The following is a 52,618-nucleotide window of genomic DNA, read 5'->3' on the forward strand; positions in this document are numbered from 1 at the left end:
GACAAACCATGTTCGTGTTAGTTCGATCAGTCGTTCTGCTCCTCGCATAACTGCATAGGTTACTCGGGCATCGTCTACAAGACCTCTAGCGTGAAGACCGTGTCCCTGGCCAAGAAAGGCAGCACTGACTTCATCGAAGACACCGAAGAAAACGCCCTGAACGGCAAATACCCGCTGTCGCGTTTCCTCTACGTCTACGTCAACAAAGCCCCGAACAAGCCTCTGGCCCCGCTGGAAGCCGAGTTCGTGAAACTGGTTCTGTCCAAACAGGGCCAGGAAGTTGTGGTGAAAGACGGCTACATCCCACTGCCGGCCAAGGTGGCTGCAAAAGCACTGGCTGACCTGGGTCTCGCGGAAGGCGGCGCTGAAGTCGCAAAAAAGTAAAACCCTAGGCCCGGGGTAAACCCCCGGACCTGTGTGTAGGAGCTGTGTAGGCGCAATGTAGGAGCTGTCGAGTGAAACGAGGCTGCGATCTTTTGATCTGGCTTTGATGAACGGCAAGATCAAAAGATCGCAGCCTCGTTTTACTCGACAGCTCCTACAAAGTGCCTACAGGGTTTTCCACACACACACCCCCAAATTTTCGGTCCACTGCCAGTTCCCACTGGCGGCGGATTTGTTGCGTCACTGCATTGTCATCTTTCTGTCATACAGGATCGCTAGGGTGTGCGAATGAATGATCTGGCCAATTCCACAATGACTACAAATCCCCCCAAGCGAATTGACTTCAATACGCCTGAGTTGCAACGCAAGCGCCGTATTCGCGCGCTCAAAGATCGCCTGACCCGCTGGTACGTCCTCGTGGGCGGCCTGGCCGTTCTCGGCGCGATCACGCTGATCTTTTTCTTCCTTGCCTACGTCGTCGCGCCGCTGTTCCAGGGTGCGAGCCTGACCGCCAAGGACGCCATCACGCCGGCCTGGATGCAAGACGCCGGCAAGCCGTTGATGATCTCCCTGGAAGAGCAGAACCAGGTCGCCATGCGGGTTTCCGACAAGGGCCAGGCGCTGTTCTTCGATATCGACAGTGGCGCTGAACTCAAGCGCGTCGATCTGCCGATCCCGGCCGGCACTACCGTGACCGCCATCGCCGAAGACCAACCGGGCCATCCATTAGTTGCGGTGGGCTTGTCCAACGGTCAGGCACTGGTGTTCCGCCACACGTATAAAGTCAGCTACCCGGACGGCAAGAAGACTATCTCGCCGGCCGTCGAGTACCCGTACGGCGAAACGCCTATCGCGCTGAACGAGGCCGGCGGTGCGTTGGAACATGTCAGCCTGAATGCCACGGACACCACGCTGATGTTGGTCGGCTCTACCGGTTCACAACTCAATGTGCTTTCGCTGACCAGCGAAGAAAACATGATGACCGGCGAAATCACCAACGAGCAGAAGCGTATCGATCTGCCGCAGATGACCGAGCCGGTGAAGAACATCTTCGTCGACCCGCGTCAGCAGTGGCTGTACGTGATTAACGGGCGTGCCCAGGCCGACGTGTTCAGCCTGCGCGACAAAAGCCTCAACGGTCGCTACAAACTGCTGGAAAACGGCGATGCCGAAATTACCGCCAGTACCCAACTGGTGGGCGGTATCTCGCTGATCCTCGGCGACTCCAAGGGTGGCCTGGCCCAGTGGTTCATGGCCCGCGATCCGGATGGCGAACTGCGTTTGAAGCAGATCCGCACCTTCCAGATGGGCACCACCCCGATCGTTGAAATCACTGCCGAAGAACGCCGCAAGGGCTTCCTTGCCCTCGACGCCTCCGGCAAGCTCGGCGTGTTCCACAGCACCGCCCACCGCACGTTGCTGGTGGATCAGGTTTCTGAAGGTCAGGGCGTTTTCGGTCTGTCGCCACGGGCCAACCGCGTGATCGTCGAAGCCGGCGGCAAGCTGCATCCACTGCTGCTGGACAACCCGCACCCGGAAGTTTCCTGGAGCGCGTTGTGGAGCAAGGTCTGGTACGAGAACTACGACGAGCCTAAATACGTCTGGCAATCGACCGCCGCCAACACCGATTTCGAACCCAAGCTGAGCTTGTCGCCGCTGACCTTCGGTACGCTCAAAGCTGCGTTCTACGCCATGCTGCTGGCCGCGCCACTGGCCGTTGCCGCTGCGATCTACACCGCGTACTTCATGGCTCCGGGCATGCGCCGCAAGGTCAAGCCGGTGATCGAGCTGATGGAAGCGATGCCGACGGTGATCCTCGGTTTCTTCGCCGGCCTGTTCCTTGCTCCCTATGTGGAAGGGCACTTGCCGGGCATCTTCAGCCTGCTGATGCTCTTGCCGATCGGCATTCTGGTGGCCGGTTTCGTCTTCAGCCGCCTGCCTGAATCGATCCGCCTGAAAGTGCCGGACGGCTGGGAAAGCGCGATCCTGATTCCAGTGATCCTGTTTGTGGGCTGGCTGTCGCTGTACATGAGCCCGTACATGGAAACCTGGTTCTTCGGCGGCGACATGCGCATGTGGATTTCCCACGACCTGGGCATCACCTACGACCAGCGCAACGCACTGGTGGTCGGTCTGGCCATGGGCTTCGCGGTGATTCCGAACATCTACTCCATCGCCGAAGACGCCGTGTTCAGCGTGCCTCGCGGCTTGACCCTCGGCTCCCTGGCCCTCGGTGCCACGCCGTGGCAGACCATGACACGGGTGGTGATCCTCACCGCCAGCCCGGGCATCTTCTCGGCGTTGATGATCGGCATGGGCCGTGCGGTCGGTGAAACGATGATCGTGCTGATGGCCACCGGTAACACCCCGGTCATGGAAATGAACCTGTTCGAAGGCCTGCGCACACTGGCTGCCAACGTCGCGGTGGAAATGCCCGAATCGGAAGTCGGCGGCAGCCACTACCGCGTGCTATTCCTCTCGGCGCTGGTGCTGCTGTTGTTCACCTTCGTCATGAACACCCTCGCGGAACTGATTCGTCAGCGTCTGCGCAAGAAATACTCGTCGCTTTATGAAAGGTAGAAGTCTGTGAAACAGAACTCCCTGAATGGATGGTTCAAGAGCGGCGCCCCCGGCGTCTGGATCAGCGGTGGCGCGGTGTCCATCGCGGTCATCATGACCATTGGCCTGCTGGCAGTGATTGCCGTGCGTGGCCTGGGTCACTTTTGGCCGGCGGACCTGATACACGCCAGCTACGACGTCCCGGGCCAGGCCAATCACCTGGTCATCGGCGAAGTGGTGCAGAAAGAAGAAGTGCCGCGTGAGCGCCTGAAAAGCGCTGGCCTGCCGGTGCCCGATCAGGGCCCGGAGTTCATGACCCGCGAGCTGATCAAAGTCGGCAACCGTGACCTGAACGGCAACGACTTCACCTGGATCGTCGGCGAGTGGCTGACCAACCAGAAAACGCCACCCGAACTGATGGCCATCGAGCGTCGCGAGTGGGGCAATTTCTACGGCTACCTGGTTAACGTCAAACAGGACGGCAAGGTCATCGCGGAAGGCGAGGCCGCATGGCCAGAGCTGCAGGCGCGGGTGGATCGCGTCAACAAGCTCGCGGCACAGCTCAAGACCCTGGAAAAAGTCGACATCGGCGCGATCAACGCCGGCCTCGAACGCATCCGCCTGCACAGTCGCAAACTGGAACTGGCAGGCCAACTCGACGCCACCGCACAAGCGGACATGGAATCCGAGCGCGCCGAGCTGAACGCGCGTTATCAGGACATCGAAGCACGCCTGAGCGACCTGCACGCCCAATTCAACCGCGACAGCCTCACCGCTCGCGATGCCAACGGCAAAGAACTCGAAATCGGCATCGGCAAAGTGGTTCACGCCTACCAGCCAAACGCGATGGGCACCTTTACCAAGATTGGTTTCTACTTCAGCAAGATGTGGGAATTCCTCAGCGATGACCCGCGTGAGGCGAACACCGAAGGCGGGATCTTCCCGGCCATCTTCGGCACCGTGATGATGACCCTGATCATGGCCATGATCGTCACCCCGTTCGGTGTATTGGCGGCGGTTTACCTGCGCGAATATGCCAAGCAGAACGTGTTGACCCGGATTATCCGCATCGCCGTGAACAACCTGGCGGGCGTTCCGGCGATCGTCTACGGGGTGTTCGGCCTGGGTTTCTTCGTTTATGTACTGGGCGGCTCGGTCGACCGCTTGTTCTTCCCTGAAGCGTTGCCAGCACCGACCTTCGGTACGCCGGGCCTGCTTTGGGCTTCCCTGACCCTGGCGCTGCTGGCGGTGCCGGTGGTGATCGTGGCTACTGAGGAAGGACTGGCGCGGATTCCTCGCACCGTGCGTGAAGGCTCGTTGGCCCTCGGCGCGACCAAGGCGGAAACCTTGTGGAAGATCGTGCTGCCGATGGCCAGCCCGGCGATGATGACCGGGATGATCCTCGCCGTGGCTCGCGCCGCCGGTGAAGTGGCGCCGCTGATGCTGGTGGGCGTGGTGAAACTGGCGCCGTCGCTGCCGGTGGATGGCAACTACCCGTACTTGCACCTGGACCAGAAGATCATGCACTTGGGCTTCCACATCTATGACGTCGGCTTCCAGAGCCCGAACGTCGAAGCCGCGCGGCCGCTGGTGTACGCCACGGCGCTGCTGCTGGTGCTGGTGATCGCGACGTTGAACCTGTCGGCGGTGTGGATTCGTAACCACCTGCGTGAAAAATACAAAGCGCTGGATAGTTAAGTTAATAGGCAGGCGCGGTCCCTTGTGGGAGCGGGCTTGCTCGCGAAAGCGGTGGGTCAGGCAACATTGATGTTGAATGTGATGGCCTCTTCGCGAGCAAGCCCGCTCCCACATTGATCGGCGTTTACCGGAATATTGATGGGGCAGCCACAAGGGCGTCCCGAACCGAATTTGTTAGCACAGGGAGCCTCCCATGCAGCACGAAGCACACACCCACGGCATCAACATGTCTGCCCTGGGCCGCGACAAACAGAGCTTGAGCCTCGAGCAGGAAACTGTCGCTATCGAAGTGCCAGGCCTGAGCCTGTTCTACGGCGACAAACAAGCGCTGTATGACGTCAGCATGAACATTCCGAAACAGCGCGTGACCGCCTTCATCGGCCCGTCCGGCTGCGGCAAGTCCACGCTGCTGCGTACGTTCAACCGCATGAACGACCTGGTGGACGGTTGCCGCGTCGAAGGCGAAATCAACCTGTACGGCAACAACATCTACCGCAAGGGCGAAGACGTGGCCGAGCTGCGTCGTCGCGTCGGCATGGTGTTCCAGAAGCCGAACCCGTTCCCGAAAACCATCTACGAGAACGTGGTCTACGGCCTGCGCATCCAGGGCATCAACAAGAAGCGCATCCTCGACGAAGCCGTCGAGTGGGCACTGAAAGGCGCGGCGTTGTGGGACGAGGTCAAAGACCGTCTGCATGAATCGGCACTCGGCCTGTCCGGTGGTCAACAGCAACGTCTGGTGATCGCTCGCACCATCGCCGTGGAGCCGGAAGTGTTGCTGCTCGACGAACCGTGCTCGGCACTCGACCCGATCTCGACACTGAAAGTCGAAGAGCTGATCTACGAACTTAAATCGAAGTTCACCATCGTCATCGTGACCCACAACATGCAACAGGCCGCGCGGGTTTCCGACTACACGGCGTTCATGTACATGGGCAAACTGGTGGAATTCGGCGACACCGACACCCTGTTCACCAATCCGGCGAAGAAGCAGACCGAAGACTACATCACCGGTCGCTACGGCTAGGAGCTGTGGTTGCTGATTGAACTGACGCTGCGGTCCACCGCACCTTACCGGACGCTCCAAGGACGCCAACATGATTAGTAAAGAAGGCCTTACCCATCACATCTCCGCGCAGTTCAACGCTGAGCTCGAGGAAGTGCGCAGCCACCTCCTGGCCATGGGCGGGCTGGTTGAAAAGCAAGTCAACGACGCGGTCACCGCGCTGATCGAGGCCGATTCCGGCCTGGCCCAGCAGGTTCGTGAGATCGATGACCAGATCAATCAGATGGAACGCAACATCGACGAAGAATGCCTGCGCATTCTGGCCCGTCGTCAGCCGGCGGCGTCTGACTTGCGCCTGATCATCAGCATCTCCAAGTCGGTGATCGACCTGGAGCGCATCGGTGACGAATCCACCAAGATCGCCCGCCGCGCCATCCAGTTGTGCGAAGAAGGCGAAGCCCCGCGCGGTTACGTCGAGGTGCGCCACATCGGCGACCAGGTGCGCAACATGGTGCGCGACGCACTGGACGCCTTTGCCCGTTTCGACGCTGACCTGGCGTTGTCGGTGGCGCAGTACGACAAGATCATCGACCGCGAATACAAGACCGCCCTGCGTGAGCTGGCCACCTACATGATGGAAGACCCGCGCTCTATCTCGCGGGTCTTGAGCATTATTTGGGTCCTGCGTTCCCTGGAGCGGATCGGCGACCACGCGCGCAACATCTCGGAGCTGGTGATCTACCTGGTGCGCGGCACCGACGTACGTCACCTGGGCCTCAAACGCATGAAAGAAGAAGTTGAAGGCACAAGTGGCGAAAGCGCTAATGTTCCGGGCAAAGTTGACGATAAGTAAGATTGCCTGAGAAAAGCGCCCGGCCTTTTGGCCGGGCGTTTTTGTTTGCGGTTTGTGAAGTCGACAGCAGCACCCGCGAACGTAAAGTCCCGGCGTGACTGAAGGTTTTTGGCAATGTGCCATCAGTAAGACGGTATGCTTGCCGGGATTTTTTAAAGGGGTGATGGATGAGTAAGGTCAGTGTGTTGGTCGTGGACGATGCGTCGTTCATCCGTGACCTGGTGAAGAAGTGCCTGCGCAACTACTTCCCGGGGATCCGGATCGAAGACGCGGTCAATGGCAAGAAGGCTCAGTCGCTGCTGGCGCGGGAAGCGTTCGACCTGGTGCTGTGCGACTGGGAAATGCCGGAAATGTCTGGCCTGGAACTGCTGACCTGGTGCCGCGAGCAGGACAACCTCAAGACCATGCCGTTCGTGATGGTGACCAGCCGTGGCGACAAAGAGAACGTCGTGCAGGCGATCCAGGCCGGGGTTTCCGGTTACGTCAGCAAGCCGTTCACCAACGAGCAACTGCTGACCAAGGTCAAGCAGGCGCTGAACAAGGTCGGCAAGCTCGACACCTTGATGAACAGCGCGCCGACCAAGATGAACTCGGCGTTCGGTAACGATTCCCTGAGCGCATTGACGGGTGGCAAGGCTGCCGTGGTCGCACCTGCCCCGGCCCCGGCTGCCGCACCGTCCCGTGGCTTGCTCAACAGCCCGCCGGTCAAGGCGCCAGTCGCCACCGCCGGGCCAACCAGCGGTCGTGGCCAGGGCCAGCTGCGCCTGCCCAATGGCATTCAGCAATGCGTGATCAAAGCCTTGAGCCTCAAGGAAGCGTTGCTGGTGGTGAAACGCACCGACAACCTGCCGCAAGTGCTCGACAGCGCCGTGCTCGACCTGGAACAGGGCGACAACGCTGAAGTCGCCCGCCTTAACGGCTACCTGCACGCGATCGTCGCCCATGAGCAGAAGCCTGACAGCGAATGGCTGCAACTGACCTTCCGGTTCGTCGATCAGGATGCACAGAAGCTCGACTACATCTCCCGCCTGATCGCCCGTGGCACGGCGCAGAAGCATTTCGTTCCAGGCGCGTGATCTTCGTCGCCTGACAGTCCGTCTTCGCGGGCAAGCCTCGCTCCTACAAGCGGTGAACCTGTAGGAGCGAGGCTTGCTCGCGAAGGGGCCCTCGAACTCACCACACATCCGTTGCCCCCGCCATTTTGAAACATCTGCCGGCTACCCGGGTCCATTGCAGCTGCTAGGCTCCTTCCCAGGCCTTACTCGACAGACTCTTTGCCCATGCTCGCGCGCCTGCTGTTTTTCTGTGGTCTCTTCATGGCCTCCACCTCGGCTGTGGCCATGACGATCTACAAGTCCACCGACGCCAATGGCGTGGTCTCCTACAGTGACCGCCCCACGAAGGGTTCCCAGGTGTTCGTTTTTCGCGATCGCATGGTCGAGCACCTTGAGCGTCAGGTGTACCTCGATATCAAGAAGCAGAAGGGCATGGACAGCGTGTACGTGCGCAATGACCTGTATGCACCCGTCGAGATCGAGTTGAGTTTCACCGGGTTGAAGAACGTCAGTGGCGCGCCGAGCCGACCGATTCGCCGGGTGATGCCGGCCCGCAGCAACATTCGTCTGGCGCTGCTCACGGCGACTCAGGCGGGAAGGCCGCTCGTGTACGCGCCAACGTTTGAATATTCCCTGGGCGACCCCTCAGGCGCCGCCATGGCCTATCGATACCCGTTGCCCTGGCGGGGTGGGCCGTTTCGCTTGAGTCAGGGTGCCAATGGCCAATACAGCCACTTCGGCCCTAAAAGCCGTTACGCCATGGACATCGCCATGCCCGAGGGCACGCCGATCATCGCTGCGCGTGGCGGGGTGGTGGTGAAAACCGAGAACGCCCAGACCGGGCGCGGCACCGATCCGTCGGGCAACTTCGTGCGGGTGCTGCACGATGACGGGACCATGGGCGTGTACCTGCACCTCAAGCAAGGTTCGGTGAGCGTTCGCGAGGGGCAACGAGTGGCAGTGGGCAGTGCGTTGGCGCTGTCGGGCAATACCGGCAACAGCAGCGGGCCGCACCTGCATTTCGTGGTGCAGCGCAATACGGGGTTGGGGCTGGTGTCGATTCCGTACCAGTTCAATCAACCGGTGGGGGCGCTGCCCAACTTTGCGTTGGGCAAGCAATGATGGGTTGCCTGGTCTGACGCTTTCGCGGGCAAGCCTCGCTCCTACAGGATTTGTGTCGTTCGCGCACGACGATAACCCTGTAGGAGCGAGGCTTGCCCGCGAAGGGATCGACTCGGTTTAAGCCCGAGGGACTTAATCCAGCATCAACACCTTGGCCAAAATGATCTTCGGCCCTTTCATCTTCTTGATGATGATCCGCAAACCTTCGACTTCCAGCACTTCTTCCTCTTCCGGCACCCGTTTCAGGGTTTCGTAGACCAGCCCGGCGAGGGTTTCCGCCTCGACGTGGTCCAGGTCGATGCCCAACAGACGTTCAACCTTGAACAACGGCGTATCGCCGCGCACCAGCAGCTTGCCCGGCTGGTACGCGAGGATCCCGCGCTCAGCCTTGCGGTGTTCGTCCTGAATATCGCCGACCAGCACTTCCAGCACGTCTTCCATGGTCAGGTAGCCAATGATGTTGCCATCAGCCTCTTCGACCAGCGCGAAGTGCGAACCGCCCTTGCGGAACTGTTCCAGCAACTGCGACAGCGGCAGGTGGCGCGACACGCGTTCCAGCGGCCGGGTCAGTTCGGCGAGGTTGAACGACTCGGGAATGTGGTCCAGAGCCGCCAGTTCCAGCAGCAAATCCTTGATGTGCAGCAGGCCAACGAACTCCTGACGATCGCTGTCGTACACCGGATAACGGCTGAACTTGTGGCGACGGAACATCGCCAGGATTTCCTTCAGCGGCGCATTGAACTCCAGCGTCACCAGGTCTTCCCGGGAGTTGGCCCAGTCGACCACTTCCAGCTCGCCCATTTCCACCGCCGAGGCCAACACACGCATGCCCTGGTCGCTCGGGTCCTGGCCACGGCTGGAGTGCAGGATCAGTTTCAGTTCTTCACGGCTGTAATGGTGCTCGTGATGAGGGCCGGGTTCACCTTGGCCAGCAATGCGCAGAATGGTGTTGGCACTGGCGTTGAGCAGGTAAATGGCCGGGTACATGGCCCAGTAGAACAGGTACAGCGGCACGGCTGTCCAGAGCGACAGCAGCTCGGGTTTGCGGATGGCCCAGGATTTCGGGGCCAGCTCACCGACCACGATGTGCAGGTACGAGATGACAAAGAACGCGGCGAAGAACGACACGCCCTTGATCACTTCGGCCGACTGCACGCCAACGGCTTCCAGCAGCGGTTCGAGGATGTGCGCGAACGCCGGTTCACCGACCCAGCCCAGGCCCAGGGAAGCGAGGGTGATACCCAACTGGCACGCCGACAGGTAAGCATCGAGCTGACTGTGCACGGTGCGCAGGATGTGTCCGCGCCAGCCGTTTTTATCCGCGATGGCCTCGACCCGGGTCGAACGCAATTTGACCATGGCGAATTCCGCCGCAACGAAAAAACCGTTGAGCAAAACCAGGATCAGAGCAAAAAGAATCATGCCGAAATCGGCGAAGAGTGTCGCGAGGGTCAAGCCAGGGGATGGGTCCATGATGGAGTTTTGCGGTTTCCGTGTATTCAAAAAAGAGGGAAATGCGGTGCCTGAAAGGCAGGCACAAGTCAGCCAATGTAGCGGCTGACATGTCAATTGCCTAGTGGCGCGTGCTGGCCGGTATCAGTCGGCGGCGCTGATAACCCGGGATTTGGTGACCTGGGCCGGGGCAAAATGGCAGGTAAACGTGCTGCCGTGGCCCGGCACACTGCTGATTTCCATCCGTGCCCTGTGACGCAGCAGCACGTGTTTGACGATTGCCAGCCCCAGGCCCGTGCCGCCGGTGTTGGAGTTGCGGCTGGAGTCGACGCGGTAGAAACGTTCGGTCAGGCGCGGCAAGTGTTTGCTGTCGATGCCGATCCCGGAATCCTGCACGCTCAGGTGCGCGCCTTGCTCATCGCCCCACCAGCGAATGCGGATATTGCCTTCGGCCGGGGTGTATTTCACCGCGTTGAACACCAGGTTGGAAAACGCGCTGCGCAATTCGGCTTCGCTGCCCTTGAGCAAAATCGTCGGATCGGCTTCCAGGGTGATCTTCTGATTGCGCTGGGCCGACAACTGCTGCGCGTCACTCTTGATCGATTGCAGCAAGCCGTCGATGGCGACCGGCTGGTTGTCCGACGGGTAGTCGGTGGCTTCCAGTTTGGCCAACAGCAGCAGGTCATTGAGCAACGTCTGCATGCGCCCGCCTTGCTGCTGCATTTGCTGCAGGGCACGGGTCCAGCGCGGGTTCACTTCCTCGACGTTGTCGAGCAGGGTTTCCAGGTAACCGCAAATCACCGTCAGCGGCGTGCGCAGCTCATGGGACACGTTGGCGATGAAGTCTTTGCGCATCTGTTCCAGCTGATGGATACGCGTGACGTCGCGCACCAGCATCAAGTGTTCGTTGTTGCCGTAGCGGGTGATGTACAGCTGAATGCGCAGGCGATCGTTGATCGGAGAAGGGATTTCCAGTGGTTCGGCGTAGCTGTCCTGCTCGAAGTATTCCTTGAAGCGCGGATGGCGCACCAGGTTGGTGACCGGCTGGCCGCTGTCTTGCGGCGTCTTGAGGCCGAGGAGGGTTTCGGCGGCGCGGTTCCACCATTCCAGGTTGCCGTCGCTGTCGAGCATGATCACCGCGTCTTTCAACGCGGCGGTGGACTCCTGGACCCGGTCGATCACCGCTTGCAGGCGCCCGCGAACGCGTTGGTCGCGGCGTTGCAGGTGGTAGATGCTGTCGAACACTTCGCCCCACAGGCCATAGCCATCGGGCGGTGCTTCATCGGGTTTATGCAGGCGCAGCCATTCGTGCATGCGCAGCAGTTGCTTGAGGGTCCAGGCCAGGTAAAGGCCCAGGCCGACCGCCAGGCTCCAGCCGTAATAGCCAGTGATCAGGCCGATCACGAAACAGCCGGTCACCAGCAAAAGCATGTGGCGAATCAGGGTGCCATGCCAGTTTTGGTTCACTTGAACACGCGTCCTTGTCAGCTGGTCGGGCGGTACAGGTCCCGATCAGGCTTTGGTGGAAAAGCGATAACCGGTGCCGCGCACGGTTTGTACCAGATTTTCGTAGGCATCGCCGAGGGCTTTGCGCAGGCGTCGGATGTGCACGTCGACGGTGCGTTCTTCGACATAGACGTTGCCGCCCCAGACCTGATCCAGCAACTGGCCACGGGTGTAGGCGCGTTCCTGGTGGGTCATGAAGAATTGCAGCAGACGGTATTCGGTCGGGCCCATTTCGGCAGGTTTGCCGTCGATGGTCACGCGATGGCTGATCGGGTCCAGCAGCAGGCCGCCTACTTCGATCGGCGTTTCACCATCGGTAGGCCCGGCGCGGCGCAGTACGGCCTTGAGGCGGGCCACCAGCTCACGCGGGGAAAAAGGTTTGGTGATGTAGTCGTCAGCGCCGACTTCCAGGCCCTGGATCTTGTTGTCCTCTTCGCCCTTGGCGGTGAGCATGATGATCGGGATGTCCCCGGTCAGCTCATCGCGCTTGAGGCGACGAGCCAACTCGATGCCGGAAGTGCCGGGCAGCATCCAGTCGAGCAGGATCAGGTCCGGCTTGCGGTCGACGATGATGGCGTGGGCCTGCTGGGAGTTCTCCGCCTCCAGGCAGTCATAGCCGGCCATTTCCAACGCAACGGCGATCATTTCGCGAATGGGCGCTTCGTCGTCGACGATCAGAATGCTCCTGCCAACCATGCCTTTAATCCTCTTGTCATTTAACTGTCTTGCGCCGCATTAGATAACGGAATTATTGCAGTCGTGTGACAGTATTTTAGTCGTCCGGCGATTGTCATGATCCTGAACTAAGCTCTAAGTCCGAATCCTGACAACCACAAAAGGAAGGTTTCCATGAAGCGATACCCGCAATCCTTCAAAGCGCTGGTGCTGGCTGCTGCTCTGGCTCTGCCGGGAATGGCCTTCGCGGCCGAGCCGGTGATGATGAAAGACGGTGTGATGGCCGACCATAAGGGCATGACCCTGTACACCTTCGACAAGGACACTGGCGGCAAGTCGGTGTGCACCGGTGAGTGTGCAGAGCACTGGCCGCCGTTCAAGGCAGAAGCGGGTGCCAAGGCCGAAGGCAAATGGTCGGTCGTCAAGCGTGACGATGGCACGATGCAGTGGGCCTATGACGGCAAGCCGCTGTACTACTTCGTGAAGGACAAAAAACCTGGCGACAAGGAAGGCGACAAAATGAAGGACGTCTGGCACGTCATCACCAACTCCGGGCCGAAAATGTAAGCGATTTCCAAAACCTCAAGCCTCGCCCCGTGTAGGAGCGAGGCTTGCCCGCGAAGGCGCCAGCCGCCTCAACGCATTCCATAATCCAAAACAATCCCCACAAAAATCGCCAATCCAGCCCAATGGTTGTGCAAAAACGCCTTGAAGCAGCGCATCCGGTCCTTGCCGCGGGTGTACCAGAACTCCCACACAAAACAGCCCGCCGCCGTCAACAAGCCGAGATGGAACCAGCCGCCGAGCTCGAATTTCGACCCGGCCAGCAGCAGGCAACCCAGCGCCAACCCTTGCAGGGTCAGGATGATCACCCGGTCCGCGTCGCCAAACAGAATCGCGGTGGATTTCACCCCGATCTTCAAATCGTCGTCGCGATCTGTCATCGCGTAATACGTGTCGTAGCCCACCGTCCACAGCAGATTGGCGATCCACAGCAACCACGCCGCCGCCGGCAGCTCGCCGGTTTCGGCAGTGAACGCCATCGGCATGCCCCAGGAAAACGCCGCGCCCAGCACCACTTGCGGGTAATAGGTGTAGCGCTTCATGAACGGATAACTGAAGGCCAGCGCCAAACCACCCAACGACAGCCAGACCGTCTTCGCATTGGTGCACAGCACCAGCAGGAAGCTCACGCCCATCAGCAGCGCGAAGAACACCAACGCTTCCTTGGAGCTGATTTTGCCGCTCACCAAGGGCCGCTGCTCGGTGCGTTTGACGTAACCGTCGACCTTGCGGTCCGCCCAATCGTTGATCACGCAGCCGCCGGCGCGGGTCAGCACCACGCCGAGGACGAAAATCACGATATTGGCCAGGGACGGCGAACCTTTACCGGCAATCCACAGCGCCCACAGCGTCGGCCATAGCAACAGATAGATGCCGATCGGCTTGTCCATGCGGGTCAGCTGAATGAAATCCCAGGCCCGTGGATTCAAGCGGTTCAGGGACTTGAGCAGGCTCTGGTACATCAGCAATTCTCCGGATGGGCGCGGGTGGCGAGCCACAAGGTCGGCAAGAACACTTCAGCCACCAGCACGCTCAAGGCACCACGGTCGAAGCGCGAACGGCGGCCCCACAGCTCGGGCGCTCGGGATTCCGTCGGCAGCCATTCCTGAGGATAGTGACAAACCTCGATGGCGCGGCGCTGGAACGCTTGATCGCAGAACAGCAACTCGCCCAACGAACGGCTGCCCAACTCGTCCATGTGCAATCCATCGCCCTGCAAGGCACTGCGCGCCGCTACGCTGCGGGCAAACACCCACGCCTCGCCATGACCGCGCAGGTACACCTCACGCACCCAGCCTTCGCTGCCTTCGGCCAGGTCGAGCGCGGCACATTCGTCGGCGCGCAGGGGCTGCCAGCCTTCGAACAGCGGCGTGACGCTGAAACCGTCATTCGACAAACGGATCAGCCGTCGCGTCAGCGAGCCTTCGTCGAACAACCAGTCGAGGGTAGACGCGTCGGGGAGGGGAGCGAGCAGGCTTCGGGAGAGCCAGTGCGGGGCCGTGCGGGAGAGAGTTGAGTGCGGCACAGTGAGTCATTATTGGCAGCAAATGAGGCGGCGAGCTTACCATGTCAGCTCATTATTTTGAGTGATATGGCCGCGCGTTGCGTCGAACAGGCTTGCATCTGCCCGTCCCCATCAGTACAAAACGCCCTGAGCCGGACGGCAGCGCTTTACCCATCGACCGTTCGCGCCAGTAAAAGCCTGAATCCTGAGGATGTACCTGAATGAAAAAGTGGCAATGTGTGGTCTGCGGCCTGATCTATAACGAAGCCGACGGCTGGCCGGATGACGGCATTGCGCCTGGCACCCTGTGGCAGGACGTACCGGAAGACTGGCTGTGCCCGGACTGCGGCGTGGGCAAGATGGATTTCGAAATGATTGAAATCAACTAAGACATTGAGAGGAGTAAGGAATGAACGCACCTGTCGTGATCGTCGGTACCGGGCTGGCGGGCTACAACCTGGCCCGGGAGTTTCGCAAACTCGATGGCGAAACCCCGCTGCTGCTGATTACTGCCGATGACGGTCGCTCCTACTCCAAGCCGATGCTGTCCACCGGTTTTGGCAAAAACAAAGACGCCGACGGCCTGAGCATGGCCGAGCCCGGCACCATGGCCGAGCAATTGAAGGCCGAAGTGCGCACCCACACCCGAATCAGCGGCATCGATCCGGGTCACAAGCGTTTGTGGATCGGTGAGGAAGCGGTGATCTACCGTGACCTGATCCTCGCCTGGGGCGCAGAAACCGTGCGGGTGCCCATTGAAGGTGACGCGGCGGAGGCGGTGTTCCCGATCAACGACCTGGAAGACTACGCACGCTTTCGCGCAGCGGCGGACGGCAAGCGTCGGGTGTTGCTGCTCGGTGCCGGCCTGATCGGCTGCGAGTTTGCCAACGACCTGATCCTCGGCGGTTACGAGGTGCAACTGGTTGCACCGTGCGAACAGGTGATGCCGACCTTGCTGCACCCGGCAGCCGCCGCTGCGGTCCAGGCCGGGCTGGAAAGCCTGGGCGCGCGTTTCCACCTCGGCCCGGTGCTCAACCGTTTGCAGCGTGTCGCAGACGGGCTGGAAGCGCACCTGTCCGACGGCCAGGTCATCCCATGCGATGTGGTGGTGTCGGCCATCGGTCTGCGTCCGCGCATCGACCTGGCGGCGGCGGCCGGTCTGCAGGTCAATCGCGGCGTGGTGGTCGACCGCCACCTGAAAACCTCCCACGCCAATATCTACGCATTGGGTGATTGCGCCGAGGTCGATGGGCTGAATCTGTTGTACGTGATGCCCCTGATGAGCTGTGCGAGAGCGCTGGCACAAACCCTCGCCGGTAACCCGGTGGCGGTGAACTACGGCCCGATGCCCATCACCGTGAAAACCCCGGTTTGCCCCTTGGTGGTTTCACCGCCGCCACGGGGCACGGAGGGTGTCTGGACGGTCGAAGGGCAGGGCGCCGACATCAAGGTTTTATGCCGCGATGCCAGCGGAAAACTGCTCGGTTATGCCCTGACAGGCGCGGCCGTGATGGAAAAACTGGCCCTCAACAAAGAGCTTCCGGCACTGCTGGCGTAAATACCGGTCGTTCTGTCGGAATCACCCCGCTTTTGCCCCTACAAAGGTCGCGCCGAGACTGGCGCGGCTCTCTTGTGCATGCCATTCTCACTCCCGTCTGCCGCAGAGTAGAGCACCTGCGGCGCTTTGGGCGCTGTTCCAACGAGAACAGCACGGACATAACAACAAAAAACCGTCAAAGGGGCTTCACTAATGCGTAAACCAGAACTCGCCGCCGCCATCGCGGAAAAAGCAGATCTCACCAAAGAGCAGGCCAACCGCGTTCTCAACGCCGTTCTCGAAGAAATCACCGGCGCTCTGCACCGCAAGGACAGCGTTACGCTGGTAGGCTTCGGCACCTTCCTGCAACGCCACCGCGGAGCCCGCACCGGCAAAAACCCGCAAACCGGTGAGCCAGTGAAAATCAAGGCCAGCAACACCGTTGCCTTCAAGCCAGGCAAATCGTTGAAAGACAGCGTCAACCCGTAACACGAACCGACTGCCCGTTTGGCGGGTGAGCGGAATAAAAAATGGGCACGCCAACGAGGTTGGGTGCCCATTTTTTTGACCGCAACACTGGCCCTTGTAGGAGCCGGCTTGCCGGCGAAGGCGGCGTGTCGGTCGACATCAATGTTGATAGATGCGCTGGTTTTTGTACTCCCAGCTGACACCGTGACGCGAAAACCCCGATGGCGAGAAACGCACCCGTCGGGGTTGTTTACTGCTTGGTGAGTTAGCAGGCTGGACTTTGTTGTTTGATGAGTATCGCCGCCATTTCCGGTTCATCAAGATGATCCAGCGCTCGTTCCACCAACAAATGCACCCCATCGGCCATGCGGCTGAGCGCCAAAGCTACGGAGCGGCGTGAGCCGTCTACATCGTCAGCAAGGCCGGCGGCGATGGCGCTGATGGACAACAGGTCTTCCGAGGCGTTGGCGAGGAGGGCTTCAGTGTTGATGTCCGGGCAGACGCTGAAGAGTTGGCCGTTGCGTTTCGGTGGTTTCTTTTCGGTTGGCGGGAAGTGATGGTCGAGGGCGCGTTCGGCGGCTTCGTTTAGTTTGTTTGAGTCGGGGCTTTCATAGGGGGAGACCGGATCGGTGTCCGGTGGGTTTGGTGTAATTTTGCACATAGTCTTCAATTCCTTGGGTGATGCTGACAACACTTCGCCGACTAAACGAAGGGGTGGCAGCTGTACGCAGGTTAGTCGGACCGGGGAATTGAAGAAGCCGGCGCACCCGAAGGTGCCCTACGCACAGCCGCCATCAAATACAGGTAGGAAATACCTGTTTGAATGACGCTTGTGCAACTTCAATTACCAGCAGGCGACTAAACCCGATCACTGATGGGCAGCGACAGGAGCCAAGTTACCGAGCAGCTACAAGACGCACAAGCCGGCGGATTCTGGCGTAGCTGTAGGCAACGGCGCAAGGTGTTGTAGCTTGCAGGAAGTAACCTAAAGGCTTTTTAAACAAACGCTGTCGGGCGGTGTTTAACCATCGGAAACGTTGGCTCTCCTACCAACTTCCATAGGGAATTCCGAAATTGTCGATGTATGCTTTGGACTCTTCTGAAAGCGGCCGATGCTTTCCGTTGGACGTGCCCCCGTAAGGCCCTTTGGGATTGATCGTTCCTTGGACGCGGGTGACTTCAGTCGATTTCACGCAGGGCCCACCTAACCACACTTTGGCGATTCCTCCTGGCGCCAGGCCGACAGTCAACAGCTTTCGGTAATCGGTTTTCCATTTCCCTACCGCACCGCAAAAAGCTTCCTCACTCTGGAGCATGGTGTTTCGCGCCGACTCGGGGATCGCAATGTAGGCCTCGTAGGTCTGCGGTTCAGCCATGGACTGCCAGCGTACATAGACCAAACGAGGCAGATCAGCACCTGTTACATACCGGCCCTTTCCTCCTGGATTTTCACGCCACCCCTTTGGCTTGCCTCTGAATTCAGCCGGTACGCCTTTACTTTGCGCGCGTGGATAGCCAAGGGCGGGTATTCCGCTACCAGCACCTCGGAACACATGCTCATTTATATCCACGACATCCGCCGTTTCGATCCAAACCTCCATATAGTCAGGGGCAAAAAAGTCGAGACTCCATGCTGCATAGGGCAAAGATTTGCGATGATCCTTGGCGCATCCGCTCAAGAAGAGCGCAAGCCCCATTACACAACCTGCTTTAACTAGAAATGAGGTTTTCAACTGAAAGTCCTTCTGGTCGTGGTTTCTGATGATGTTCAGGGGTTACCAGGATCCATAGGGGATTCCAAATTGGTCGATGTAGGCTTTGGACTCTTCTGAGAGGGGTCTATGTTTTCCTTTGGACGTGCCCCCGTAGGGGCCTTCGGGATTGATCGTGCCTTGTACGCGGGTTACTTCGGTCGACAATAAGCACTGACCACCCAGCCACACCTTGGCGACTCCTCCCGGCGCAAGGCCCACTACCAGCATGTCCCTGTAATCCGTTATCCATTTGCCGTCGGCACGGCAGAAGGTTTTCTCACCTTGAAGCATGGTGTTTCGCGCAGATTCAGGGATCTCTATGTACGCTTCATAAGTCTGCGGTTCGGCCATGGATTGCCAGCGGACGTAGACTAAGCGAGGTAGATCAGCGCCTCTTACAAATCGACCTTTTCCTATTGGATGTTTAGGCCATCCTTTTGGATCACCCCTAAAATGGGTTGGTATGCCCTTACTAAACGGTCGTGGATAAGTACCAGCGGGTATTCCGCTACCGACACCTCGAAATACACGCTTATTGATATCAACGACATCCGCCGTTTCGATCCAGACCTCCATGTAGTCGAGCGAAAAAAATCTGAGACTCCAATCGTCATAAGGTAGTGATCTGTGACCGCCAAAGGCACATCCGCCCAACAGTGGTATCAGTAGCGCAAAGCCAAATTTGAGCATCCATGAGCGCTTACTCATTGGGATGAACCACGCGTACATAGTTCTCGGCGGGTCGATTGATAAACATGATGTCCAGTCCGCTGTTGTTCCAGCCTTTGGCAGCATTCCAGTTGGCAGAAAGATGAATGTAGCGGTGACAGAGCAATTCCTCCTCGAATACGTTCAATCCTGCGCGGCGGGTCTCGCCCAGCGCATAAGCCATCAGTTTTTCGGCAATCGGTTTCAGCTCCACCGGTAACGCGAACTGTTGATCCTCTTCGTCAATGACCTTGAACGGGACGTCGTGCCTGACCCCCAACTCACGCATGATGCGCAGGTAGATCAAGGCCAGATCGTTGCGCACAGTTCGCTCGCTACGAACCGCTGCATAGACATTTTTGCCTTTGGATCTATCGCCATTGGCGTTGCTAATAGTCTCTACCGACCAAGTTTTGACCTCCAGCGTCAGCCCATACAGATTGAGCTGGTCCTGAAGGCGACCCAGTTCAAGCTGAGCCCAGCGATAGGCGGTTGACTCTGTAGAAGGCACGTAGAGTTCCATGTCGCGGCTACAGCGCGGCTTGGTCAGCAGAACTCGTTCAATCATGTTCGGTAGATACCCACCACCCAGGTCAGAGTGGACGCCCGGCAGCACGATATCGGCAGCGCCGGCGCTGTTTAGCGAGAAGTTGTGGCGGCGCTCGTCCTGCGCCACCAAATGCACGACTTTTTTTGCGATATCGGGCGCCAGATACACGTTCACCCCGGGGTTGTTGGCGTCGTGGACGCTCAAGTCGCGGTCGGCAATGCTGGCTACGGCGGCCGCGGTGTCGAAGATACCGATAAAGTTGATGGCGACATCGGTGTTGGTGCGCCAGGAAAAATTCTCGATGAACAGTGAGGTGTCGGCTGGCAATAGCGTTGCCAATGGGCTCTGTTCTCCTTTCAATACTTCATTGGCAAAGTGGCGTGCGGCAGCGGCGCCACGACTGAAGCCGAAGATATCGAATTCGATAGACTCAACTTTCCGGTTGGGGTTTGCCAATTCGAATAGTCGGACTTCACTAAGGATACTTGCTGAACTCTGCTCAACTCTTGCCAATACGCCATGGGCACCTACGCCGGTCGCTTGCGAAAAACGTGAATCCTCTTCACCACTGCTGGTGCCGATACCATCCAGATATACGGGGATGTACCCGATGGTTTCATCATCAGCCAATTGCCGATTTCGGTCATCGGTGTACAGGTCATACAGCTTCGCCACATTACTCGTGCCATTCCCATAGCTGGTATCCGGCGTGTTCCCCTGACCGTCATACCCATGCATCTGACAGAAGAGCCGAATATCCTCAGCTTCCTCCTCAAGATTCACATCCCGCGCATAACAACCTGCAACCATCTCACTGTTGGATCGGTTGTTCCCGGTGCCATCAAAAAACACACCGATCCGCAATGTAATCCCTTCCTCCTCTTCCTCCAGCTCATCCGACGCTTCGTCTTCCGTTGGCTGAGGCGCAGGAGCAGGCGCGACTGACACCAACAAGCCAGCGGCTGCCCCGTGCAGTAATGTATGTGCAGCCGTACCCGGCTTTGGAGCACCGCCGACCTCAATCGCGCTACTGCTGAAAATACCGTCGGCGTTGAGCACGATGTGCTGACCGCCAACCTTTATGGAAAGGCTCTCACCGCCATCTATCACAAGGTGTGTGGCTGCCTTGATGTGCAAGTGCTCACCGGCTTCGACGACCAGCGTTTTATCGACTCTTGTATGGCTGTCGCCAGAGACATTCAGATAGTTGTTGGCGTTAACCTGGATCTTGCGATCCGACGTAACAGTGAGGTGCTCTTCACCCCCCAGCACCGTAATGCAGTCGCCCTTGATGGTGACTCGACACTCGTTGTCCACTTCCAGTCGACTGTCGTGTCCGACCTTCTGCTCCATATCCCTTTGGGCACGCAGGTAGACCAACTCCTGCCCGGCGCGATCTTCAATCGACAGTTCGTTGTAGCCGCCCGTGTTGGGGGAGCTGTGGCTGCGCAAGACGGTTTTGGTTTTGTTCTCGGGCAAGGGATAGGGTACGGGCGTGACTTTGTTGGCCACGCAACCGGTAATCAGCGGATGGTCGGGATTGCCTTCCAGGTAGGTCACCACGACTTCCATGCCGATACGCGGGACGGTCACCGAACCAAAACCTTGCCCTGCCCAGTTGGAGGCTACCCGCAGCCAGCAACTGCTTTGTTCGCTGTTACGCTCAGCCCTGTCCCAGTGGAATTCGACTTTGACGCGACCATATTCATCGCAATAGATCTCTTCACCGACAGGCCCGGTGACGCGTGCGGTCTGGCAGACCAGCGGTGCTCGTTGGGCAGGCATCGGTGGCCGATAAAACACGTCCCATGGAATCACGCTAAAGCTGTTGCGATAGCCTTGAGTGAAACCGTCTTCGGGTTTGAGGTCGCTGGCGCTTGCCTCTTCCAGTGACTGGGGTTGCTTTCCGGAGTGCGACACACTGAGTAGCAGCCACAAGTCGTTGTACGTTTTGCGCGGGTGTTCGGACAGGTCAAAGAAGTGACCGCTGCGCAGCGTCGGCTGATCGCTTTTGCCTTCGGTTAACTGGTAATCGGCACGGTGTCTTTCCAGTGCCCGCCGGGCCAACTGTTCGCCGCGTTTTTCGTTCTCGAAACACACCGGGTAGCGATAGTCTTCAAGCGCAGGGCTGAACTCGGCAGTGAAGCGGCTTTCCAGCAACCGGGTCGGGCGTTTCAGGTCGTAGTGCCGGTGCGTGGTCGTGCTGGGGCGGGTGCGAAAACGTGTGGAAAACTGATTCACGACCGGATGCTCTGCCACCATGCCGGAATCTTGCTGATAAGGAGTTTCCCCCAGTTTGGGAAAAAAGGTCTGATCGTCGGTAAACACCAGTAGATGGCCGTCAACCGAATGCTGGTGATGCCACGCGATACCCTCCTCTGCGCACAGCCGCTGGAGAAACATAAAACCGGTTTCATCATATTGAGTGCAGTACTCGCGCTCAGGGCTATTTCTGACATGGAAGGCAAACGCATCGGTCTGAATGCCGTGACCTTTGAGCACCTGAGCGATGATTTGCGGCACCGTCTGGCGCTGGAAAATCCGCTGATCGCGACTGAACTGCAAGTAGTGCAGCGCCGGTATCAAGCTCACGCTATAGCGGCTCAGGCGCTTGCCGACATCACTGGCGCACACCTCATTGATATGGCCATGCAGACCTTCGCCGTTATGGCCGAATTGGAGAAACGCCGGTTGGCCGAGCAGGCTCTCCAGATCGACATCGGGGTATTCGCTGACCAGGTCGATTTGAATTGAGTACAAGGAGCTGATGGTTTCAGTGCCTTCAAAGGCCAGTACTTTGAAATCGTTGCGAACGGTGGGAATCACAAGTGTGAAGGGGGCTGCATTGGTCGTTGCGAACATGCGCTTATCCTTTTGCTTTTTATTAGCTCGTCCTTGAGCTGGAAGTGAAAACATAACTTCAGGAGCAAACCCATTCGGGCTCGAACCTGCATCAATTGCTGAAGCACGCTAACAAGGCATGGAAACGATTAATGTAGGAAAGCTCTCTTACATCGGTCAGAAACTTCCCGTATTGCAGGATATTGCATAAGAGGCGGGCATGTATCGCGGTAATTATTCCTACTTCAAAGTGCCATTAATTCGATGGCTATTTAATTTACTGCTTTCATATCCATGCATTTTCAGAAGCGTCCTACATTTTTCTTTTTGGATTTTTGTCATTCTCTGTGTCGGCTTCGGCTACAGGGTGATGACCTCATTGAAACTCCAATTAGCGATTGACCCTAACTCTTAATAAAGGCCATGGATGACTTACTCAAACAAACTTTCCGCTCATTACCTCGAACTCGCGAAAGTCTCTGTGTCCCAAGAGAATTTCGCAGGCGTGGATGCTCGCTATTCGATCGACTATGAAGCGTTAGAAAGTGAGCTGGGCAAAGCCCAATCCATGCACGAAAGCGGTCAGATCGACTGGCTGAAAATCCGCGATAACAGCGAAAAACTGCTGCGCACCCAATCCAAGGATCTGCGGGTTGGCGCCTGGCTGACCTGGGCTCTGTACCAGCGTGAATCCTTTCCGGGGCTGCTGGCCGGTCTCGGTTTGCTGCACCACTTGTGTGAACACCACTGGACCGATATTTACCCGAGCAAGGGCCGCACCCGCTCCGCTGCCATCAGTTGGTTGGTGCCGCGTCTTGAGCAGGTCCTGAACGAAAACATCGCGATCAAGGAGCAACTTCCCCTGTTCCGCCGTCTGGTGGAGCATCTGGAAGGCCTCGATGCTGCCTGCACCGCGCACCTGGGTGACGATGCGCCGTTGCTGCTGCCGATCTCCCGCCGCTTGAAAAACCAGGTCCAGCGCGCCGCCGACAACCAGCCGGAGCCCGGTGTGGTGAGCGCGGCGGTGGCTCAGGTCAAGCAGGCCGCTACGCAGTTGTTCACTCCCGGCGCACCGATCGACAACGAGAAAGAGGCCCACAAAGCCTTGCGCGCCCAACAGGAAAACGCTCGCCCGCTGTGCGCCTGGTGGCTCAAGCAGAAAGCCACCGACCTGCGTGCACTGCGACTGAATCGCACGCTGCTATGGTTGCCCGTCGATGCCGTGCCCGAGCGCAACGCCGAACAGATCACTGCGCTGCGCGGCATGCCGGCCGACAAACTCAAGTCCTTTCAGGACCGTTACGACCAAGCGAAGTACGCCGACCTGCTGGTGGAACTGGAGACGAGCCTGGCGAAGGCGCCGTTCTGGTTCGACGGTCAGCGAATGGTCTGGGAATGCCTGCAGAATCTGAATGCCGAAATGGCCATGCGTGAAGTGGAAATCCACTTCTCGCTGTTGATTCAGCGCCTGCCCGGCATCATCGAATTGCGTTTCCAAAACGGCGCCCCATTCGCCGATCCGGCCACTCGCGCCTGGATCAGCGCCCACGTCATGCCGCATCTGCAAAGTGCCAGTGCGCCGCGCAAGGCCGAAGTCGTCGACACCCAACCGGCCTGGGAACTGGCTCTGGAAGCCGTGTTGCCGATCCTGCGCAAGGACGGCCTCAAGGCTGCCGTACAAATCCTCAAGCAGGACCTGCAAAGCGCCCAAGGCGGGCGCGTTCGATTCTTCTGGCAGTTCGCTCTCGCGCGGCTGTGTTTCATCGCCAAGAAATATGAACTGGCCAAGACCCAACTCGAAACCCTCGACCAAACATTACAGGACTCAGGCCTGAACGCCTGGGAGCCCGATCTTGCGCTGGAGGTGCTGCATTTGCTGCATAGCTGCTGCGAGTTGTTACCGCAGAACCATGCCGTCCGTGAACGCAAGGAAGAGATATATCGCAGGCTGTGCCATCTCGATCTCGAAGTGGTACTCGAATAGGCCCACGGGCCACAACCGCAAGGAAATTAGCCATGGCCAAAGAAGGCTCGGTAGCCCCCAAGGAACGCATCAACGTCACGTTCAAACCTGCCACCGGCGGCGCTCAGGAAGAGATTGAACTGCCGCTGAAATTACTGGCAATCGGTGACTACACCCACCGCAAGGACGAACGCAAAGTCGAAGATCGCAAGCCGATCAGCATCGACAAAATGACCTTCGACGAGGTGCTGGCCAAGCAAGAGCTGCAACTGACGCTGAGCGTACCGAACCGTCTTCAGGAAGAGGGCAGCACTGATGAGTTGGGCGTGCAGCTATGCGTCAACTCGATGAAGGACTTCAACCCGGCCAGCCTGGTCCAGCAAGTGCCTGAACTGAAAAAACTGATGGAACTGCGCGACGCGTTGGTCGCCCTCAAAGGCCCGCTGGGTAACGCGCCTGCGTTCCGCAAAGCCATCGAAGGCGTTCTCGCCGACGACGAATCCCGCGGACGCGTACTGGGTGAGCTGGGCCTGAACGCCGCAGCGCAGAACGCTTGAGTCTCCATCAGCCAAGGAAGCCAACACTATGAGCACCAGCGCAGCGCAGCAAAAGAGTCACGAGAACGGCGAATACAGCATTCTCGACAGCATCATCGCCGAAACCCGCCTGACCCCGGACGACGAAGCCTACGGCATCGCCAAGCGCGGTGTGTCGGCGTTCATCGAGGAGCTGCTCAAGCCGCAGAACCATGGTGAGCCGGTCAAGAAAGCCATGGTTGATCGCATGATTGCCGAGATCGATGCCAAGCTCAGTCATCAGATGGACGAAATCCTCCATCACCCGCACTTCCAGTCCCTGGAGTCCTCGTGGCGTGGCTTGCAACTGCTGGTCGAGCGCACCAACTTCCGCGAAAACATCAAGATCGAAATCCTCAACGTCTCTAAAGAAGACTTGCTGGACGACTTCGAAGATTCGCCGGAAGTGATGCAGGCGGGCCTGTACAAGCACATCTACACCGCTGAATACGGCCAGTTCGGTGGCCAGCCGGTGGGCGCGATTATTGCCAATTACTTCATGTCCCCAAGCTCGCCGGACGTGAAGCTGATGCAGTACGTGTCCAGCGTTGCCTGCATGGCCCATGCGCCGTTCATTGCCGCTGCCGGTCCAAAATTCTTCGGCCTGGAAAGCTTCACCGGCCTGCCGGACCTGAAGGATCTGAAAGATCACTTCGACGGCCCGCACTTCGCCAAATGGCAGAGCTTTCGCGAATCGGAAGACGCTCGTTACGTTGGCCTGACCGTACCGCGCTTCCTGCTGCGTAACCCGTACGATCCGGAAGAAAACCCGGTCAAATCGTTCGTGTACAAGGAAACCGTCGCCAACAGCCACGAACACTATCTGTGGGGCAACACTGCCTACGCGTTCGGCACCCGGCTGACCGACAGTTTCGCCAAATTTCGCTGGTGCCCGAACATCATCGGCCCGCAGAGCGGTGGCTCCGTTGAAGACCTGCCGTTGCACCACTTCGAAAGCATGGGCGAAATCGAAACCAAGATCCCGACCGAAGTACTGGTGTCGGACCGTCGAGAATACGAGCTGGCCGAGGAAGGCTTCATTTCCCTGACCATGCGCAAGGGCAGCGACAACGCGGCGTTCTTCTCCGCCAGCTCGGTGCAGAAGTCGAAGTTCTTCGGCATCAGCGCTGAAGGCAAGACGGCCGAGCTGAACTACAAGCTCGGCACACAACTGCCCTACATGATGATCGTCAACCGCCTGGCTCATTACTTGAAAGTGCTGCAACGCGAGCAACTCGGTTCGTGGAAAGAACGCACCGACCTCGAACTGGAACTGAACAAGTGGATCCGCCAGTACGTGGCCGACCAGGAAAACCCGAGCGCCGAAGTCCGTGGCCGGCGTCCGCTGCGCGCTGCGCAAATCGTCGTCAGCGATGTTGAAGGCGAGCCTGGCTGGTACCGCGTCAGCCTGAATGTGCGCCCGCATTTCAAATACATGGGTGCCGATTTCACCCTGTCGCTGGTGGGCAAGCTGGACAAAGAGTAAGCGGAGCGAGCGCATGACCGGATACGGCAGCCTATTCGAACGCCTGGGGGGCGACGCAGAAAAACGCGTCGGCTGGAGTCTTGAAGTTTGCGCCATGGCGTCCGTGGCTGCCCATCTGGCCAAGATGCTCAGCACCCGTGCGGGCAGTGTGCAAACGCTGTCCGACTACGGGCTCCCCGATCTCAATGACATGCGCCTGAGCCTGCACGACTCCCTGAGTCAGGCGCGCCTGGCCATCGAACGTTTCATCGAAGCCTACGAGCCACGCCTGAGCAACGTGCGTGTCATCTCCCTGCCGCGTGAACACGATCAGCTTCGCCTGTCCTTCAGTATCGAAGGCTTGCTGGAAGTCGAGGGTTTCAAGCGCCAGGTCAGTTTCGCCGCGCGCCTGGATGGCATCGGCCAAGTCAACGTCAGCCAATGACCAACAGGTACTGCGCGTGTCCTTAAACCACTACTACCAAAGCGAACTCACCGCACTTCGCCAGTTAGGTCGTCGATTCGCCGAGCGTAGCCCGGCGTTGGCGCCTTTCCTGGGGCAGGCGGGGCGAGATCCGGACGTGGAGCGGTTGCTTGAAGGCTTTGCGTTCCTGACCGGTCGCCTGCGCCAGAAGCTCGACGACGAGTTGCCGGAGCTCAGCCATTCGTTGATGCACCTGCTGTGGCCCAACTACATGCGGCCGGTGCCGGCGTTCAGCATTTTGCAATTCGATCCGATGACGCGTTCCGGTCCGGCGTTGGTGGTGGAGCGTGAAACGCCGGTTGAAAGTGTGCCGATCGACGGCGTGCATTGCCGTTTCCACACCTGTTATCCGACTGAGGTTTTGCCACTGGATCTGGCCGCGCTGACGTACTCGGTGAAGGGGGACGGTTCGCTCCTGAGCCTGCGTCTGGAGATGAGCGCCGATGGGCACTTGGGCGAGTTGGAACTGAGTCGCCTGCGTCTGCACTTCGCGGGTGAGCGCTACATCAGCCAGATGCTTTACCTCAGCCTGTTGCGCAATCTGCAAGGCATCGAGCTGATCCCGCTGGACGGTGCGGGTCAGCCCATCAATGGCGTCAACGACACGCCGATGGCGTTCAAGATCCCCGGCGACCGGGTGCAACCGGTGGGGTTTGCCGAAGAAGAGGCGTTGATTCCCTACCCTCTGAACACGTTCCGCGGCTATCGCTACCTGCAGGAATATTTCGCCTTCCAGGACAAGTTCCTGTTCGTCGACATCAACGGCCTGGACCTGCTCAAGGCCTTGCCGGAAGACACCCTCAAGCAGATGCGTGGCCTGGAACTGCGCTTCGATATTCGCAAGAGTGGCATCCAGCGACTGCGCCCGACCCTGGACAACGTGAAGCTCTACTGCACGCCGATCGTGAACCTGTTCAAGCACGATGCAATGCCGATCCGCCTCGACGGCAAGCAGGACGAATACCTGCTGCTGCCAGCCGAATACAACCTGGAAAGCTGCGGGGTCTTCTCGGTGGAAAGTGTCACTGGCTGGAAACCCGGCGGCCACGGTTACCAGGCCTATGTGCCGTTCGAATCCTTCGAGCACGACCCGAGTTTCGACGTCCCCACCAGCCGTCCCCATTACAGCATTCGCCAGCGTCCATCTTCGCTGCACGACGGCCTGGACACCCATCTGAGCTTTAGTCTGCGCCAAACCGTAGCCCACGAAACCCTGTCGATCGAGTTGATGTGCACCAACCAGAACCTGCCGCGCAAGCTCAAGCTCGGCGACATCAGCCGAGCCGGCGACAAGACGCCGGAATTTTTGAGCTTCCGCAACATTACCCCGGCCACCTCGAGTTTCGCGCCGCCGCTGAACCGTGACTTCCTGTGGAAGCTGATCAGCAACATGTCGCTTAACTACCTGTCCCTGGCCGACGTCAACGCGTTGAAGGTGATTCTCGAAACCTACGACCTGCCGCGCTACTACGACCAACACGCGGCAAAAGTCAGCCTGCGCCTGCTGGGCGGGCTCAAGTCGATCAAGCACCAGCACGTTGACCGATTGCACCGAGGATTGCCGGTACGCGGGTTGCGCACCGAGCTGACCATCGACCCGCAAGGGTATATCGGCGAAGGCGATGTGTTCGTGTTCGCGTCGGTTCTCAACGAGTTTTTCGCGCTTTACGCCAGCCTCAACTCGTACCACGAGTTGCGGGTGAAAAGTACACAAGGAGAGGTGTACCAATGGACACCACGAATGGGCCTGCAGCCCCTGCTTTGAATGGGCTGACCCGGGTAATACGCGAGTACTCGCTGTTTCAGGCCGTGCTGCTGGTGGTTGACCGGTTGCGCGAGGCGCACCCGCAACTGAGCGAAGACGACCTGTACGACCAGCTGGAATTCCAGGCCAATCCGAGCCTGGGTTTCCCCGGCAGCGATGTCGATCGCGTGGCGTTTTTCGAAGAGCACGGGCAACTGCGCGCGCGCTTGCGGTTCAACCTGATTGGCCTGGTGGGCGCCGGTTCGCCGCTGCCGGCGTTTTACGGTGAACAAGCGCTGGGCGATAGCGAAGACGGTAACCCGACCCGCAACTTCCTTGACCTGTTCCACCATCGCCTGCAACGGCTGATGCTGCCGATCTGGCAAAAATACCGTTACCGCGCCAGCTTCCAGAGTGGCGCCCTCGATCCGTTTTCTTCGCAGCTGTTTGCATTGATCGGCCTCGGCGGCGAAGAGATCCGCAAAGCCCAGGAACTGAACTGGAAACGCCTGCTGCCCTACCTCGGCCTGCTCAGCTTGCGGGCGCACTCGGCGGCATTGATCGAAGCGGTGCTGCGTTACTACTTCAAGCATGCCGAACTGACCATCGAGCAGTGCATCGAGCGCCGCGTCGAAATCCTCGACGAACAACGCAATTGTTTGGGGCACGCCAACAGCCTGCTCGGCGAAAACCTGGTGCTGGGCGAACACGTGCGCGACCGCAGCGGCAAATTCCGCATTCACATCCGCGAACTCGACTGGCGGCGCTTTCACGAATTCCTGCCGATCGGTTTCGGCTACCAGCCGCTGTGCGCGCTGGTGCGTTTCACCCTGCGTGACCCGCTTGATTGCGACATGCGCCTGGTCCTGCGCCAGGAAGAAATCCGTGAGCTGCGCATCGGCGATCAGAACGCCTGTCGGCTGGGATGGACCAGTTGGCTCGGCCGCGAAAAAGCGGACGGCGTAGTGACCCTGGGCAGCAAAATTCATTAAGGACAGATGACCAATGATCACCGTAGACCTGCAACAACTGATCCAGGCGCTGGACGCCGAAACCCGTCGTGACCTGGAAAGTTCTGCCGAACGCTGCGTCGCTCGTGGCGGCAGCAAGATCCTCGTCGAAGACCTGCTGCTGGGCCTGCTGGAGCGCCCGCAAGGCTTGCTCGCTCGCGCAGTACAAGACGCCGAAGTGGATGCCGGTGAACTGAGCGCCGCGTTGCAATCGCGGGTCGAGCACAGCGCTTCGCGCAATCCGGTGTTTGCCCCGGAACTGGTGCAGTGGCTGCAAGATGCGTTGCTGGTGGCCAACGGTCAGCGAAGCGGTGACCATCCTTCGTGGCCTGGCTCAGGTGTATGAAAAGAGCCACGGCATCTACCTGCGCGATGACGCCGTGGTGGCGGCGGCCGAGCTGTCTGCCCGTTACCTCGCGGGTCGCCAGCTGCCAGACAAAGCCGTCGATGTGCTCGATACCGCATGTGCTCGCGTGCGCATCAGCCTCGCCGCCGCCCCGGAAAGTCTTGAGCATCTGCGAGGCGAATTGGCCGAAGGTGGCCGTCAGCGTCAGGCCCTGCGCCGCGACGCTGAAGCAGGTTTGCTGATCGATCATGAAACGCTGGACGCTTTAGAAGATCGACTGGCCGCCGCCGAAGACGAAAGGGGCGCGCTGGAAACCCTCTGGATCGAACAGCGAGACCTGGCCGAGCGCCTGCTGCACCTGCGTCAGCAACTGGCCAAGGCCCGTGAAACGGCTGCCATCGATGAAACCCAGAGCGTCAAATCCCTGGAAGCCGCACTGAACGAAACCCACCGAACCCTGACCGATGCCCAAGTCAAAGAACGGCTGGTGAGTTTCGAAGTGTGCCCGCGTCTGGTGGCTGAAGTGATCAGCGCCTGGACCGGCGTGCCGCTGGCGCAACTGGCCCGCGAACACAATGCCAAGGTTGCGAGTTTTGCCACTGACCTGCGCTCGCGCATTCGCGGTCAGGAGCAAGCCGTTCACGCCCTGGATCGCTCGATGCGCGCCACCGCTGCCGGCCTGAACAAACCGGATGCGCCGGTAGGGGTGTTCCTGTTGGTCGGCCCGAGCGGCGTCGGCAAGACTGAAACGGCGCTGGCCCTCGCCGATTTGCTGTATGGCGGCGATCGTTTCATCACCACCCTCAACATGTCCGAGTTCCAGGAAAAGCACACCGTCTCGCGTCTGATCGGTGCGCCACCGGGTTATGTCGGTTATGGCGAAGGGGGCATGCTCACCGAGGCCGTGCGACAGAAACCGTACTCGGTGGTGTTGCTCGATGAAGTCGAGAAAGCCGACCCGGACGTGCTCAACCTGTTCTACCAAATCTTCGACAAAGGTGTAGCGAATGACGGGGAAGGGCGCGAGATCGACTTCCGCAATACGCTGATCCTGATGACCTCGAACCTGGGCAGCGAGCACATTAGCGAGCTCTGCGAAAACGGCGCGCGGCCCACCGCCAAAGTGCTCGAGGAAACCATCCGCCCGGTCCTCAGCAAGCACTTCAAACCGGCGCTGCTGGCGCGGATGCGCGTGGTGCCTTACTACCCGGTGGGCGGTCAGGTGCTGCGCGAGTTGATCGAAATCAAACTCGGCCGTTTGAGCGAACGGCTGAACCGTCGTCAGCTGGATTTCACTTACTCCCGGGACCTTGTCGATCACTTGGCCGAACGCTGCACCCAAAGCGACAGCGGCGCACGCCTGATCGATCACTTGCTGGACCTGCACGTGCTGCCACTGATAGCCGATCGTTTGCTCGATGCGATGGCCGCCGGCGAAAGCCTCAAACGCGTCCACGCAACCCTCGACGGCAATGCCGGCGTCATCTGCGAGTTCGCTTGAGGTGGGCGTGATGTTCACTCAAGTGCCACAGCCGCTGGTGTATGCCGAAGCGTTGCTGGCGCAGTTCTCCAGCCTGTCGAGGGCCGCGGACGGCGCAGCCCTGCTGGGGGATTTCGTGTGCGGGTTGGCTGAGCTCAGCGGTTGTGAGCTGACGCAGCTGTACCTGCTGGACGCCACTCACGCGAGACTGGGAATGAATGCCGAGTGCCTGAACGGTATCCTGCAACCCCGGGAAGCGACGAGCCTGCCGACGGATTACAACGGCGAACAACTGCTGCAATTCGCCCTGTGCAAAAAACGCGTGGTGTGCCTCAGCGAGTTGAGTGGCAGCCTGCATGAAACCGGCTTTTTGCCGCCGCAGGCCACGCCTTGGCAGTCGCTCCTGTGCGTGCCGTTGATCAACCAGCAGGAGGCCGTCGAAGGGTTACTGGTGTGTGCCAGTCACCGGCATACCGAGCTGCAGGGCTTTGCCGATTCCCTGGGTCAATTGGGTTCGTTCATGCTGGGTCAATTGCGTCTGCAGCAACGGCACCACCGACCCTCTGGCGACGTACGACCGGCACCGATGAGCATTCCGAGCGCGAATGGTTTTGGTCTGATCGGCAAGAGCTTCGCCATGCGCCAGACGTGTTCGCTGATCGGTAAAGTGCTGAACAGCCCTTACACCGTGTTGTTGCGCGGCGAGACCGGTACCGGCAAGGAAGTGGTTGCGCGAGCTATTCATGACGGCGGCCCGCGACGCTCACAGGCATTCATCGTGCAGAACTGCGCGGCGTTCCCCGAAAACCTGCTGGAGAGTGAGCTGTTCGGCTATCGCAAAGGCGCATTCACCGGCGCCGACCGCGACCGCGCCGGGCTGTTCGACGCGGCCAACGGCGGCACTTTGCTGCTGGACGAAATTGGCGACATGCCGTTGTCCCTGCAAGCCAAATTACTGCGTGTCTTGCAGGAAGGTGAAATCCGTCCGTTGGGTTCCAACGCCACCCATAAAATCGACGTGCGCATCATCGCCGCGACTCACCGGGATTTGTCGCTGCTGGTCAGCGAAGGCAAATTCCGCGAGGACTTGTACTACCGCCTCGCGCAATTCCCGATTGAGCTGCCGGCCCTGCGTCAGCGTGAAGGCGACATCCTCGACCTGGCCCGCCACTTTGCCGACAAGGCCTGCACGTTCTTGCAACGGGATGCGGTGCGCTGGTCCGATGCCGCGCTGGATCACCTGTGCGCGTATGCCTTCCCCGGCAACGTCCGGGAGCTCAAAGGTCTGGTCGAGCGTGCGGTGCTTTTATGCGAAGGCGGCGAGCTGCTGGCCGAGCATTTTTCCCTGCGCATCGATGTCATGCCCAAAGGCAATAGCCTGAGCCTGCGTGAACGGCTCGGGCAGGTCGAACGCAGCCTGTTGCTCGATTGCCTGCGCAAAAACGACGGCAACCAGACCCACACGGCCCGTGAACTCGGGCTGCCACGCCGCACGCTGCTCTATCGCCTCGGGCGCCTGAATATCAATCAAGGTGCCTTCGATGGCTAAGCAACAGAACGTCGATTCCACCTCATCCGCTTATTGCAGCGTTGCCCGAACGGGCCGGCGCCCTGTGCATCGTCTACCCCTGGAGACCCTCTGATGTCTGTTCGTCACTGGCAAGCCGTCCTGCTGACCTTCGTCGTTCTATGCGGCCTCGGTGGCTGCAGCGGCAATTACAAATTCAACGACGACACCTATCGCCCCTTGGGCGATCCGCAGGCGGTCAATCGCGGCAAGTGACCGCAAGGAGTATCACCATGGAATTGGTTTTCGAAATGCTCAACACCAAGCAGTTCGTGCCCACGGACTTGTGCCAGAAAACCTTCAAGCAGGCGGGCGGCGTGATTGGCCGGGGCGAGGATTGCGACTGGATCATTCCGGATCGCAAGCGTCACCTGTCCAACCACCATGCGTTGATCAGTTACTGCGACGGCGCGTTTTTCCTGACCGATACCAGCAGCAACGGTATTCAAGACAGCGCAAGCGGCGCGCGTCTCTGCAAAGGCGAAGCGATGCGCGTCGAACACGGCAGCGTCTATGTGCTGGGTGATTTCGAGGTTCGCGCGCGGTTGGTGCGCGACCCGGCGACCTTCGACGTTGAAGCCGGCCGGCCGCAAGCCGCGGGCAGCACCATTCCGGACGACGCGTTCCTCGAACTCGACCCGCTGAACGCCCTCGACCGGCAAGAGCACGTGTACTCGGAAATCGATGAACTGAGCGCGCTCAACGAACCGCGTCAGGCGTCGAAACAACGCGCCGACTATGCGCGTATCGACATGGAATGCCTGATGGTACCGGAGCTGATCGACGCCCCCGCCGAACCCGTCGCGGCGCCAACACCGAAAACTTTCGAGCGTCAGAGCGAAGGTTTCTGGGAGCAATTCGGCGCCGCATTGGGCGTGGATCTCAATAGCCTCGACCACGACGCCCGTGAAGCCTTGGCAATGAATGCCGCACGCCTGCTCAAACAGAGTGTCGGCGGTTTACAGCAGAGCCTGCGTACCCGCAGCGAGCTGAAAAACGAACTGCGTCTGGCGCAGACCACTGTGCAAGGCAGCCACAAGAATCCGCTGAAATTCGCGGTCGACGCCAGTGACGCGTTGGGCATTTTGCTGCAACCGGGCAAGCCGGGCCAGTTGCCCGCCGAGCATGCAATCTCTCGTGCCTTCGGTGATTTGCAGGCGCATCAGGTGGCGTTGCTCACCGCCACTCGCGCGGCTGTTCGCGGCACGCTGGAACACTTCTCGCCACAACAATTGACCCTGCGCTTCGAGCGCGACACCAAGCCGTTGCTCGCCACGTCCGGCAGCCGCTGGAGAGCTTACGGTCGCTATCACCAGGCCCTGCGTCAGGACGATGACTGGAGCGAACGCCTGCTGGCTCGCGACTTCGCTCAGGCCTACGAAGAACAGATCCGTTTGATTTCCGCCCTTCACACCGACCACCAAGGATGATGCGCATGTCTCGCTGCTCGACCGCTTTTTTCAAGACGCTGACTGTGCTTACGGCCTTGTTGGTGCTGGCTGGCTGCTCGTCGCTGTCACCGTTTTCTCACGTGACCAAGCTGAACGTGAAGCTCACCGCCAGCGATCAGCTGAACCCGGACCTCAACGGTCGCCCGTCTCCCATCGTCGTGCGCCTGTTCGAACTCAAACACCCGGTGGCCTTCGAGAACGCCGACTTTTTCAGCCTCTATGAGCGTGCCAGGGAATCCCTGGCCCCGGACCTGGTGGCCAGCGAAGAACTCGAGCTACGCCCGGGAGAAACCGTCGAGCTCAAGCTCAGTGTGCAAGAGGGCAGTCGTTATGTAGGCATCCTCGCGGCCTATCGCGACCTGCCGGAAACCAAATGGCGCTACACGGTGCAACTCACCCCGATGGATGTCACCGAGGCCGACCTCACGCTCGACCAGGCCGGAATCCGCCACAGCAACGAAACGCTCGCCAAGGCGGATGACTGACCATGAATACCGACAAAGTCATTTGGCAGGAAGGCATGCTCCTGCGTCCGCAGCACTTCCAGCACAACGATCGCTACTACGACCATCAGATGAAGACCCGCACCCAGTTGCTGGGCAACTACACCTGGGGTTTCCTGAACCTGGACATCGACTTGCAGTACCTCAATATGGGCAAACTGGTGATCAGCCAGGCCTCGGGGATTCTGCCGGACGGCAGCCTGTTCGAGCTGAGTGGCAGTACTGAGCCGTTGGCGCTGGATGTGCCGCCGAACACCGGCAAAACGCCGATTTACCTGGCGCTGCCGCTGGTCACCGGCAACCACATCGAGTCGCGCCGTCCAGAGCAAGCCGATGTGTTGGCGCGCTACACCACCTACGAAACACAAGTGGCCGACTCCAACGCCGGCGACGACTCCGCCAGCCAGGTCAGCTGCGCCCGTCCAGACTTTCGTTTGTTGCTCGGCGAGCAGCAGAGCGATCAGGCTTATGTGAAGCTGAAGATCTGCGAAGTGCTCAATACCACGCCCGACGGCGTGATCAGCCTCGACCCGGACTTCGTACCGACCTTCATTCAGGCGCATTCGTCCAGCTATCTGCTGTCATGCCTCAAAGAAGTCATCAGCATGCTGGGTCATCGTGGCGACACCATCGCCGAGCGGATTCGCTCCAACGGCAAGGTCGGTGGCGCGGAGGTCGGCGATTTCATGATGCTGCAACTGATCAACCGCACCGAGCTATTGCTGCGTCACTACCTCGGCCTGGAGCAGATTCACCCGGAAGCGTTGTACCGCACACTGCTGACCCTGCTCGGCGAGCTGGCGACGTTTTCCAGCGACAGCAAGCGCCCGCGTCTGGACAGCCGTTACCAGCACAGCGACCAGGGCGCGAGCTTTCGTAAATTGATGGAAGCGATTCGTCAGGTGCTGTCGATGGTGCTCGAACAGCACGCCATCGAGCTGGTACTGCAAGCGCGTCAGTACGGCATCATCGTCTCGCCGTTGCTCGATCACAAACTGCTCGGGTCGGCGTCGTTCGTACTAGCGGCCAGTGCCCATTGCGACCCCGAAGAACTGCGCCATCGCTTGCCGGCCCATCTCAAGGTCGGCCCGGTGGAGCTCATTCGCCAGCTGGTCAACCTGCATCTGCCTGGCTTCAAGGTCAAACCCCTGCCGGTGGCCCCTCGGCAGATCGCGTTTCACTCCAACAAAACCTATTTCATTCTCGAACTCAGTGCCGAAGACCTGGCGCAACTTGAGCGCTCAGGCGGCTTTGCGTTCCACGTATCCGGGGAATTTGCCGAGCTTGAACTGAAATTCTGGGCCATCAGGAACTGACCGACATGATCAAGGACAGGGAAAACTACCAGGACGACAAAACCGTTCTGCTCGACCTCCAGGGCCACGGTCCGGCGCACAGTCCGCTGACAGATTTCGCTACGCCACCGCGTATCGAGCAGTTGGCGGAGCGGATGATCTACACCGCACGTTTGGGGCCGGCGCAGTCCTTCAATATCAGCCTGAACCCGCTGGTGGCAGCGGGGGCCGATCTGTTGTCGGAAGTGGTGCGCCTCAAGCGCGGCGATACCCGCGAAGACCTGCACGCGCTCAAAGTGCGACTGAGCGCCGCACTGAAACTGTTTGACGTGCATGCGCAGCACAACGGTGCCGAAAGCAGCCAGGTGATTACCGCCCGTTACTTGCTCTGCACGGTTGTCGACGAAGCGGTCGTGACGACACCGTGGGGCAACGAAAGCGAGTGGTCGCAGATGAGTCTGCTGAGCAGTTTCCACAACGAAACGTTCGGCGGTGAGAAGTTTTTCCAGCTGCTGGATCGCCTGTCGAAAAATCCGGTCAAGCACCTGCCGATGCTGGAGCTGATGTACCTGTGCCTGTCCTTGGGCTTCGAGGGCAAGTACCGCGTGCAAACGCGCGGCATGCTCGAACTCGACGGCATCCGCGATGCCTTGTATCGCCAGATTCGTCAGTTGCGCGGCGACGTGCCTCGTGAACTGTCGCCCCATTGGCAAGGCTTGAGCGATCGGCGCCGCAGCCTGGTGCGCATCGTGCCGGCGTGGATGGTCGTGCTGTTCACCATGGCCTGCCTGGCGGTGATGTATTCGGGTTTCGCCTGGGTATTGGGCGAGCAACGCGAAACCGTTTTGCGACCTTACCAGCCGCTTGATCCGGCGGCGGTTCAGCCGCTGCCGTAAACAGGGATGTGTGATGAAAAAGTTTTTCAAGAAAGTTGGCACATTCTTGCGTCAGACCTGGCTCTGGACCTTGCTGTTGGTACTGTTCGTAGCGCTGCTGGTGTGGTTCGTCGGGCCGCTGCTGGCGGTCAATGACTACAAATTCTGGGAAGGGTCGAGCTCCCGCTTGCTGACTATCAGTGTGCTGTTCCTGATCTGGGGCCTGACCATGGTCTTCGTCAGCTGGCGTGCTGGCATCCGTAAAAAAGCGCTCGAAGACAGCGAAGTTGGCCAGGATCATCTCCGCCGTGAAGCGCAGATCGACAAAGAGCAAAAAGTGCTTCGCGTGCGTTTCAACGCGGCATTGAAAACCCTGAAGACCTCGAGCCTTTATCGCGGTCGCAGTGAGCACTGGCGCAGTGATTTGCCGTGGTATTTGCTGATCGGCCCGCAGGGCAGTGGCAAGACCAGCTTGCTGGACTTCTCTGGCCTTGAGTTTCCGATCAACAAGATCGGCCGCAAACTGACCCGCGACACCCTCGGTACCGCTCATTGCGACTGGTACTTCGCCGATCACGGCGTGCTGATCGACACCGCCGGCCGTTACCTCACCCAGCCGGATGCCGAAGTCGACAGCAGCGCCTGGAACACCTTGCTTGAGTTGCTGCGCAAGCGTCGTCGCAACCGCCCGTTGAACGGGGTGCTGGTGACCATTCCGGTGGAAATGTTGCAGGGCCCCGCCGAGCCGGGGCTCGAAGCGCTGGCTTACCAAGTGCGTGCTCGCCTGCAAGAAATCCATCAGACGTTGCACGTCGATCTGCCGATTTATCTGGTGCTGAGCAAGGCTGACCAACTGCTCGGCTTCGACGAATTCTTCGATCAACTGACCCGCGAAGAAAGCGACCAGGTGCTCGGGACCAGCTTTCGCAATGAGCAGAGTGGCAGCGACGTCGCCGTATTGCGCACCGAGTTCGAGGCACTGCTGCGGCGCCTGAACAGCCAGGTCATCATGCGCATGCACCAGGAGCGCGACACTCAGCGTCGTGGCCGCATCCTCGACTTCCCGCATCAACTGGGGCAGATCGGCGAGCGCTTGTGCCTGTTCGTCGACATGGCGTTCACCGGCAACCGTTACCAGCGCTTCAGCCAGTTGCGCGGTTTCTACCTGACCAGCGCCCCGCGCCTGACCCAGCAGTTGGACCCGACCACCGCGAGCATCGGCGCCAGTCTGGAAATTGACGCCGGTGTGCTGCCAACGCTGCGCAGTGGCCGTTCGCGGTTCATTCACCATGTGCTCAGCCGGGTGATTTTCCCCGAAGCCGATCTGGCGGGTCTGGACAAGCGCGAACGCCGTCGAATTCATTGGGGGCAACGTGTGCTGTACGTCGGTGCGTTGGCGGCCTTGGGCCTGTTCGGTGTGTTGTGGGCGGGTGGTTTCTCCGCCAACTACGAGCGCCTGGAAAGTCTGCGCAATCTTTCTCACACCTGGACTCAGCAGGACTCGGCCCAGACCGCGCGTGATGACTCGATGTCAGTGCTCAAGTCCCTCGATATCCGCTACGCGGCGACTCAGGTCTTCCCGAAAAAAGGTGACGTGTCGTACCACGAGCGTGGCGGTCTGTATCAGGGTGAGGCGGCCAACCCGGTGGTCAAGGCTGCCTACGAGCGTGAGCTTGAGGCGCAACTGCTGCCACGGGTCGCGACGCTTCTGGAAGGGCAGATCCGCGCCAATATCAAGGACCGCGAACGCCTGCTCAACAGCCTGCGCGCGTACCTGATGTTGAACATGGAAGATCGTCGCGATGCAACGTGGCTCAAGGATCGGGTCGCCAGCGACTGGTCCCTGCGTTACCCCGGCAACACGGCGGTGCAGAACGGTTTGAACACGCACTTCGAGCGTTTGCTGAAGCAACCGTTTAGCTACCCGCTGAACGAGCCACTGGTGGCGCAGGCGCGTCAGGTCTTGCGCAGCGAGTCGCTGGCGAACGTGGTTTACCGAATGCTGCGCGAGCAGGCCCGCCATTTGCCGGAATACCGCTTCGACCAACATTTGGGTCCACAGGGTGCGTTGTTTGTCGGTATCGATTACGTGATCCCGGGGTTTTACACCCAGCAGGGTTATCAACAGTATTTCTCGGTCCAGGGCTCGGTGCTGGTCACCGATATCCTGCGGGACAATTGGGTGCTGGGCGAAGGCGCGGGTATCAGCGGCATGGATTTACGCCGCCTGATGGTTGAACTCGAGCAACTGTACTTCCGCGACTACGCCAATTTCTGGAGTGAAGCGGTCGGCCAGGTGGCCCTGCAACCCATCAACGATGCCGGCGAAGGCGCGGAGCAACTGGCGGGCCTGATTTCGGCCAACTCCCCCGTGCTGCAATTGTTGGCGGAAGTGCGCGAGAACACGCGCTTTCAGGTGATCGGGGACAGCGCTGAGGTCGCCGTCGCGGCTGCTGAAAAGCTCGGAGAGAAGGGCGGCAAGCTCGGAAAACTCGCTGCAGCCGCTGCTGATAAAGCATCGGACATGGCGTTGAATCTGCCGGACACCGCAAAGAAATCCCTGCAACGACGCTTCCAGCCGCTGCACCGTTTACTGGATGAACACAACGGCCCGACCGCTGAGTTGACGCCCGCACTGACGGCGCTTAACGAACTGCACATGCAACTGGCGAGCCTGGCCCGTGCGAGCGCGCCGGAGCACGCCGCGTTCGAAATGGCCAAGATCCGCATGGGCGGCCAGCGTGATGCACTGAGCAACTTGCGCAATGCCTCCAGTCGCCTGCCGCGGCCCGTCAGTGTGTGGTTCAACGTGCTGGCCGAAGACACTTGGCGCCTGGTGCTCAACGATGCCTACCGGTACCTGAACCAGCGTTATCAGCGCGAGCTGTACAGTTTCTATGGCAAGGCGATCAACAAGCGTTATCCGTTCAGTGCCCACAGCACCAGCGACGTTGCGATCAGCGACTTCCGCGAGTTCTTCAAGGCTCAGGGCATCGCCGATCGGTTTTTCGAGAACTACCTGCGTCCGTTTGTGAGCGGTGATCTAGGCCACTACCGCTTGCGCAGCATTGATGGGCACAGCTTGCCGGTGTCCAAGGTTTACCTCGATCAAATGGCTGCCGCGCAAGTGATCCGCCAGAGTTTCTTCTCGATCAACCCGGCCGAACCGTACGTACAGTTCAAACTGGAGCCGTACACCCTCGACCCAGCCGTCAGCCGTTCCGAGTTCAAGTTTGGCGACAAAACCATCGAATACCGACACGGCCCGATCGTGCCGGTGTCGTTCAATTGGCCGACCGACGCCGAAGACGGTCGCACCAGCCTGGTCCTCGACAAAATGGCCGGCCGCCCGATCGGCATCGAGAAAAACACCGGTCCATGGTCGCTGTTCCGTCTGTTCGACTTGATGCAGACCGAATACCTGAGCGGTCGCGACGTGCTGGTATTGAAAGCTGATGTGGGTGGCCTGCGCGCCAACTACTTGCTGTCGAGCCAACGCACACCGAACCCGTTTGACATGGGCGTCTTGCGCACCTTCCGTATGCCGGTGCAGCTCTGATGCAAGTTGCCAGGCCTTGGCGCAGCGCCGCGCGTACCGACGCGGGCAAGGTCCGGATGCGCAACGAAGATGCTTTTCTGGATTGCCCGCAGCAGGGGTTGTGGGTGGTCGCGGACGGTATGGGCGGTCATCAGGGTGGCGACATTGCCAGCCAGTTGATCGTCGCCAGCCTGGCGGAATTGCCAGTGCAGGAGGACTTTGACGAACGACTTAAAGGCGTACGCCAGTGCCTGCATTGGCTCAATCGCCGTTTGGCTCAGGAGTTGACCGTCACGGCCGGGCGCCACGACAGCATCATGGGCAGCACAGTGGTGGCGCTACTGCTGGAAGACCATCGCGCGGCCTGTGTCTGGGCCGGCGACAGCCGCTGCTACCTGTGGCGCGGTCAGCGTTTGTATCAGCTGTCCCGGGACCATTCGCTGCAACAGCAACTGATCGACGAGCAACAGATGAGCGTCGAGCAAGCCAAGGCGCATCCTTCTGCCCATGCCTTGACCCGTGCGGTCGGGGCGGCCGAGCATTTGACCCTGGCTGTACTCGAAATCGAGGTCTACCCCGGCGATGCGTTTCTGTTGTGCAGCGACGGTTTGTACCAAGGGCTGAGCAGCGAAGCCTTGGGCAATGCCCTGAGCCTGACCGCGCCGCACATCACGCTGGAACGTCTGTTCGATGGCGCCCTGCGCGGCTCGGCACGGGATAATCTGACCGCCGTGGTGATCCGAAAGTGACTCAGCTCATGCCGCCGCTCGACGACCTACGAGGGAGCGTAGAGCACACCGATAACTTGACTTACTTTGCGTTCGCCAAGTCGCACAAAGCAGAGCCCGCGCTGGCGCCGACCCAGGTTAGCGTCGGTAAAATGCCGGACGTGCTGGCAGGCCGTTACCGCATCGAGCGTCTGCTTGGCGCCGGCGGGATGGGCGCGGTGTACCGTGCACGGGATTTGCTGAGCGAGCAGTTCGGCGATCCTGACCCTTACATCGCACTGAAAATCCTCAGCGAAGAATTTGCCGACTCGCCGGACGCCAGCGCCTTGCTCTTCAGCGAGTTCGTCCTGACCGACGTCTGCGCCACAACAACGTGCTGCGTTTGCACACTTTTGAAGTGGACACTGACTGCCGGCGCGCCTTCATCATCATGGAACTCATGCGTGGGTTGACCCTGGACAAATTGCTTTGCGAGCGGCCTCTGGGTTTGCCGTGGAAAGAGTTGCGCGACATCGCGTTGCCGCTGCTCGATGCGCTGGCCTACGCTCACAGTCGCGGCGTGCTGCACGGCGACGTGAAGCCGAGCAACGTGATGCTCAGCGAAGAAGGCGTGCGCCTGTTCGACTTCGGGCTGGGCCAGGCAGAGGCGGGAATTCTGCCCGGTCTTCCGCACCTGAGCCGCAACCGCTTCAACGCCTGGACCCCGGGCTATGCCGCGCCTGAATTGCTCGACGGCCAGCCGTTATCGGCCCGCGCTGACGTATATGGCGCGGCGTGCGTGCTGTATGAATTGGCGAGCGGCAAGCACCCGTTCCGCCGCTTGCCTTCGACCGCAGCCCAGGATGGACATTTAGATCGCAAGCTCCGGGCGCCAAAGAATCTACCCAGACACTGCTGGCCAGCCATGCGAACGGCGCTGGCTTTCGATGTGGCCAAGCGCACCATCACGGCCGCCCAATTGCGTGACGCTATGGGCGCCCCTTCGTCTTTGTTGCAACGTCTACGCCTTCGAGCGTAAACGATGCCCCTGTAGGAGCGAGCTCGCTCGCGATGGGCGTCAACGATAACGCGTGTTTGCTGGGCTAACGCGTCGCCCTCAGGTCCATCGCGAGCAAACTCGCTCCTACAGGTTTTTCAGGGAGGTTAGCGAATAGGACTTGCGTGACTTGGTAGTCATTGACGCCAAAAACACGGGCATCTTCTCCTAACGCTTCGCAACAGTGGCGTTCTCGCTTGAAGCCGCTACACTGCGCCAGCCGTTCATTTTTCTCTTGAGGCTGTGCGCATGAAATTTCGTTTTCTGCTGTGGATGCTGGGTCTGTTGATGGGCAAGGCCAGTCGGACCAACCCTGCGTTTCAGCAACAGTTGGGTGACAAGGAGTTGGTGTTTCAGCTACAGACCCTGGACGGGAAAGTGGCACGGCATTTCTTTGTGAAGGGCCAGCGCATCACCAGCAAGTCGGGCGTGTATGCCGAGCCTGCGTTTGCGATTGCCTTTAAAGATGCCGCGTATGGCTTTGCCACGATGCAGGCGAAGAACAAGCAGTTGGCGTTCATGACGGGGATTCAGGACAAGTCGATTCAGATCAAGGGCAACCCGGCGCTGGTGATCTGGTTCCAGGGCTTGACCAAGTATTTGAAGCCGCGCAAGGCCAAGGCAAAAGCCAAGGTTTGAGGTGGTCAGTTAGACCGAGGTGGATTCTTCGCGGGCAAGCCTCGCTCCTACAGGGTTCAGGTTGTTCCCAATGGGATGAACAACACGTTCTGTAGGAGCGAGGCTTGCCCGCGAAGCTTTCTAGGCCTGAGAGAATTGCGACGCGAGTTCGCGCAGCAGCACTTCGGCTTCCAGCACTTTGCTGACGACGTCGTCGGCTTTGTCACGACTCAGGCCAACGCGTTCGAGCAGGGCGTCGGGGATGTCTTCATCCGGGCCGGAACCGATCCCACGGCTGCGCAGCAAACGCACGGCCAGACACACCAGGTTCGGGTATTCGGCGTAGGCGCCGTCGTAGCCAGGGTCGTGTTGGAAGCGCAGGGCGGTGGCCAGTTCTTCCGGCATGTCCCAGTAGCGCATCAGCCATGAGCCGATCTGTTCGCGGCTGATGCCCAGCAGGTGCTGCTCGACGTAGCTGTGGCACAGGTGCGGGTTGACCTCCAGGTGGCGGCAGATCAGCGAGAAGTGCGGTGGGAACACGTGGGCCAGCAGCAAGTAACCGAAGTTGTGCAGCAGGCCGGCGAGGTAGGTCAGGCCGGCTTCCGGGCGCTGCGCGCGTGGCATGGCGCGGGTCAGGCCTTCGATGACGGCGGCGGTATAGATCGACTGCTGCCAGTACGGCGTGGTCTGTTGCGGGTGGTCTTTTGGCAGGCTCAGGGTTTTGCCCAGGGCCAGGCCCAGCGCCAGGTTGATCACCAGGTCGAAACCCAGCACCCGGACGATGGCGTCTTCCACTGAACGAATCTTGCCCGGCGAGGCGTAGTACGGCGACGCCGCCCAGCTCACGACTTGCGCGGCCAGGGCCGGGTCGGTTTCGACCACGCCGGTGATGTCGTCGATGGTCGCGTTGGGGTCGACCCGCAGCTTGATGATTTTCTGCGCGGTCTCGGCCAGCGGCGGAATTTCGATGGTCGATTCCAGGCGTTGCTGGATGCGCCGCGCGGTGAACGCTTGAACGGCCTGGGTGATTTCCTGGCGGTCATCATCGGGGCGGTCAAGGTTCGGGCGGATGCTGGTCAGGGCCTCGCCGAAGTTGGCGGCGCTGGCCTTGGTCAACAGGGTTTTGAACGCTTCGCTGGTGACTTCCAGCAACACGCCCGGCTCGCCCGAATTGATCAACAATTTCGGCTCGCGCAGCAGGCTTTCTTCGTACAGGCACGGCGAACTGGCCAGCGCCGGCAGGCCGGGCAGCAGGCTCAGGTTGTGCTTGCCGAGCATTTTTACCAGGCGTTCGCTGGACACGGCGGTGAGACGGCGACCCGTCAGCTCGGCGAGGCGATTGAGGTCGAGCAATTGGCTTTGCGGAAACAGTACCATCAAGGCGCCTACGGCATCGTCCACCAGAACAGCCTGCACTTTGCGCGCGGCGTTCAGACCGTGGTGGTCGAGGACTTCTTCGTAGGCAATGCCCAGTTTGCCCAGCAGCAGCCGAACAGCCGACGGGGCTTGCGGGGTAGCGGGTGCGAGGGCAACTTCGGTCATGGTTTGTATCCGTATTCAAACAATTGCAGGAGTATAACCAGCTTGCTCAGTGCGATGGATCAGAAACTGCGACGGTGCTCACACTTGGCCGTATTGCTGCCCATGGCGCAGCCAGCGGTCGAGTAACGGGCTGACGTGATCCGGCCAGCGCTCCAGCAATGCCTGGGCAGCGTCGCGCACGGCGGGCAGCAGATCGGCGTCACGCATCAGGTCGGCGACCTTGAATTGCAGCAGGCCGGTCTGGCGAGTGCCGAGCATTTCGCCGGGGCCGCGCAGTTCGAGGTCCTTTTCGGCGATGACAAAACCGTCGTTGGTTTCGCGCATGATGCCCAGCCGCTGACGACCGATCTGTGACAACGGCGGATGGTAAAGCAGCACGCAATGGCTGGCGGCGCTGCCTCGACCGACGCGGCCGCGCAATTGGTGCAGTTGCGCGAGGCCGAGGCGTTCGGGGTTTTCGATGATCATCAGGCTGGCGTTCGGGACGTCGACGCCGACTTCGATCACCGTGGTGGCGACCAACAGTTGCAAATTGCCGGCCTTGAATTCAGCCATGACGGCGGCTTTCTCGACGGGCTTCATGCGGCCGTGGATCAGCCCGACCTTCAATTCGCCAAGGGCGGCGGTGAGGTCTTCGTACGTGGTTTCGGCGGCCTGGCAGGTCAGCTCTTCCGACTCTTCGATCAGCGTGCACACCCAATAGGCCTGACGCCCTTCAGCACAGGCACCGCGTACGCGTTCGATGACTTCGACGCGCCGGGTATCGGTGATCAGCACGGTGTTGACCGGGGTGCGGCCGGGCGGCAGTTCGTCGAGGATCGAGGTGTCGAGGTCGGCGTAGGCGCTCATGGCCAGCGTCCGAGGAATCGGCGTGGCGGTCATGATCAGTTGGTGCGGACACATCCGCCCGCCGACGCCTTTCTGCCGCAACGCCAACCGCTGCTGCACACCGAAACGGTGTTGTTCGTCGATGATCGCCAGCGCCAGGTTCTTGAACTGCACTTCGTCCTGGAACAGCGCGTGGGTGCCGACCACCATCGGCACGCCGCTGGCGATTTGTTCCAGCGCAGCCACGCGGTTCTTGCCCTTGAGCTTGCCCGCCAGCCACGCGACTTCTATGCCCAGCGGCTCGAGCCAGCGCTTGAAGGTGATGAAGTGCTGCTCGGCGAGGATTTCGGTGGGCGCCATCAACGCAACCTGATAACCGGCCTCAAGCGCCTGAAGCGCGGCGAGGGCGGCGACCACGGTTTTACCCGCGCCAACGTCGCCCTGAATCAGCCGCAGCATCGGCTCGTGCTGGCTCAGGTCGTAAGCGATTTCGTTGCCGACCCTTTGTTGCGCGCCCGTCGGCGTAAACCCCAGGTTGGCCAGGTATTGAGCCGGCAGTTTAGTGGCTTTCGGCATCGCCGGCGCGCGCAGGGAACGCATGCTTTCGCGCAGGCGCTGTTGGGACAGTTGATGCGTCAGCAGTTCTTCGAAGGCGAGACGATGTTGCGCCCAGTGATGACCGAGGGCGAGCTCGTCGACGTCGGCATCGGCGGGCGGGTGATGCAGGTAGCGGATCGCATCGGCCAGTGGCGCCAGTTGATAGTCACGGGCCAGCTCGGTCGGCAGCCAATCGGGCAGGCTGGTGGGACCGAGCATGGTCAGGGTCTGCATGCACAGTTGGCGCAAGCGCTGCTGAGTCAAACCTTCGGTGAGCGGATAGACCGGGGTCAGGGTTTCGTCCACCGGCGGCGGCTCGTCGCCAGTGATCGCGCGGTACTCTGGGTGGTAAATCTCCAGCCCCGATGCACCGGGCCGCGCTTCGCCGTAGCAGCGAATGCGCGTGCCGCGTTTGAGGCCTTCTTTCTGCGCGTTGCTGAAGTGATAGAAGCGCAGGCTCAGCCCGCCGGTGCCGTCCTGGATACGTACCACGAGACTGCGGCGACGGCCCATGACCACGTCGGCGCCGCTGACCGTGCCTTCGATCACGGCGTCTTGCCCGGGTCGCAAGTGACCGATCGGGACCACGCGGGTGCGGTCCTGATAACGCAGCGGCAGGTGAAACAGCACGTCCTGGAGATTCTCCAGGCCGACCTTGGCCAATTTCTCGGCCATGGCTTCGCCGACACCCTTGAGTGCCGTCACTGACACTTGCGACAACTCGGTCATGGCTGCGGCTTAACCTGCGGCCACTGGCACCGGCGGCTTGGCCACCGAGCACAGGCGAATGGAGTCAGCGAGGATCTCGATGGCTTTCGGGCGCGGGAAGCTTGCGCGCCAGGCAATGGCCACGGTGCGGAACGGCACCGGCGGCGACAATGGACGCACTTCGATCACGCCGGGGGCGTAGTGATGGCTGTCCACTGCCGAGAGCGGCAGGATCGAAATGCCGAGGCCGGAGGCGACCATGTGGCGGATGGTTTCCAGGGAGCTGGATTCCACCGTGGTGTGCTTGGCGCCGTCGTTGCCTTTGGCCAGGGTCGGGCAGGCTTCCAGCACTTGATCGCGGAAGCAGTGACCTTCGCCGAGCAGCAGCAGGCTCTTGTCGTTGAGCAGGGCGGCGTCGATGGTTTCTTTTTGCGTCCACGGGTGCTGGGCCGGCATCAGGACATAGAACGGCTCATCGTAGAGCTGCAACGTCAGCACATCGGCTTCGTTGAACGGCAGGGCGATGATGATCGCGTCCAGCTCACCGTTGCGCAGTTTGTCGCGCAGGATATGGGTGAAGTTTTCTTCGATGTACAACGGCATCTGCGGGGCGACCCGGTGCAGTTGTGGAATCAGGTGCGGGAACAGGTACGGGCCGACGGTGTAGATCGCGCCGACTTTCAGCGGGGCGGTCAGCTGGTTCTTGCCAGCCTGGGCCAGTTCGCGGATGCCTTGGGCCTGTTCCAGGACTTTCTGGGCCTGGGCAACAATGCCTTCGCCGACCGGCGTCAGGCGCACGGCGCTTTTGCTGCGCTCGAAAATCAGCACACCGAGTTCGTCTTCAAGCTTTTTCACGCCCACCGACAGGGTCGGCTGGCTGACGTGGCAACGCTCGGCCGCGTGACCGAAGTGCTGCTCTTGGGCGAGGGTAACGATGTAGCGTAATTCTGTGAGAGTCATAGCAAGCGTCCATGAAGTTGCGGGCCAAGCATACCGGCTGCAATCGATAGACGCACGTTATCAGAGTGCGTGTGGTGGGCGACACCGGGCAATGCCGGTTTGCCGCGGATAGATAGGCAAAAGGCACCTTTCGGTGCCTTTCTGGCTGTTGCATCCCCCTGTAGGAGCGAGCTTGCTCGCGAAAAACCTGAGATCGCCCCGGGGTGTCAGGCTTCAAGCGTTATCGTTCGCCACATTCGCGAGCAAGCTCGTTCCTACAGTAGTTTCTGCAGTTCTCAGCGCCGGCGTTTTTCCAGCGAGTAAACAAACGGTGCAACGATTTCGATGGAGCCGTTGTTCAGCATGTCAGCCGGTGGCTTGGGCAGCGGTTGGGCGCGTTTGATCATTTCCAGGGTGGCCCGGTCGAGATCGGCAGTGCCGGAGCCGCCCACCAGTTCGTACGACAAGACGTTGCCTTCGGCGTCCACCACGAAACGCAGACGGTTCATGCCTTCCTTGCCCCGCGCCTGTGCACTGGCCGGGTACTTTTTGTACTTGGCCAAGTGAGCGAGCAGGGTGCCTTGCCAACTGGCCTTGGCCGCTTGCTGCGCTGGCGATGGGCCCGGTGCCGGTTGTGCGGATTTCTCCGTCGGTGCCTGCGTCGGTTGCGCGTCGCTCGGTTTTTCCTCGGACGGTTTTTCCTTCGGCGGCTCCGGCTTTTTCTCCACAGGCTTGGGCGGTTGTGGCTTCGGCTTGGGCTTGACCGGTTTCGGCACGACGATCTCGGCTTTCGGTACTTCAGCCGTTTTCGGGATCGGCAGTTCTTCCACCGGTGCCGGTGGTTGTGGCGGCGTTATGACCTTCGGCGGTGCCGGTGGTGGTGGGGCTGGAACGGGGGCCAGCTCGACCATCATTGCCTGGGGCGGCAATTCGATAGGCGGGCGGGCGGTCCAGTTCATCGCCAGCGCAATGGCCAGCGCGTGAACGCCCAGCACCACGGCCAGGCTCCCGCTATAACGCGTCAGCTTATGGCGCGTCGTGATCATTTCTTGGCTGCCGTCTCGAGTCCGACCAGACCTACCTTCAGGTAACCGGCGGAACGCAGGTTGTCCATCACGCTCATCAGGTCGCCGTAATCCACGCCTTTGTCGGCCTGGAAGAAGATTGTCGTGTCTTTCTTGCCCTTGGTCCTGGCGTCGAGCGTGGCGCCGAGTGCTTCGGCCTTCACTTCGTCTTCGCCGAGGAACAGGCGTTGGTCAGCTTTAACGCTGAGGAACACCGGTTTCTCCGGCCGTGGCGCCGGTTTGGCGCTGGAGGCAGGCAGGTCAACCTTGATGTCCACGGTGGCCAGCGGGGCGGCGACCATGAAGATAATCAACAGCACCAGCATCACGTCGATGAACGGCGTGACGTTGATTTCGTGGTTCTCGGCCAGATCGTCGTCTGCGCCTTCTTTCAAATGCAGGCCCATGGCCGATTACCCCACTTTCACCATGTGCGGTTGCGAGCTGCGCTCAGGCTGGTGGTCGAGGTCGCGGCTGACCAGCAGCAGGACTTCTGCCGACGCATCGGACACTTGCGCCTTGTAACCGGCGATGGAGCGGGCGAAGACGTTGTAGATCACCACGGCCGGAATCGCGGCCACCAGGCCCAACGCAGTGGCCAGCAGGGCTTCGGCGATGCCGGGGGCCACGACGGCGAGGTTGGTGGTCTGGGTTTTGGCGATGCCGATAAAGCTGTTCATGATGCCCCACACGGTACCGAACAGGCCGACGAACGGCGCAGTCGAGCCGATGGTGGCGAGGACGCCGGTGCCGCTGCTCATGTTGCGACCGCACGCGGCGACCAGGCGCTCGAGGCGGAAGGCCACGCGTTCCTTGATACCTTCTTTTTCGCGGCTGTTGGTCGACAGGCGCATTTCTTCCAAGGCGTCATGCACCAACAGGTTGGCGAGGGTGCCGGCCTTGGCGGCGGTAGCGCTGGCTTCTTTGAGGGTGGTGGCTTTTTTCAGGTGGACGATTTCAGTGCGCAGGCGACGCTTGGCGCCCATCAGCTCGAAACCCTTGGCGATCCAGATCGTCCAGGTGATGATCGACGCAATGGCCAGGCCAATCATCACGATTTTCACGATGATGTCGGCGTTCTGGTACATGCCCCATGGCGACAGGTCGTGGGCCATGCCCAGGGTGTTGTCGGCTTCGAGGACTTCAGGAGCGTCTTCGGCGGTGGTGTCTACAGCCTGGGCCGGGTCGGTTGCAACCGGAGTCACGGCCGGAGCGGCGTGATCGGCGGGTGCTGGAGCCGTGGCAGCGGCCGGCGTGGCTGGCGCTTGTGCATCAGCGAAGGCGGCGGTCGGTGCCAGCAGCAGGCTGAGCAGCAGGGCGGCCACCGCGCTCCAGGCGCGAGGTCGTTTGGTTGGCGAAGCGGGGAATTGATTGCGTGTCATGCTGGCCGGACCTGAGAAAGAAAAAGGGTAAATGCTCTTCCAGGCCTCGCGAGGCCGAGAACAAAAGTGGCGGGCATTATTGCAAGTAATTCTTGTTAACAAAAGTAATAGAGTTTCTTTTTTTCCTGCATTGCTAGCCGCTCGTCCATTGCCGGCGCTAGTCTGTGCCTTTCTGACGGGAGTTTTCTGATGTCCGCGCCATCTGTTTTGATCGCCGGTTGTGGTGATGTCGGCAGTCGTCTGGCCACGCAATTGCTGGCTTTAGGGTGGGAGGTTCATGGCCTGCGGCGTGACGTCTCGCGCCTGCCCAAGGGTGTGATTGGCGTCGCTGGCGACTTGTTTAATGAAGATTGCCCGCAGACGTGGCCAGTCGGTGCGGTGGATTACCTGGTGTATTGCGCAGCCGCCACCGATCACGATGAAGCCGGTTACCGCGCCGCTTATGTGCAGGGCTTGCAGCATGTGCTGGAGTGGTTGACCGACTATGGGCAGGTGCCCGATCGGCTGCTGTTCGTGTCCAGCAGCAGTGTGTATGGGCAACAGGAGGGCGAGTGGGTCGACGAGACTTCGCCGACCGTGGCGGCCGGGTATTCCGGGCAGGTGATGCTCGAAGCCGAGCAGGTTGCCCTCAACAGCGGTATCCCGGCGAGCATTGTGCGGTTGACCGGTATCTACGGTCCGGGGCGCGAATGGTTGCTGACTCAGGTTCGCCGCGGCTATCGGGTGGCGGTCGATCCACCGCTGTACGCCAACCGCATTCATGCCGACGACGCGGCAGGATTGATGGCGTGTCTGCTTGAGGCCGACCGGCGCGGCGTGGCCCTGGATGACGTTTACATAGGCGTTGACGATGCGCCGGCAGCGCTGGCGGACGTGGTGGGTTGGTTGCGCGAGTATCTGGGCGTGACCGAATGGTCCGAGGATGAGAGCGTGCGACGTACCGGCAGCAAACGCTGCAGTAATGCCCGGGCGAAAGCCTTGGGTTGGGTGCCGAAGTACCCGAGCTTTCGCGAGGGTTATGCGGCCATTCTGGAAGGGCGCGACTAACTTCAAGTCACCCCAAATCAAAATGTGGGAGCGGGCTTGCTCGCGAAAGCGGTGAAACATTCAACGATGAAGTTGAATGTTATGGCCCTTTCGCGAGCAAGCCCGCTCCCACATCCGTTTTTCGGTGGTCTTAAGATTGGGTTACTGCTTCTCGAGCAACCACTTGCGATCGCCGGGTGTGAACGAAGGCATTTCATCCGCCTGCGCCGTGTTCACCGCCTGGAGAATCTCCAGCTCCTTGCCCTTGCGCGCAAAGAGCCAGGTATTGCCCTGGCCATTGAGCTGCAACCACATGTTGTCGTTGCCGCCGCTCATCGACGCGCAATCGCCCGCCAGGCACAGGGCATAACGATCCGCACCGGGCAAACCGGCAACCTGACCGTCGGCCTGGAATTGCACGGTATTGCCTTCTCCCGGGCCGCTGACGACTTTCCAGCTGCCGCCCATGTAGGCCGAATACAGCGCACGCTCGAAGCTCGCGCCGATCGGTGCGCCCTCGGGCACCGGGATCTGCGCGCGGTCGAAGACCTGTGCCGATTCGTTCTCGGTCGCGGATTGACTCAGTTGCTTGCCATCACGCTTCAGCTCACTGCCGGAGCTGCCATAAAAGTCGACTTTCCACGCGCCGGACGCTTCGCCCAGCAGCTTGCCTTCGACATTTTCAAAACCGTTGGTGTAGCGGGCCTGACTGGCCTTGGTGTTGACGTCCCATTCCAGGTTCGGGCCATAGGCCTGGAGTGCTTCACGCAGAGGGCCGCCTTTGGAGGCCGCATCGATTGCCACCTGATTGATCCAGGTGCCGCTGATGTCGCGGTCGGCAGGGTTGCTGGCACAACCGCCCAAGAACAGGGCGACCAGCGAGAGAACTAGCGCGTTGCGCATGGTGGAATCCTTTCAGAACGCCTTTTATACGTACTGCAGTGGCGCAGCCACGGAGGGCTGCGCCGCACGCATTTATTCGATGACCAGAATGGCATCCATTTCAACCTGCGAACCCTTTGGCAGGGCGGCTACGCCGATGGCGGCGCGGGCAGGGTAAGGCTGGTCAAAGTACTTGCCCATGATCTCGTTGACCTTGGCGAAGTGGCTCAGGTCGGTGAGGAAGATGTTCAGTTTGACGATGTCCTTGAACGAACCACCAGCGGCTTCGGCCACGGCTTTGAGGTTCTCGAACACCTGGACGGTCTGGGCTTCGAAGCCTTCAACCAGTTCCATGGTTTTTGGGTCCAGAGGAATCTGACCCGACATGTAAACGGTGTTGCCAGCCTTGATCGCCTGGGAGTAAGTACCGATGGCGGCCGGGGCCTTGTCGCTGGTGATAACAGTCTTGGTCATGAATGACTCCTTGTAATAGTGGGCTTAGGCGCGCATGCGGGTGATGCGAATCACCCCGGTCAGTGCGCGCAGTTTCTTGATCACGCGGGCCAGGTGCACGCGGTCGTGCACGCTGACCACCAGTTGGACCACGCTGATGCGACCATCGCGTTCGTCCATGCTGATTTTCTCGATATTGCCGTCGGCGGCGTTGACGCTGCTGGCCAGCAGGGCGATCAAGCCGCGCTGGTGTTCCAGCTCGACACGCAGTTCGACGATGCAT

The 52,618-nt window shown here is 60.1% G+C and carries 45 protein-coding genes and 2 pseudogenes; 29 read left to right on the top strand and 18 right to left on the bottom strand.

The window, feature by feature from the left end; genetic code table 11:
• Nucleotides 1–42 precede the first annotated feature (42 nt).
• From ACIPL2_RS10390 to ACIPL2_RS10420, 7 genes and pseudogenes are all read left to right on the top strand, one after another.
• Nucleotides 43–384 (top strand): annotated as a pseudogene (locus ACIPL2_RS10390) (PstS family phosphate ABC transporter substrate-binding protein); the annotation flags it as partial.
• A 537-nt stretch (nucleotides 385–921) separates the two neighbouring features.
• A complete protein-coding gene (locus tag ACIPL2_RS10395) occupies nucleotides 922–2,964 on the top strand; it encodes an ABC transporter permease subunit (RefSeq protein ID WP_401356144.1) in 2,043 nt (680 codons plus the stop codon).
• A gap of 6 nt (nucleotides 2,965–2,970) precedes the next feature.
• The gene (gene pstA, locus ACIPL2_RS10400) at nucleotides 2,971–4,641 is read left to right on the top strand and encodes a phosphate ABC transporter permease PstA (RefSeq protein ID WP_401355754.1); all 1,671 of its coding nucleotides are present in this window, start codon (nucleotides 2,971–2,973) and stop codon (nucleotides 4,639–4,641) included.
• Between the two features lie 193 nt (nucleotides 4,642–4,834).
• Entirely contained in the window at nucleotides 4,835–5,668 is an 834-nt protein-coding gene (pstB, locus tag ACIPL2_RS10405) for a phosphate ABC transporter ATP-binding protein PstB (protein WP_033059285.1), read from the top strand.
• A gap of 70 nt (nucleotides 5,669–5,738) precedes the next feature.
• Nucleotides 5,739–6,500 (top strand): phosphate signaling complex protein PhoU, encoded by a 762-nt coding sequence (gene phoU / locus ACIPL2_RS10410; RefSeq protein ID WP_059403833.1) that lies wholly within the window; start codon nucleotides 5,739–5,741, stop codon nucleotides 6,498–6,500.
• A 167-nt stretch (nucleotides 6,501–6,667) separates the two neighbouring features.
• Nucleotides 6,668–7,576: a response regulator gene (locus tag ACIPL2_RS10415; RefSeq protein WP_401355756.1), complete on the top strand. Its 909-nt coding sequence runs from the start codon at nucleotides 6,668–6,670 to the stop codon at nucleotides 7,574–7,576.
• Nucleotides 7,577–7,780: 204 nt separating this feature from the next.
• Nucleotides 7,781–8,677, top strand: a complete 897-nt coding sequence (locus ACIPL2_RS10420; RefSeq protein WP_401355758.1) for a peptidoglycan DD-metalloendopeptidase family protein — start codon at nucleotides 7,781–7,783, stop codon at nucleotides 8,675–8,677.
• A 132-nt stretch (nucleotides 8,678–8,809) separates the two neighbouring features.
• Here ACIPL2_RS10420 and ACIPL2_RS10425 read toward each other — a convergent pair whose 3' ends face one another.
• From ACIPL2_RS10425 to phoB, 3 genes are all read right to left on the bottom strand, one after another.
• Nucleotides 8,810–10,150 carry a hemolysin family protein gene (locus ACIPL2_RS10425; protein WP_401355760.1) on the bottom strand — a complete coding sequence of 447 codons (1,341 nt, stop codon included), beginning with the start codon at nucleotides 10,148–10,150 and terminating at the stop codon, nucleotides 8,810–8,812.
• Between the two features lie 123 nt (nucleotides 10,151–10,273).
• A complete protein-coding gene (gene phoR / locus ACIPL2_RS10430) occupies nucleotides 10,274–11,560 on the bottom strand; it encodes a phosphate regulon sensor histidine kinase PhoR (protein WP_401356145.1) in 1,287 nt (428 codons plus the stop codon).
• An 81-nt stretch (nucleotides 11,561–11,641) separates the two neighbouring features.
• Entirely contained in the window at nucleotides 11,642–12,331 is a 690-nt protein-coding gene (gene phoB / locus ACIPL2_RS10435) for a phosphate regulon transcriptional regulator PhoB (RefSeq protein ID WP_008150066.1), read from the bottom strand.
• A gap of 153 nt (nucleotides 12,332–12,484) precedes the next feature.
• Between phoB and ACIPL2_RS10440 the strand changes: the two genes are divergently transcribed.
• Complete coding sequence (locus ACIPL2_RS10440) at nucleotides 12,485–12,877, top strand: hypothetical protein (protein ID WP_401355763.1); 393 nt, start codon at nucleotides 12,485–12,487, stop codon at nucleotides 12,875–12,877.
• Between the two features lie 68 nt (nucleotides 12,878–12,945).
• Here the strand turns inward: ACIPL2_RS10440 and ubiA are convergent, their stop codons facing one another.
• Both ubiA and ACIPL2_RS10450 read right to left on the bottom strand, forming a co-directional pair.
• The gene (gene ubiA, locus ACIPL2_RS10445; protein ID WP_401355765.1) at nucleotides 12,946–13,836 is read right to left on the bottom strand and encodes a 4-hydroxybenzoate octaprenyltransferase; all 891 of its coding nucleotides are present in this window, start codon (nucleotides 13,834–13,836) and stop codon (nucleotides 12,946–12,948) included.
• Nucleotides 13,836–14,399 carry a chorismate--pyruvate lyase family protein gene (locus tag ACIPL2_RS10450; RefSeq protein ID WP_401355767.1) on the bottom strand — a complete coding sequence of 188 codons (564 nt, stop codon included), beginning with the start codon at nucleotides 14,397–14,399 and terminating at the stop codon, nucleotides 13,836–13,838. Before ACIPL2_RS10450 ends, ubiA begins: the two co-directional genes overlap by 1 nt.
• Nucleotides 14,400–14,599: 200 nt before the next feature.
• Here ACIPL2_RS10450 and ACIPL2_RS10455 point away from each other — a divergent pair, with 200 nt between their 5' ends.
• The 3 genes from ACIPL2_RS10455 (at nucleotide 14,600) to ACIPL2_RS10465 (ending at nucleotide 16,404) form a co-directional block, all read left to right on the top strand.
• Nucleotides 14,600–14,767, top strand: a complete 168-nt coding sequence (locus tag ACIPL2_RS10455; protein WP_007954349.1) for a rubredoxin — start codon at nucleotides 14,600–14,602, stop codon at nucleotides 14,765–14,767.
• A 20-nt stretch (nucleotides 14,768–14,787) separates the two neighbouring features.
• A complete protein-coding gene (locus tag ACIPL2_RS10460) occupies nucleotides 14,788–15,936 on the top strand; it encodes an NAD(P)/FAD-dependent oxidoreductase (RefSeq protein ID WP_401355770.1) in 1,149 nt (382 codons plus the stop codon).
• Between the two features lie 192 nt (nucleotides 15,937–16,128).
• On the top strand, nucleotides 16,129–16,404 hold the full coding sequence (locus ACIPL2_RS10465) for an HU family DNA-binding protein (protein WP_003213368.1): 276 nt from the start codon (nucleotides 16,129–16,131) through the stop codon (nucleotides 16,402–16,404).
• 244 nt (nucleotides 16,405–16,648) lie between these two features.
• Here the strand turns inward: ACIPL2_RS10465 and ACIPL2_RS10470 are convergent, their stop codons facing one another.
• The 4 genes from ACIPL2_RS10470 to tssI form a co-directional block, all read right to left on the bottom strand.
• Nucleotides 16,649–17,044: a DUF6124 family protein gene (locus ACIPL2_RS10470; protein WP_401355773.1), complete on the bottom strand. Its 396-nt coding sequence runs from the start codon at nucleotides 17,042–17,044 to the stop codon at nucleotides 16,649–16,651.
• Between the two features lie 385 nt (nucleotides 17,045–17,429).
• Nucleotides 17,430–18,080 (bottom strand): DUF2931 family protein, encoded by a 651-nt coding sequence (locus ACIPL2_RS10475; RefSeq protein ID WP_401356147.1) that lies wholly within the window; start codon nucleotides 18,078–18,080, stop codon nucleotides 17,430–17,432.
• 78 nt (nucleotides 18,081–18,158) lie between these two features.
• Entirely contained in the window at nucleotides 18,159–18,845 is a 687-nt protein-coding gene (locus ACIPL2_RS10480; protein ID WP_401355775.1) for a DUF2931 family protein, read from the bottom strand.
• Nucleotides 18,838–22,257 carry a type VI secretion system tip protein TssI/VgrG gene (gene tssI / locus ACIPL2_RS10485; RefSeq protein ID WP_401355778.1) on the bottom strand — a complete coding sequence of 1,140 codons (3,420 nt, stop codon included), beginning with the start codon at nucleotides 22,255–22,257 and terminating at the stop codon, nucleotides 18,838–18,840. The genes ACIPL2_RS10480 and tssI overlap by 8 nt, the downstream gene beginning before the upstream one ends.
• 406 nt (nucleotides 22,258–22,663) lie before the next feature.
• Here tssI and tssA point away from each other — a divergent pair, with 406 nt between their 5' ends.
• The 17 genes and pseudogenes from tssA (at nucleotide 22,664) to ACIPL2_RS10570 (ending at nucleotide 42,935) form a co-directional block, all read left to right on the top strand.
• Nucleotides 22,664–24,220 carry a type VI secretion system protein TssA gene (gene tssA, locus ACIPL2_RS10490; protein WP_401355780.1) on the top strand — a complete coding sequence of 519 codons (1,557 nt, stop codon included), beginning with the start codon at nucleotides 22,664–22,666 and terminating at the stop codon, nucleotides 24,218–24,220.
• A gap of 32 nt (nucleotides 24,221–24,252) precedes the next feature.
• A complete protein-coding gene (gene tssB, locus ACIPL2_RS10495; RefSeq protein WP_401355782.1) occupies nucleotides 24,253–24,756 on the top strand; it encodes a type VI secretion system contractile sheath small subunit in 504 nt (167 codons plus the stop codon).
• A gap of 28 nt (nucleotides 24,757–24,784) precedes the next feature.
• Nucleotides 24,785–26,260, top strand: a complete 1,476-nt coding sequence (gene tssC / locus ACIPL2_RS10500) for a type VI secretion system contractile sheath large subunit (RefSeq protein ID WP_401355784.1) — start codon at nucleotides 24,785–24,787, stop codon at nucleotides 26,258–26,260.
• Nucleotides 26,261–26,273: 13 nt separating this feature from the next.
• Nucleotides 26,274–26,684, top strand: a complete 411-nt coding sequence (gene tssE / locus ACIPL2_RS10505; RefSeq protein WP_401355786.1) for a type VI secretion system baseplate subunit TssE — start codon at nucleotides 26,274–26,276, stop codon at nucleotides 26,682–26,684.
• A 16-nt stretch (nucleotides 26,685–26,700) separates the two neighbouring features.
• Complete coding sequence (gene tssF, locus ACIPL2_RS10510; RefSeq protein WP_401355789.1) at nucleotides 26,701–28,488, top strand: type VI secretion system baseplate subunit TssF; 1,788 nt, start codon at nucleotides 26,701–26,703, stop codon at nucleotides 28,486–28,488.
• The gene (gene tssG / locus ACIPL2_RS10515) at nucleotides 28,452–29,459 is read left to right on the top strand and encodes a type VI secretion system baseplate subunit TssG (RefSeq protein ID WP_401355792.1); all 1,008 of its coding nucleotides are present in this window, start codon (nucleotides 28,452–28,454) and stop codon (nucleotides 29,457–29,459) included. The genes tssF and tssG overlap by 37 nt, the downstream gene beginning before the upstream one ends.
• A gap of 13 nt (nucleotides 29,460–29,472) precedes the next feature.
• A pseudogene (locus ACIPL2_RS10520) lies at nucleotides 29,473–31,324 on the top strand (AAA family ATPase).
• 10 nt (nucleotides 31,325–31,334) lie between these two features.
• The gene (locus ACIPL2_RS10525; protein ID WP_401355794.1) at nucleotides 31,335–32,852 is read left to right on the top strand and encodes a sigma-54 interaction domain-containing protein; all 1,518 of its coding nucleotides are present in this window, start codon (nucleotides 31,335–31,337) and stop codon (nucleotides 32,850–32,852) included.
• Between the two features lie 93 nt (nucleotides 32,853–32,945).
• Nucleotides 32,946–33,086, top strand: coding sequence for a type VI secretion protein (locus ACIPL2_RS10530; RefSeq protein WP_401355800.1), 141 nt, complete (start codon nucleotides 32,946–32,948; stop codon nucleotides 33,084–33,086).
• Nucleotides 33,087–33,103: 17 nt separating this feature from the next.
• Nucleotides 33,104–34,300, top strand: a complete 1,197-nt coding sequence (tagH, locus tag ACIPL2_RS10535; protein WP_401355802.1) for a type VI secretion system-associated FHA domain protein TagH — start codon at nucleotides 33,104–33,106, stop codon at nucleotides 34,298–34,300.
• Nucleotides 34,301–34,305: 5 nt separating this feature from the next.
• Nucleotides 34,306–34,806 carry a type VI secretion system lipoprotein TssJ gene (gene tssJ, locus ACIPL2_RS10540; RefSeq protein ID WP_401355804.1) on the top strand — a complete coding sequence of 167 codons (501 nt, stop codon included), beginning with the start codon at nucleotides 34,306–34,308 and terminating at the stop codon, nucleotides 34,804–34,806.
• Between the two features lie 2 nt (nucleotides 34,807–34,808).
• The gene (tssK, locus tag ACIPL2_RS10545; RefSeq protein ID WP_401355806.1) at nucleotides 34,809–36,140 is read left to right on the top strand and encodes a type VI secretion system baseplate subunit TssK; all 1,332 of its coding nucleotides are present in this window, start codon (nucleotides 34,809–34,811) and stop codon (nucleotides 36,138–36,140) included.
• Between the two features lie 5 nt (nucleotides 36,141–36,145).
• Nucleotides 36,146–37,015 carry a type IVB secretion system protein IcmH/DotU gene (icmH, locus tag ACIPL2_RS10550; protein ID WP_401355808.1) on the top strand — a complete coding sequence of 290 codons (870 nt, stop codon included), beginning with the start codon at nucleotides 36,146–36,148 and terminating at the stop codon, nucleotides 37,013–37,015.
• A 13-nt stretch (nucleotides 37,016–37,028) separates the two neighbouring features.
• On the top strand, nucleotides 37,029–40,553 hold the full coding sequence (gene tssM, locus ACIPL2_RS10555) for a type VI secretion system membrane subunit TssM (protein ID WP_401355810.1): 3,525 nt from the start codon (nucleotides 37,029–37,031) through the stop codon (nucleotides 40,551–40,553).
• Nucleotides 40,553–41,281 (top strand): PP2C family protein-serine/threonine phosphatase, encoded by a 729-nt coding sequence (locus ACIPL2_RS10560; RefSeq protein ID WP_401355812.1) that lies wholly within the window; start codon nucleotides 40,553–40,555, stop codon nucleotides 41,279–41,281. Before tssM ends, ACIPL2_RS10560 begins: the two co-directional genes overlap by 1 nt.
• Nucleotides 41,282–41,558: 277 nt before the next feature.
• On the top strand, nucleotides 41,559–42,278 hold the full coding sequence (locus ACIPL2_RS10565; RefSeq protein WP_401356149.1) for a serine/threonine-protein kinase: 720 nt from the start codon (nucleotides 41,559–41,561) through the stop codon (nucleotides 42,276–42,278).
• Between the two features lie 267 nt (nucleotides 42,279–42,545).
• Entirely contained in the window at nucleotides 42,546–42,935 is a 390-nt protein-coding gene (locus ACIPL2_RS10570; RefSeq protein ID WP_401355816.1) for a helicase, read from the top strand.
• Nucleotides 42,936–43,055: 120 nt separating this feature from the next.
• Here ACIPL2_RS10570 and ACIPL2_RS10575 read toward each other — a convergent pair whose 3' ends face one another.
• From ACIPL2_RS10575 to exbB, 6 genes are all read right to left on the bottom strand, one after another.
• Complete coding sequence (locus ACIPL2_RS10575; protein ID WP_401355818.1) at nucleotides 43,056–44,456, bottom strand: aminoacyl-tRNA deacylase and HDOD domain-containing protein; 1,401 nt, start codon at nucleotides 44,454–44,456, stop codon at nucleotides 43,056–43,058.
• Between the two features lie 78 nt (nucleotides 44,457–44,534).
• On the bottom strand, nucleotides 44,535–46,610 hold the full coding sequence (recG, locus tag ACIPL2_RS10580; protein ID WP_401355819.1) for an ATP-dependent DNA helicase RecG: 2,076 nt from the start codon (nucleotides 46,608–46,610) through the stop codon (nucleotides 44,535–44,537).
• A gap of 9 nt (nucleotides 46,611–46,619) precedes the next feature.
• On the bottom strand, nucleotides 46,620–47,549 hold the full coding sequence (locus ACIPL2_RS10585; RefSeq protein WP_059403869.1) for a hydrogen peroxide-inducible genes activator: 930 nt from the start codon (nucleotides 47,547–47,549) through the stop codon (nucleotides 46,620–46,622).
• A gap of 275 nt (nucleotides 47,550–47,824) precedes the next feature.
• Nucleotides 47,825–48,574 (bottom strand): energy transducer TonB, encoded by a 750-nt coding sequence (locus ACIPL2_RS10590; protein WP_401355821.1) that lies wholly within the window; start codon nucleotides 48,572–48,574, stop codon nucleotides 47,825–47,827.
• Complete coding sequence (gene exbD, locus ACIPL2_RS10595) at nucleotides 48,571–48,999, bottom strand: TonB system transport protein ExbD (protein WP_095126905.1); 429 nt, start codon at nucleotides 48,997–48,999, stop codon at nucleotides 48,571–48,573. Before exbD ends, ACIPL2_RS10590 begins: the two co-directional genes overlap by 4 nt.
• Before the next feature lie 6 nt (nucleotides 49,000–49,005).
• On the bottom strand, nucleotides 49,006–49,974 hold the full coding sequence (gene exbB / locus ACIPL2_RS10600; protein WP_401355823.1) for a tonB-system energizer ExbB: 969 nt from the start codon (nucleotides 49,972–49,974) through the stop codon (nucleotides 49,006–49,008).
• Nucleotides 49,975–50,163: 189 nt separating this feature from the next.
• Here exbB and ACIPL2_RS10605 point away from each other — a divergent pair, with 189 nt between their 5' ends.
• Nucleotides 50,164–51,021, top strand: coding sequence for an SDR family oxidoreductase (locus tag ACIPL2_RS10605; RefSeq protein ID WP_401355825.1), 858 nt, complete (start codon nucleotides 50,164–50,166; stop codon nucleotides 51,019–51,021).
• A 141-nt stretch (nucleotides 51,022–51,162) separates the two neighbouring features.
• Here ACIPL2_RS10605 and ACIPL2_RS10610 read toward each other — a convergent pair whose 3' ends face one another.
• The 3 genes from ACIPL2_RS10610 to ACIPL2_RS10620 all read right to left on the bottom strand — a co-directional run.
• A complete protein-coding gene (locus tag ACIPL2_RS10610) occupies nucleotides 51,163–51,903 on the bottom strand; it encodes a hypothetical protein (protein ID WP_401355827.1) in 741 nt (246 codons plus the stop codon).
• A 72-nt stretch (nucleotides 51,904–51,975) separates the two neighbouring features.
• The gene (locus ACIPL2_RS10615; protein ID WP_003229509.1) at nucleotides 51,976–52,356 is read right to left on the bottom strand and encodes a RidA family protein; all 381 of its coding nucleotides are present in this window, start codon (nucleotides 52,354–52,356) and stop codon (nucleotides 51,976–51,978) included.
• A gap of 24 nt (nucleotides 52,357–52,380) precedes the next feature.
• Nucleotides 52,381–52,618 (bottom strand): ACT domain-containing protein (locus ACIPL2_RS10620; protein WP_401355829.1); only part of this gene is annotated, 238 nt, incomplete at its 5' end.

It is taken from the genome of Pseudomonas sp. NPDC086251 (assembly GCF_044746405.1).
Taxonomy (GTDB): domain Bacteria; phylum Pseudomonadota; class Gammaproteobacteria; order Pseudomonadales; family Pseudomonadaceae; genus Aquipseudomonas.

What these genes read in the sequence shown, in the direction of transcription:
- tssI (WP_401355778.1), bottom strand. Translation starts at nt 22,257, where the DNA reads ATGTTCGCAACGACCAATGCAGCCCCCTTCACACTTGTGATTCCCACC.
- ACIPL2_RS10605 (WP_401355825.1), top strand. Translation starts at nt 50,164, where the DNA reads ATGTCCGCGCCATCTGTTTTGATCGCCGGTTGTGGTGATGTCGGCAGT.
- phoB (WP_008150066.1), bottom strand. Translation starts at nt 12,331, where the DNA reads ATGGTTGGCAGGAGCATTCTGATCGTCGACGACGAAGCGCCCATTCGC.
- ACIPL2_RS10530 (WP_401355800.1), top strand. Translation starts at nt 32,946, where the DNA reads ATGTCTGTTCGTCACTGGCAAGCCGTCCTGCTGACCTTCGTCGTTCTA.
- tssA (WP_401355780.1), top strand. Translation starts at nt 22,664, where the DNA reads ATGACTTACTCAAACAAACTTTCCGCTCATTACCTCGAACTCGCGAAA.
- tssB (WP_401355782.1), top strand. Translation starts at nt 24,253, where the DNA reads ATGGCCAAAGAAGGCTCGGTAGCCCCCAAGGAACGCATCAACGTCACG.
- ACIPL2_RS10470 (WP_401355773.1), bottom strand. Translation starts at nt 17,044, where the DNA reads ATGTGCAAAATTACACCAAACCCACCGGACACCGATCCGGTCTCCCCC.
- ACIPL2_RS10585 (WP_059403869.1), bottom strand. Translation starts at nt 47,549, where the DNA reads ATGACTCTCACAGAATTACGCTACATCGTTACCCTCGCCCAAGAGCAG.
- ACIPL2_RS10560 (WP_401355812.1), top strand. Translation starts at nt 40,553, where the DNA reads ATGCAAGTTGCCAGGCCTTGGCGCAGCGCCGCGCGTACCGACGCGGGC.
- tssM (WP_401355810.1), top strand. Translation starts at nt 37,029, where the DNA reads ATGAAAAAGTTTTTCAAGAAAGTTGGCACATTCTTGCGTCAGACCTGG.
- ACIPL2_RS10475 (WP_401356147.1), bottom strand. Translation starts at nt 18,080, where the DNA reads ATGGGGCTTGCGCTCTTCTTGAGCGGATGCGCCAAGGATCATCGCAAA.
- ACIPL2_RS10615 (WP_003229509.1), bottom strand. Translation starts at nt 52,356, where the DNA reads ATGACCAAGACTGTTATCACCAGCGACAAGGCCCCGGCCGCCATCGGT.
- ACIPL2_RS10460 (WP_401355770.1), top strand. Translation starts at nt 14,788, where the DNA reads ATGAACGCACCTGTCGTGATCGTCGGTACCGGGCTGGCGGGCTACAAC.
- tssK (WP_401355806.1), top strand. Translation starts at nt 34,809, where the DNA reads ATGAATACCGACAAAGTCATTTGGCAGGAAGGCATGCTCCTGCGTCCG.
- exbB (WP_401355823.1), bottom strand. Translation starts at nt 49,974, where the DNA reads ATGACACGCAATCAATTCCCCGCTTCGCCAACCAAACGACCTCGCGCC.
- icmH (WP_401355808.1), top strand. Translation starts at nt 36,146, where the DNA reads ATGATCAAGGACAGGGAAAACTACCAGGACGACAAAACCGTTCTGCTC.
- pstB (WP_033059285.1), top strand. Translation starts at nt 4,835, where the DNA reads ATGCAGCACGAAGCACACACCCACGGCATCAACATGTCTGCCCTGGGC.
- phoR (WP_401356145.1), bottom strand. Translation starts at nt 11,560, where the DNA reads ATGCTTTTGCTGGTGACCGGCTGTTTCGTGATCGGCCTGATCACTGGC.
- ACIPL2_RS10455 (WP_007954349.1), top strand. Translation starts at nt 14,600, where the DNA reads ATGAAAAAGTGGCAATGTGTGGTCTGCGGCCTGATCTATAACGAAGCC.
- ACIPL2_RS10415 (WP_401355756.1), top strand. Translation starts at nt 6,668, where the DNA reads ATGAGTAAGGTCAGTGTGTTGGTCGTGGACGATGCGTCGTTCATCCGT.
- ACIPL2_RS10610 (WP_401355827.1), bottom strand. Translation starts at nt 51,903, where the DNA reads ATGCGCAACGCGCTAGTTCTCTCGCTGGTCGCCCTGTTCTTGGGCGGT.
- ACIPL2_RS10465 (WP_003213368.1), top strand. Translation starts at nt 16,129, where the DNA reads ATGCGTAAACCAGAACTCGCCGCCGCCATCGCGGAAAAAGCAGATCTC.
- recG (WP_401355819.1), bottom strand. Translation starts at nt 46,610, where the DNA reads ATGACCGAGTTGTCGCAAGTGTCAGTGACGGCACTCAAGGGTGTCGGC.
- ACIPL2_RS10420 (WP_401355758.1), top strand. Translation starts at nt 7,781, where the DNA reads ATGCTCGCGCGCCTGCTGTTTTTCTGTGGTCTCTTCATGGCCTCCACC.
- ubiA (WP_401355765.1), bottom strand. Translation starts at nt 13,836, where the DNA reads ATGTACCAGAGCCTGCTCAAGTCCCTGAACCGCTTGAATCCACGGGCC.
- tssG (WP_401355792.1), top strand. Translation starts at nt 28,452, where the DNA reads ATGGACACCACGAATGGGCCTGCAGCCCCTGCTTTGAATGGGCTGACC.
- ACIPL2_RS10525 (WP_401355794.1), top strand. Translation starts at nt 31,335, where the DNA reads ATGTTCACTCAAGTGCCACAGCCGCTGGTGTATGCCGAAGCGTTGCTG.
- phoU (WP_059403833.1), top strand. Translation starts at nt 5,739, where the DNA reads ATGATTAGTAAAGAAGGCCTTACCCATCACATCTCCGCGCAGTTCAAC.
- ACIPL2_RS10425 (WP_401355760.1), bottom strand. Translation starts at nt 10,150, where the DNA reads ATGGACCCATCCCCTGGCTTGACCCTCGCGACACTCTTCGCCGATTTC.
- tssC (WP_401355784.1), top strand. Translation starts at nt 24,785, where the DNA reads ATGAGCACCAGCGCAGCGCAGCAAAAGAGTCACGAGAACGGCGAATAC.
- ACIPL2_RS10570 (WP_401355816.1), top strand. Translation starts at nt 42,546, where the DNA reads ATGAAATTTCGTTTTCTGCTGTGGATGCTGGGTCTGTTGATGGGCAAG.
- tagH (WP_401355802.1), top strand. Translation starts at nt 33,104, where the DNA reads ATGGAATTGGTTTTCGAAATGCTCAACACCAAGCAGTTCGTGCCCACG.
- ACIPL2_RS10395 (WP_401356144.1), top strand. Translation starts at nt 922, where the DNA reads ATGCAAGACGCCGGCAAGCCGTTGATGATCTCCCTGGAAGAGCAGAAC.
- ACIPL2_RS10480 (WP_401355775.1), bottom strand. Translation starts at nt 18,845, where the DNA reads ATGAGTAAGCGCTCATGGATGCTCAAATTTGGCTTTGCGCTACTGATA.
- tssJ (WP_401355804.1), top strand. Translation starts at nt 34,306, where the DNA reads ATGTCTCGCTGCTCGACCGCTTTTTTCAAGACGCTGACTGTGCTTACG.
- ACIPL2_RS10575 (WP_401355818.1), bottom strand. Translation starts at nt 44,456, where the DNA reads ATGACCGAAGTTGCCCTCGCACCCGCTACCCCGCAAGCCCCGTCGGCT.
- tssE (WP_401355786.1), top strand. Translation starts at nt 26,274, where the DNA reads ATGACCGGATACGGCAGCCTATTCGAACGCCTGGGGGGCGACGCAGAA.
- ACIPL2_RS10590 (WP_401355821.1), bottom strand. Translation starts at nt 48,574, where the DNA reads ATGATCACGACGCGCCATAAGCTGACGCGTTATAGCGGGAGCCTGGCC.
- exbD (WP_095126905.1), bottom strand. Translation starts at nt 48,999, where the DNA reads ATGGGCCTGCATTTGAAAGAAGGCGCAGACGACGATCTGGCCGAGAAC.
- ACIPL2_RS10440 (WP_401355763.1), top strand. Translation starts at nt 12,485, where the DNA reads ATGAAGCGATACCCGCAATCCTTCAAAGCGCTGGTGCTGGCTGCTGCT.